This window comes from Rhodohalobacter sulfatireducens (assembly GCF_022012475.1).
In the GTDB taxonomy this organism is placed as follows: Bacteria; Bacteroidota; Rhodothermia; order Balneolales; family Balneolaceae; genus Rhodohalobacter; species Rhodohalobacter sulfatireducens.
Genome location: NZ_JAKLWS010000025.1, coordinates 1 through 57671 on the forward strand (window position 1 = coordinate 1; position 57671 = coordinate 57671).

48 protein-coding genes (1 of these 48 running past the window's edge) are annotated in these 57671 nt (G+C 42.7%); 20 read left to right on the top strand and 28 right to left on the bottom strand.

All coding sequences use genetic code 11. The annotated features are described in order from the left end of the window. Window positions 1–386: 386 nt before the first annotated feature. A complete protein-coding gene (locus L6773_RS15750; RefSeq protein WP_237855403.1) occupies window positions 387–1337 on the top strand; it encodes a nucleotide excision repair endonuclease in 951 nt (316 codons plus the stop codon). A gap of 145 nt (window positions 1338–1482) precedes the next feature. After that, on the top strand, window positions 1483–2247 hold the full coding sequence (locus L6773_RS15755; protein ID WP_237855404.1) for an MIP/aquaporin family protein: 765 nt from the start codon (window positions 1483–1485) through the stop codon (window positions 2245–2247). Here L6773_RS15755 and arsB read toward each other — a convergent pair. The 5 genes from arsB to L6773_RS15780 all read right to left on the bottom strand — a co-directional run bounded on the left by arsB (window position 2244) and on the right by L6773_RS15780 (window position 5997). Beyond that, window positions 2244–3284 (bottom strand): ACR3 family arsenite efflux transporter, encoded by a 1041-nt coding sequence (arsB, locus tag L6773_RS15760; RefSeq protein ID WP_237855405.1) that lies wholly within the window; start codon window positions 3282–3284, stop codon window positions 2244–2246. The two genes, L6773_RS15755 and arsB, sit on opposite strands and share 4 nt — an antisense overlap. Before the next feature lie 43 nt (window positions 3285–3327). Then, window positions 3328–3774: a DUF6428 family protein gene (locus tag L6773_RS15765; protein ID WP_237855406.1), complete on the bottom strand. Its 447-nt coding sequence runs from the start codon at window positions 3772–3774 to the stop codon at window positions 3328–3330. 190 nt (window positions 3775–3964) lie between these two features. After that, window positions 3965–4588, bottom strand: a complete 624-nt coding sequence (locus tag L6773_RS15770) for an arsenate reductase/protein-tyrosine-phosphatase family protein (RefSeq protein WP_237855407.1) — start codon at window positions 4586–4588, stop codon at window positions 3965–3967. 166 nt (window positions 4589–4754) lie between these two features. After that, a complete protein-coding gene (locus tag L6773_RS15775) occupies window positions 4755–5663 on the bottom strand; it encodes an arsenite methyltransferase (RefSeq protein WP_237855408.1) in 909 nt (302 codons plus the stop codon). 1 nt (window position 5664) lies between these two features. Next, window positions 5665–5997, bottom strand: coding sequence for an ArsR/SmtB family transcription factor (locus L6773_RS15780; protein WP_237855409.1), 333 nt, complete (start codon window positions 5995–5997; stop codon window positions 5665–5667). A 359-nt stretch (window positions 5998–6356) separates the two neighbouring features. Between L6773_RS15780 and L6773_RS15785 the strand changes: the two genes are divergently transcribed. Both L6773_RS15785 and L6773_RS15790 read left to right on the top strand, forming a co-directional pair. After that, complete coding sequence (locus L6773_RS15785) at window positions 6357–8096, top strand: GMC oxidoreductase (RefSeq protein WP_237855410.1); 1740 nt, start codon at window positions 6357–6359, stop codon at window positions 8094–8096. 11 nt (window positions 8097–8107) lie between these two features. Then, a complete protein-coding gene (locus L6773_RS15790) occupies window positions 8108–8842 on the top strand; it encodes a gluconate 2-dehydrogenase subunit 3 family protein (protein ID WP_237855411.1) in 735 nt (244 codons plus the stop codon). A gap of 330 nt (window positions 8843–9172) precedes the next feature. On the opposite strand, the gene L6773_RS15795 is transcribed toward L6773_RS15790, so the two are convergent. Continuing rightward, window positions 9173–10216, bottom strand: a complete 1044-nt coding sequence (locus L6773_RS15795) for a phosphotriesterase family protein (RefSeq protein ID WP_237855412.1) — start codon at window positions 10214–10216, stop codon at window positions 9173–9175. Window positions 10217–10307: 91 nt separating this feature from the next. After that, window positions 10308–12635, bottom strand: coding sequence for a penicillin-binding protein 1A (locus L6773_RS15800; RefSeq protein ID WP_237855413.1), 2328 nt, complete (start codon window positions 12633–12635; stop codon window positions 10308–10310). Between the two features lie 188 nt (window positions 12636–12823). Between L6773_RS15800 and L6773_RS15805 the strand changes: the two genes are divergently transcribed. Beyond that, window positions 12824–13258: a peptidylprolyl isomerase gene (locus L6773_RS15805; RefSeq protein ID WP_237855414.1), complete on the top strand. Its 435-nt coding sequence runs from the start codon at window positions 12824–12826 to the stop codon at window positions 13256–13258. A 246-nt stretch (window positions 13259–13504) separates the two neighbouring features. Here the strand turns inward: L6773_RS15805 and L6773_RS15810 are convergent, their stop codons facing one another. The 5 genes from L6773_RS15810 to L6773_RS15830 form a co-directional block, all read right to left on the bottom strand. Then, complete coding sequence (locus L6773_RS15810) at window positions 13505–14635, bottom strand: DUF445 domain-containing protein (RefSeq protein WP_237855415.1); 1131 nt, start codon at window positions 14633–14635, stop codon at window positions 13505–13507. Window positions 14636–14821: 186 nt separating this feature from the next. After that, window positions 14822–16186: a toprim domain-containing protein gene (locus L6773_RS15815; RefSeq protein WP_237855416.1), complete on the bottom strand. Its 1365-nt coding sequence runs from the start codon at window positions 16184–16186 to the stop codon at window positions 14822–14824. A 2-nt stretch (window positions 16187–16188) separates the two neighbouring features. Further along, entirely contained in the window at window positions 16189–16668 is a 480-nt protein-coding gene (ybeY, locus tag L6773_RS15820) for an rRNA maturation RNase YbeY (protein ID WP_237855417.1), read from the bottom strand. Next, the gene (locus L6773_RS15825; RefSeq protein WP_237855418.1) at window positions 16652–17119 is read right to left on the bottom strand and encodes a hypothetical protein; all 468 of its coding nucleotides are present in this window, start codon (window positions 17117–17119) and stop codon (window positions 16652–16654) included. Before L6773_RS15825 ends, ybeY begins: the two co-directional genes overlap by 17 nt. A gap of 66 nt (window positions 17120–17185) precedes the next feature. Next, the gene (locus tag L6773_RS15830; RefSeq protein ID WP_237855419.1) at window positions 17186–20221 is read right to left on the bottom strand and encodes a protein O-mannosyl-transferase family; all 3036 of its coding nucleotides are present in this window, start codon (window positions 20219–20221) and stop codon (window positions 17186–17188) included. A 272-nt stretch (window positions 20222–20493) separates the two neighbouring features. Between L6773_RS15830 and L6773_RS15835 the strand changes: the two genes are divergently transcribed. Further along, complete coding sequence (locus L6773_RS15835) at window positions 20494–22002, top strand: sodium-dependent transporter (protein ID WP_237855420.1); 1509 nt, start codon at window positions 20494–20496, stop codon at window positions 22000–22002. A gap of 85 nt (window positions 22003–22087) precedes the next feature. Here the strand turns inward: L6773_RS15835 and L6773_RS15840 are convergent, their stop codons facing one another. The 5 genes from L6773_RS15840 to L6773_RS15860 all read right to left on the bottom strand — a co-directional run bounded on the left by L6773_RS15840 (window position 22088) and on the right by L6773_RS15860 (window position 26467). Next, entirely contained in the window at window positions 22088–22642 is a 555-nt protein-coding gene (locus L6773_RS15840) for a PH domain-containing protein (RefSeq protein WP_237855421.1), read from the bottom strand. Between the two features lie 168 nt (window positions 22643–22810). After that, complete coding sequence (gene msrB, locus L6773_RS15845; protein ID WP_237855422.1) at window positions 22811–23389, bottom strand: peptide-methionine (R)-S-oxide reductase MsrB; 579 nt, start codon at window positions 23387–23389, stop codon at window positions 22811–22813. A gap of 188 nt (window positions 23390–23577) precedes the next feature. After that, window positions 23578–23901, bottom strand: coding sequence for a hypothetical protein (locus tag L6773_RS15850; protein ID WP_237855423.1), 324 nt, complete (start codon window positions 23899–23901; stop codon window positions 23578–23580). Between the two features lie 39 nt (window positions 23902–23940). After that, a complete protein-coding gene (locus L6773_RS15855) occupies window positions 23941–24153 on the bottom strand; it encodes a cold-shock protein (protein WP_237855424.1) in 213 nt (70 codons plus the stop codon). A gap of 277 nt (window positions 24154–24430) precedes the next feature. Continuing rightward, window positions 24431–26467, bottom strand: coding sequence for a TonB-dependent receptor family protein (locus tag L6773_RS15860; protein ID WP_237855425.1), 2037 nt, complete (start codon window positions 26465–26467; stop codon window positions 24431–24433). Window positions 26468–26514: 47 nt separating this feature from the next. Here L6773_RS15860 and L6773_RS15865 point away from each other — a divergent pair, with 47 nt between their 5' ends. The 7 genes from L6773_RS15865 (at window position 26515) to mltG (ending at window position 33714) form a co-directional block, all read left to right on the top strand. Beyond that, window positions 26515–26841, top strand: coding sequence for a DUF2752 domain-containing protein (locus tag L6773_RS15865; RefSeq protein ID WP_237855426.1), 327 nt, complete (start codon window positions 26515–26517; stop codon window positions 26839–26841). After that, a complete protein-coding gene (locus L6773_RS15870) occupies window positions 26825–27172 on the top strand; it encodes a TM2 domain-containing protein (protein ID WP_237855427.1) in 348 nt (115 codons plus the stop codon). Before L6773_RS15865 ends, L6773_RS15870 begins: the two co-directional genes overlap by 17 nt. A gap of 8 nt (window positions 27173–27180) precedes the next feature. Then, window positions 27181–27732: an HD domain-containing protein gene (locus L6773_RS15875; protein WP_237855428.1), complete on the top strand. Its 552-nt coding sequence runs from the start codon at window positions 27181–27183 to the stop codon at window positions 27730–27732. A gap of 110 nt (window positions 27733–27842) precedes the next feature. Continuing rightward, window positions 27843–28856 carry a DUF4097 family beta strand repeat-containing protein gene (locus L6773_RS15880; RefSeq protein WP_237855429.1) on the top strand — a complete coding sequence of 338 codons (1014 nt, stop codon included), beginning with the start codon at window positions 27843–27845 and terminating at the stop codon, window positions 28854–28856. A gap of 62 nt (window positions 28857–28918) precedes the next feature. Continuing rightward, window positions 28919–30946: a SpoIIE family protein phosphatase gene (locus L6773_RS15885; protein ID WP_237855430.1), complete on the top strand. Its 2028-nt coding sequence runs from the start codon at window positions 28919–28921 to the stop codon at window positions 30944–30946. A gap of 66 nt (window positions 30947–31012) precedes the next feature. Further along, complete coding sequence (locus L6773_RS15890) at window positions 31013–32383, top strand: BamA/TamA family outer membrane protein (protein WP_237855431.1); 1371 nt, start codon at window positions 31013–31015, stop codon at window positions 32381–32383. A gap of 269 nt (window positions 32384–32652) precedes the next feature. Next, window positions 32653–33714, top strand: a complete 1062-nt coding sequence (gene mltG / locus L6773_RS15895; protein ID WP_237855432.1) for an endolytic transglycosylase MltG — start codon at window positions 32653–32655, stop codon at window positions 33712–33714. Between the two features lie 115 nt (window positions 33715–33829). Here the strand turns inward: mltG and L6773_RS15900 are convergent, their stop codons facing one another. The 11 genes from L6773_RS15900 to L6773_RS15950 form a co-directional block, all read right to left on the bottom strand. After that, window positions 33830–35116, bottom strand: coding sequence for an APC family permease (locus L6773_RS15900; RefSeq protein ID WP_237855433.1), 1287 nt, complete (start codon window positions 35114–35116; stop codon window positions 33830–33832). 147 nt (window positions 35117–35263) lie between these two features. Then, a complete protein-coding gene (locus L6773_RS15905) occupies window positions 35264–36955 on the bottom strand; it encodes an ABC transporter substrate-binding protein (protein ID WP_237855434.1) in 1692 nt (563 codons plus the stop codon). A gap of 58 nt (window positions 36956–37013) precedes the next feature. Continuing rightward, window positions 37014–38564, bottom strand: a complete 1551-nt coding sequence (gene guaA, locus L6773_RS15910) for a glutamine-hydrolyzing GMP synthase (RefSeq protein WP_237855435.1) — start codon at window positions 38562–38564, stop codon at window positions 37014–37016. Window positions 38565–38854: 290 nt separating this feature from the next. After that, window positions 38855–39235: a glycine cleavage system protein GcvH gene (gcvH, locus tag L6773_RS15915; protein ID WP_237855436.1), complete on the bottom strand. Its 381-nt coding sequence runs from the start codon at window positions 39233–39235 to the stop codon at window positions 38855–38857. 10 nt (window positions 39236–39245) lie between these two features. Then, window positions 39246–40598, bottom strand: coding sequence for an acetyl-CoA carboxylase biotin carboxylase subunit (gene accC / locus L6773_RS15920; RefSeq protein WP_237855437.1), 1353 nt, complete (start codon window positions 40596–40598; stop codon window positions 39246–39248). Between the two features lie 8 nt (window positions 40599–40606). Further along, a complete protein-coding gene (gene accB, locus L6773_RS15925; protein ID WP_237855438.1) occupies window positions 40607–41095 on the bottom strand; it encodes an acetyl-CoA carboxylase biotin carboxyl carrier protein in 489 nt (162 codons plus the stop codon). Window positions 41096–41202: 107 nt separating this feature from the next. Next, window positions 41203–41778 (bottom strand): elongation factor P, encoded by a 576-nt coding sequence (gene efp, locus L6773_RS15930; RefSeq protein WP_237855439.1) that lies wholly within the window; start codon window positions 41776–41778, stop codon window positions 41203–41205. 63 nt (window positions 41779–41841) lie between these two features. Next, window positions 41842–43188, bottom strand: coding sequence for a sodium-dependent transporter (locus L6773_RS15935; RefSeq protein WP_237855440.1), 1347 nt, complete (start codon window positions 43186–43188; stop codon window positions 41842–41844). Window positions 43189–43411: 223 nt separating this feature from the next. Next, window positions 43412–45403, bottom strand: coding sequence for an alpha-amylase family glycosyl hydrolase (locus tag L6773_RS15940; protein ID WP_237855441.1), 1992 nt, complete (start codon window positions 45401–45403; stop codon window positions 43412–43414). Further along, the gene (gene metG / locus L6773_RS15945) at window positions 45403–47433 is read right to left on the bottom strand and encodes a methionine--tRNA ligase (RefSeq protein WP_237855442.1); all 2031 of its coding nucleotides are present in this window, start codon (window positions 47431–47433) and stop codon (window positions 45403–45405) included. Before metG ends, L6773_RS15940 begins: the two co-directional genes overlap by 1 nt. A 420-nt stretch (window positions 47434–47853) precedes the next feature. Next, on the bottom strand, window positions 47854–48375 hold the full coding sequence (locus L6773_RS15950) for an RNA methyltransferase (protein WP_237855443.1): 522 nt from the start codon (window positions 48373–48375) through the stop codon (window positions 47854–47856). A 113-nt stretch (window positions 48376–48488) separates the two neighbouring features. Between L6773_RS15950 and L6773_RS15955 the strand changes: the two genes are divergently transcribed. The 7 genes from L6773_RS15955 to L6773_RS15985 form a co-directional block, all read left to right on the top strand. Further along, window positions 48489–49613: an alkaline phosphatase gene (locus L6773_RS15955; RefSeq protein WP_237855444.1), complete on the top strand. Its 1125-nt coding sequence runs from the start codon at window positions 48489–48491 to the stop codon at window positions 49611–49613. 21 nt (window positions 49614–49634) lie between these two features. Next, on the top strand, window positions 49635–50978 hold the full coding sequence (locus L6773_RS15960; RefSeq protein ID WP_237855445.1) for an AGE family epimerase/isomerase: 1344 nt from the start codon (window positions 49635–49637) through the stop codon (window positions 50976–50978). 87 nt (window positions 50979–51065) lie between these two features. After that, window positions 51066–52397, top strand: a complete 1332-nt coding sequence (locus tag L6773_RS15965) for a GntP family permease (RefSeq protein ID WP_237855446.1) — start codon at window positions 51066–51068, stop codon at window positions 52395–52397. A 464-nt stretch (window positions 52398–52861) separates the two neighbouring features. Continuing rightward, window positions 52862–54013: an Sb-PDE family phosphodiesterase gene (locus tag L6773_RS15970; protein WP_237855447.1), complete on the top strand. Its 1152-nt coding sequence runs from the start codon at window positions 52862–52864 to the stop codon at window positions 54011–54013. A gap of 193 nt (window positions 54014–54206) precedes the next feature. Continuing rightward, entirely contained in the window at window positions 54207–55046 is an 840-nt protein-coding gene (locus L6773_RS15975) for a fumarylacetoacetate hydrolase family protein (RefSeq protein WP_237855448.1), read from the top strand. Window position 55047: 1 nt separating this feature from the next. Beyond that, the gene (locus L6773_RS15980; RefSeq protein WP_237855449.1) at window positions 55048–56613 is read left to right on the top strand and encodes an aldehyde dehydrogenase (NADP(+)); all 1566 of its coding nucleotides are present in this window, start codon (window positions 55048–55050) and stop codon (window positions 56611–56613) included. 119 nt (window positions 56614–56732) lie between these two features. Beyond that, window positions 56733–57671: the 5' portion of a sulfatase-like hydrolase/transferase gene (locus tag L6773_RS15985; protein ID WP_237855450.1), read on the top strand. Its footprint extends 477 nt past the window's final position; only the first 939 of its 1416 coding nucleotides appear in the window; its start codon is at window positions 56733–56735; the stop codon falls past the right edge of the window.

A 57671-nucleotide genomic window follows, 5' to 3' on the forward strand; every position in this document is an offset into this window, starting at 1 on the left:
AATAGGCTGAAAGCCTAAGATATATCAGCCCGGGGCATCGCCCTGGGTTTTAGGAGTAAGTATCCTCAAGGCAGGCTGAAGGCCTGCAAGAATCTGAGTTAGTTCAAACATGTGATTGACTATCGAACAGCATGCAGAATTTGTCCATAGGATCAGATAATGAAAATATGCGTGCAGTTACAGAAATGCATTGGAATTATGAGTTGATTTCTGATAAATAGTGTAATGATTCAGTAGAAGCGGAGCTTCGGATTGGCGTGCCAAAAGATACTTTGCGCCCCTCTACGCTCTTGACGGTTTAAAATTCGGTAGTTCAAGTTGGGTGACTCTATGCTGTCAGCCCCTTTGTTTATTCTCTCCCAAAATGCTCAATGAATCGTTATGATGTGAATATACCAGAACTTTTTGAGGCTCAACCCATCCTGGAGCAGAGGCTTGGTCCCGAACTATTTGCCGATATTCCACAGGAGCCGGGAATCTATCGCTTCTATGATGAGGACGGACAAATTCTTTATGTTGGAAAAGCAAAAAATTTAAGGAGAAGACTTTTTACCTATAAACGAGCCAGGCCGGGAAGAACGTCGAGGAAAGAATCGAAGTTAATCAGCCGGATTCAACGGTTTGATTATGATCTAACGGAATCCGAAGAGGAAGCTATTCTTCAAGAGAACTATTGGATTCGCAAGCACCGCCCAGAATTCAATCATGCTAATAAGCATACTGAAACATACTATTTTATTACAGTTCAGCGATCGGAGAAGGCACTAATCTTTGGCCTTTCCATGAACCCATCCGGGCAATTATTCCCTGAAGAGGAGAAACCACTCTATCAAAAGTTTCCTCCTTCATATAACAATCATGTTGATTCAAAAACTTATGGGTGTTTTAAAGGACACAGAACAGTTCGAAGTTCGCTTGGGTCACTCCTCCAACTGATGTGGATGAGTGAATTTGGATCCCTCTCACCACATTTTTTGCCGGTTCAGCTCAGCCGAAACTTGACACCCATGCGGTTTCAACTTCCGCTCCAAAATCAAATCAATTCCGGAACAGAAAACCTGGAATCGATGATAGACCATTGGTTTTTGGGAAACTCAAAAGATCTTCTCAGTTACCTGAAAGAAACTGTTGAACCGAAAGATGGCTCTGTATTTACCAATAATTTTATTGATGAGAATGTTGAGATCCTAGAAACATTTTATCAACGAAACCTCCATCGCTATCGAATGATGAGAGAATTAAAAGAAAACGAAGAGTCCCATTTGATTGATCAAACCGAACTCGATGATTTAATAACGCGATTTAACAACAACCAACAACAAACTATCGTCAACTGACAAAAGAGCTCTATTGCTATTCATCTATTTTTCTGTTTTTTTAATTCAGGTTATTTCAATTTACACAGAATAATGACAGTTAAGCTGTATGAAAATGTACTTTGAAAAATCAAACTAAAAATTGAAACCACATTAAAGGTAAATTATGTCTCCTTTCGTAGCAGAAATTATTGGAACGGCAATACTCATATTGTTTGGGGGCGGCGTTGTTGCTAATGTTGTGCTCAACAAAACCAAAGGCTATGACAGCGGATGGATTGTCATCACCTGGGGATGGGGGATGGGAGTTTTTATCGCTGTATTTACAATGGGCCAGTTTAGTGGTGCTCATATCAATCCTGCAGTAACGGTCGGTTTAGCCGTAGCCGGTTTGTTTGAATGGGGATTAGTGATTCCGTACATCATTGCACAAACGATTGGGGGCTTTTTGGGAGCAGTACTGGTTTGGTTGGCATATAAAGATCATTTTGAAATAACTGAAGATGGCCCAACCAAATTGGCAATTTTTTCCACCGCACCCGAGATAAGAAACTACCCCGCTAATTTTCTTACGGAGGTAATTGGTACATTTATTCTTGTTTATGGTATTCTTCTTCTGCCGGAAGCAGGCTTTATTGGTTCGAATGGTGAACTACTCACAACGATTGTGATTGAAGGGCAGGAAGTCGGGTTTGGTTTAGGAGCTATTTCAGCTCTGCCGGTTGGACTTCTGGTTTTGGGAATAGGTCTGGCACTAGGTGGTCCCACTGGTTATGCTATCAATCCTGCACGGGACCTTGGGCCACGAATTGCCCATGCTATTCTTCCATTTTCAAATAAAGGAAGTAGTGACTGGGCCTATTCCTGGGTTCCTGTTATCGCCCCGCTTGTTGGTGCGGCAGTAGCAGCCGGATTGCACCTTCTTTTTTAGTTGTAAGATGCCCTCTGTTTATTCGCGAATCGAACCAATGAGAGCATCACCGGTACCTCAATAAGAACACCTACCACGGTTACTAATGCCGCCCCTGATTGTAATCCAAACAGTGCAATGGCTACAGCTACAGCCAATTCAAAAAAATTACTGGCACCGATCATTGAACCGGGAGCACAAACCTGGTATGGCAGTCCAATTTTCCTCCCACCGTACCATGCTAATACAAAAATAAAATAGGTTTGAAGGGTTAGAGGAATCGCGATTAACAAAATGTCAATCGGCTGGTCTATGATTCGTTCTCCCTGGTATGCAAACAATAAAATCAGAGTAATTAATAAGGCTGAAATAGAAACCGGTTTGAATTTTGGCAAGAATTTAGACGTGTACCACTCCTGCCCTTTTCGGCTGATTGCAATCTTGTGCGTGAGATATCCTGCAACCAATGGAATCACAACAAACACAATGATGGAAGCTGCCAGCGTATTCCACGGAATAGTTATGTCGGTGATACCAAGTAACAATCCTACAATGGGAATAAATAAGATCAGTATTAGCAGATCATTAACCGAAACCTGAACCAATGTGTAATTGGGATCTCCATCCGACAAATACGACCAAACAAACACCATAGCGGTACAAGGAGCGGCACCCAATAATATCGCTCCGGCTATATATTGATCGGCAAGTTCAGGTGAAAGCCAGGCCGAGTAGATCTGATCAAAAAAGATCCATGCAAAAAAGGCCATGGTAAATGGTTTGATGGCCCAGTTAATGATCACCGTCCACACTACACCTTTTGGGGATTTGCCAATCTCTTTAAGAGAAGCGAAATCCACTTGCAACATCATCGGATATATCATCAGCCAGATTAATATAGCTACAGGAATATTCACCCTGTAGATTTCCCAGTCGCTGATAACCTCTATCGAATCCCCTGCCAGGTACCCAACTCCGATTCCAATTCCTATACAGAGAAGTACCCAAAGTGTGAGGTACCTCTCAAAAAAGTCCATCTGTTTTTTTGATTCAGGCATCTTTAATTTTTTTCGATTGATAAATTTCGTTTTCCGAATGTACTTAACAACAAGTAACTAATTCCTTTCCAACATTCAATTTAGGCTTACAAACCGTTGGTTTTACATTCAATTGAAGTGATACTGATTCAGTGGTACTATCAAAAGACTCAATGGAATACCGAATAGTAGGAAAATTGGAATCCCCAAATTCAATAAACAGTTCAGCATTATCTTTGTAGGACTTTTCCTGGCCCACAATATCAATGATTTTGATTGCTTTGTCGGTTGTCCAGTCAGCAACTGTATCTGACCATTCATTGACTGAAAGCTGGATAACAGTTTCGTCATAGGAGTGGGGATTGCCACCACAATCAACCGAATCAACCGAGTGGTGCTGAATTTCTGTGATATGGAGGTCACCCGAGATCACTGTCTGATCCGGTAAGACAAATTGGAGTTTCTTGCCAGAGTTGGAGATAAGTTTATGTATAAATGTAGCAGTATTCATCCTATCGTATTTTTGCGATTAATATTGGTAAATTTTTTTTGATACTCATTAAGATGTTTATGCTATTCTGATTTTTCTCATTAAATAATGAATTTAATCAGCTTTTCCATCTATCAGATCATTTGCTCAGCTATTCGTGGTTCTCCGGTTAAGAGGGATTATCGAGATGTCGAATCTAAATTTTTTGATGTTATTTTAAATTTCTATTTGTCAAACTCATCATATAAAACATCTGCGTTGCGATCTGTTTGCAGCGTTCATCATAAGTTTCAGTTTCTTTTTCGGTTCCGTCTGATTCTTTGGGATCGCGATAGGTGATCGGCTTCCTGAATTCAGCACCCGGCACAAACGGACAGTTTTCATCGGCATCGGAGCAGGTCATAATTGCAGCAAAACCTGAGTCGGGATTTACAGGGTCATCAAATGTTTTTGAGAAGCAGATCATCGGGTCGGAGTCCTCATCAAACCGAACTTTGTACCTTGGATTTTCGCCCCCTGGGTTTTCAATTTGAAATCCGGCTCGTTCCAGTGCTGCAACGGCTCGTGGATTAAAAGCCGTGGCTTCTGTTCCACCGGAATAGGTTTCTATATCATTTACGTTATAGTGGCTAGCAGCAACCGCTGTCCAGATCTGGGCTAAATGACTCCGCCGGCTGTTGTGTGTACAGATAAAATTCAATTTAGCGGTCTCATCGTGACCAAGTTTCGAACCGGCATAATCTGCTACCTTTTCTAAATCATTTTTTCGGGATGTTGGAATGGAATCAAAATTTGATTCCAGGTTTGATAAATAGGTTTTTAATGTTGTATACATGATGGTTTCAGCAATTCATTCAATTTTTCGTAGGGTAGTTCATTATATGATCAGCGATCTGCCAGAGTACTCGGGGTTGGCAGTGTCACGCCGATGGAGAATCCGGACTCTGACAGGTTCTCAATTGAATTATCTTTCGACTAATTAAAAATTGGATGGAAAAAATTTAACAGCAACCCGATCCTGGTTCACAACTAGCAGAGTTATTTTCTGAAACCAATTCAGTAACTTGGTTTTGATATGATACATTGGTTTTGCCAGGTTTTTGAGCAAAGACAGTGATACTGTAGATGCCGGTTCCACCTGAATTGAACTCATTGATCTCTTCATGATTGAGATACTGACTCAAAATATCATCCGGTAGTTCAATCGGCTTTTCTTTTTGAATGGTGATATTTTCAAAACCAACCTCATGAATGTGATTCAGATACTTTTCTTTTTGAATGGCTCCGGCTACACATCCGGCATACATTTCGGCATCTTGCCGAAGAGACTTCGGCAGATCTCCCTCCAGTACGATATCAGAAATGCTGAAATGTCCACCCGGTTTTAAAACACGATGGATTTCCGAGAACACTTTTGGCTTGTCGGGGACCAGGTTTAGTACACAATTACTTACAACTACGTCCGCTATATTATCGGAAACGGGCATCTCCTCGATATCGCCGAATCGAAACTCTACATTATTGTAACCCAATTTTTCTGCATTCTGCCGAGCTTTGCTAATCATCGATTCAGTGAAGTCAATACCCAGAACCTTGCCTTCGGGCCCTGTTTCATGGCGAGCTACAAAACAGTCGTTTCCTGCACCCGAACCGAGGTCGATAACCGTATCACCTTTTTTAATTTTGGCAAATTGAGTAGGGAGACCACAGCCGAGCCCGAGATCAGCATCAGAATTGTATCCCTCCAGTTCACTATAATCATCAGTCATGATATTATAGACTTTTTTGGATTCACCACCGGCTCCACAGCATGAACGGGCATTGTAATCGGCACCCTGGTCACTGATTTGGCTGTATTTGTTTCGAACCGTTTCTTTAAGTTCCTCAGAAGTTTTTTGGTTTATGCTCATATTAACAGCAATTAGAATGTTGAGTTGAAAGATTTGTTAAAAAATTCTTCATGATCTCCTGCAGATCGGAAATTGTTTCTTCGTCCAGGCAATAGCAGGTTCGAACGCCGTCAATCTCACCTTTAATAATGCCTGCTGATTTCAGGGCTTTCAGATGTTGAGAAACCGTAGATTGAGCGAGTGGCAGCTGTTCTGTGATATCTCCACAGATGCATGTGTCCCGTTTCGCCAGGATTTCAAGAATTGCAATCCTTGCGGGATGTCCTAATGCTTTTGCAAACTCCGCGGTTTGAACCTGCTTTTTGTCAAATAGTTCTGCTTTTGTAATTGCCATAATCGTATATCGTAAATTTACGATGAATATAAACGGATTTGTCTTTGTTGTCAATGATTATCATGAATAAAATTTTGAGTTCTCTCACCACTTGCGCCAGTTAGGAGATTTATCCAGGGGAGTGGCAATAAAACTGAAAAGTGCTATCGGCACGGCCTATCTCAGGCTGACCAACTTTAGGGAAATTAAACTGCAGAAAAGCCCGTAATTACAGTTCCGGGTGTTTCATCTTGCAAATCTGCGACGTCGCAAAATGATTCAATGTCAATTTAATTGAAACGGTTTCATTTTTTATCGAAAATATTGTAATCTGTTCACCGAATTGAACGTTACTCTCCAAATAAATCGAATAGCAGTATATGAGTTTTCAAATCCAAACCTCTGGTGATAAGTATGATGTTGCAATTGTGGGATCCGGAGCCGGTGGCGGGATGGCTGCTAAGATCCTCGCTGAATCCGGTCTGTCCGTAGCGGTTTTAGAAGCCGGTGGATATTTTGATCCCGCCCAGGAAGAGTACAGGACTCAACTGCGCTGGCCATGGGAATCCCCCCGAAGAGGAGCCAGTACCGTTCGGGATTTCGGAGATTTTGATGCCGCCTGGGGAGGCTGGGAAATTGATGGTGAACCTTACACCAGAAATGATGGAACCGAATTCGACTGGTTTCGATCCCGTATGTTGGGTGGGCGAACCAATCACTGGGGACGAATCTCGCTTCGGTTTGGTCCGGAGGATTTCAGGAGAAAAGATATTGACGGGCTGGGTGATAACTGGCCCATCGGCTACGAAGATATCAGCCCTTACTACGACAGGGTAGATAAACTGATTGGAGTATTTGGGACGAATGAGGGATTGCCAAACGATCCTGATGGCTATTTTCTGCCCCCACCCAAGCCGAGACTTCACGAGCTCTATATTCAAAGAGCTGCTGAACAGGCCGGAGTTCCTGTAATTCCATCACGGCTTTCTATATTAACCCGTCGGGTGAGTGAGCGCAGAGGGGCCTGTTTTTATTGCAGCCAGTGTAATCGGGCTTGCAATGCTTATGCTGATTTTTCGGCCGGTACATGCCTGGTTCAGCCAGCCATGGAACGTGGTAAAGTGGACCTCTATACCAATGCAATGGTCCGCGAAGTCACTACCAACGGCGACGGATTGGCAACCGGCGTTGTTTATATCAACAAAGAGGATATGCAGGAATACCAGGTGAAAGCTCGTACAGTTGTTTTGGGAGCCTCGGCATGTGAAACTGCTAGAATTATGCTGAACTCCAAATCAGCACAACACCCCAATGGATTGGCAAACGGAAGTGGTGTTCTCGGTCGATATCTTCACGATTCAACAGGAACATCAAGGTCTGCAATAATTCCCGAACTGATTGATCGCAAGCGATACAATGAAGATGGTGTGGGGGGTATGCATGTTTATACTCCCTGGTGGGGAGATAATTCACAACTCGACTTTCCGCGCGGCTATCATCTCGAATATTACGGTGGGATGGGAATGCCGCTCTACGGTACAGGATTTGGAATGGACTCGGCGCGACAGTATATCAAAGATGAAATGGGTAACCCTTCACCCAATGGAGGCTACGGTAAAGGCCTGAAACAGGATATTCGAAAATTATACGGTTCAACAGTTGGAATTTCGGGTCGAGGTGAATGTATCGCCAGATACGACAACTATTGTGAGATCGATCCGGATACAGTCGATAAATACGGTATTCCCGTGCTCCGATTCAATTATACATGGAGTGAACACGAGATTAACCAGGCAAAGCATATGCATGATACATTCGAGGAGATTTTGACCAATTTGGGTGGGATTTTGCTGGGTGATAAACCGGGCCCCGAAACCGACTATAATCTTGCGGCTCCCGGGCGAATTATCCATGAAGTTGGAACTACAAGAATGGGAGATGATCCCTCAACATCCGTTCTGAATGAGTACTCTCAGGCTCATGAGTGTGAAAACCTGTTTGTGGTGGATGCCGGAAGTTTTGTATCGCAGGCGGATAAAAATCCAACATGGACCATCATGGCACTTTCCTGGAGGACCTCGGATTACATTGTCGATCAAATGGAAAAAGGAAATCTCTAATCAACAGAATTATGGACAGAAGAGAACATCTTAAATTATTATTAGCAGGCGGAGCGGGAGCTGCACTTTTCATGTCAAGTTCCTGTACTCCGGAAGATCAACGACGAAGTGAAGAGATTATCGCCGAAAATGGCGGTGGGCCGGGATATGGCCGGACGGAAGAAGAAGAGGAGAGAGATGCCCGTTTGAGGTCGGAAACATTTTTTACCGATCATGAAATGGCTACAGTTGCCGTTTTAGCGGATATCATTATACCAGCAGATGAAGAATCGGGAAGTGCGACTGACGCCGGAGTACCTGACTTTATCGAGTTTATGATGAAAGATTACCCGCCGTTCCAAAACCCAACGCGTGGCGGTTTGATGTGGCTGGATAGTCAGTGTAATGAACGATTTGGAAGCAGATTCGTCGACTGTACTGAAGAAGAACGGATAGAGATGGTGGACCTGATCGCCTGGCCCGATGATGCCGATCCTGATATGATGTATGGAGTTCGATTTTTTAACCGGATGCGTGATCTCGTTTCAACAGGATTTTTTACTTCTGAGATGGGAGTTGAGTACATGGACTACAAAGGAAATACGCCCGGTTTTTGGGATGGCGTACCACAGGAAGTTCTGGAAGAACACGGCTTTTCCTATGACGAAGAGATGATGGATAAATACATCAAAGAGGAGGAGCGGTACGTATTAGCTGAGTGGGACGAAGATGGAAATGTGATCAATCGATCCGGGGATAGCGGGTAGTTTTTTTGATAGTAGAAGCGGAGCTTCATACTAGGTGTAGTAGGTGTAGTAGGTGTAGTAGGTGTAGTAGGCGTAGTAGGCGTAGTAGGCGTAGCGAAGGAGACCTTCGCTAATCAACAAACCTGACAGCACCTACCGGATCTGTCAGCGTTATATGTCAAAGACAATTGCCTTCAAAGCTAAGATGAGATCGGAAAAGGCACCTAGCAAGATGTCAATTCGCTAAACACGTTTAGACTTTTGCAACAAGTAAGAATATAAATTACCGTCTGCTTTAGCTTACGGTTAGAGAAGATTCACAATTAGTGGCTTCAGCCCCATTCTTCACGATCACCCTTCAGATCTTCTCACCCGAATGCCATACGCCTCTTGTGGGTTTTGAATTAGAAGCTGATTGATCTCCTCATTCGAAAAACCTCTCTCTTTCAGTTCCGGAATCAAGCTTTCAAAAATATCGGTGTAGCTCCTGAAGTCTCCTCCGTTTTCGGTATCCGCTTCGTAAAACCCGGCATCATGTGAGATTAGGACCTGGTTCAGAAAACCAGCTTCTTTGAGTTCTTCAATTCGATCTGCAGTCCACTCAATATTTCCGCCGTCATTGCCTTCATCATTTACATTATCAAGAGAGATCCATGCACCCTCTGCAGCAGCCTCTAAATTCCCTTCAAGAGTACCTGATTGGGCATGAGTCCAAACCCACGCTGCAGGAGATACACCGCTGCTGGTCAAGCGTTCAACTTGCTCAAGAGCAGGAACATCCCCGATCGTGTGTGAAGTAATGGTCAGCCCTGTTTCGAGATGAGTTTTGATGGCTGCATCTACAATTTTTTGGTGCAGATTAGAAAGTGGTTGCTCACTCCCGACAGAAATTTTCATGAAGCCCGGCCGTATGTCACTTCCTTCAATACCGTTTTCAAACTCATCAATCCAGATTTCAGCAATTTCATCCGAACTGTTCTCGTAAGCTAACTGAGGCATAAAGTTATTATCAACTGCCCCGTAAAAACCGGTGTTGGTAACCACGTTTAATCCGGATTGGTCAGAAAGTTCAGCGAGAATAAACGGGTCTCTACCGAGATAGGCAGGACTCAAATCAAAAAAGGTATTGAGACCCAACTCTTTAACTTCCAGCAAGTAGGGGAGAACCCTTTCCACTACATCTTCACGATCCCAGCGGTGGTAGCCGGTACTGTCCGCCCCAATCCAATCAACCATTACATGTTCGTGGACAAGCGTGGTATCCATTTCTGAAGCATTGATTGGGCCTTTTACAGTCATGATCGTTCGCCCCTCATCTGCAGAATCTGACGTACAGGAGAAGCCGGTGATCAAAGCTGCGATAAGAACGGGTAGAAGAAGTCTGTTTGAGTGCATGATTGAAATATTGGAATTTGAAGTCTAAAAAATAACTCCTATCAAATTAATACTTCAATCGGAAATAGCAATACTTTTAAATAGGAGATATTTAGTTATCTGAATTACTTTCATCATCATCTTTTGTAAAAATGCTGCGTATTCTCCCAAAAATTGATTTTTTCTCTTCATCATCTTTTACAACAGGTTCGTCATCATCCCGACCCTGGAAAAAATCCTTGAGACGGTCACTGAGCTTATCAGGCCGAAAATCCGGACAGTTCAAACGGTAAGACAAGCTGGTTTGGTTCGAGTAAAAACGGTCTGCCTGTTCAAGCTCAGGGTAGTCTTGGATATTTTGAAGAAAACGACCCACAATGGGAAGAGCTGTCTGTGATGCATATCCCATAGAGCCATCAAACCGAACCCGGTAGTTCCATCCGCCGACCCACGTACCAAATACCATTTCGGGTGTCATGCCCACAAACCATCCATCGGTGTAATTTTGGGTGGTTCCGGTTTTTCCGGCGAGTGCATGATCAATTCCAAACCTGGATCGAAGCCTGTAACCGGTTCCCTCATTCACAACTTTTTCAAGCATTCGAACCATAGTGGCTGCCGTTCGGGGTGAGAGAGAGTTATCATCCATAGCTGACGCCACCTGCTCATTGTACCCGGGAGTTTCATTTTCGGGCTGATAAATCACTTCCCCCTGGGCATTTTTTATGGATGTAATCAAAATGGGAGTTGCCGGTCGGCCCTCATTTAAAAAGGAGGTGTAGGAGGTGACCAGTTCCATCAGGGAAACTTCAGCTGTTCCCAATGCGATAGAGGGTTCTGACGGTATATACGATTGAATTCCCATTTTTTGTGCGGTGCTTTGGACTTCCGGAATACCGGTATCCATCAGAAGATCCACTGCAATTGTGTTGTAGGAATTCGCCAGCGCTGCTGATATTGAATATCGTCCGCCATACTCATCGGCATGGTTTCTGGGGGTCCACTCTTCATACTCTTCGTAAGTAGTAAGAATATTTCTTCGATAATCGCAGGGACGCATTCCCGATTCAAGAGCAGCTGCATAGACGATCGGTTTGAAGGCCGAGCCCACTTGTCTTTTCGATTTTACATGATCGTACTTAAAATGTTTATGATTGATTCCGCCAACCCAGGCCACTACATGTCCGTTTTGAGGTTTCATCGCCAAAAACCCAGAATTCAGAAAGGATAAATAATGTTTCAAAGAATCATACGGTGCAACTGATCTCTGTTCATATCCATCCCATGTAAAGAGCTCCATTTGTCTTGGAGTGTGTAGAACACTGTCGATTTCGGAGTCCGTTCGGCCTGCATTCTTTAACTGTTCGTACTGGTCCGTTTGTCTCCATGCATAATGAATAGTCGAATCATTTCTATCTGCAAAGATGGGACTGCGTTCAATTTGGCGATTGAGAAAATCCTGTAGCTCCTTCATTTGTGCATCCACAGCTTTTTCAGCCGCTATTTGTACTCTCGAATCAACCGTGGTTTGGATCTCAAGGCCATCTGTATAGAGGTTATATTTTTTTCCATCTGAACCGGTTCTTGATTCAAGTATTCTCGACACCTCTTGCCGAATGTGTTCTCGAAAATAGGGGGCAGGTCCTTCATTGGAGGTGATACGAGTATAGGTCAATTGCGTAGGCAGAGCCATCACCGAATCTGCAACTTCTGAAGATAGGTTTCCATATCTCACCATTTGATTGAGGACTACATTACGTCTCTCTTTAGCTCTTTCGGGATGATTTTTAGGGTTATACCAGGAGGTCCCCTTCAGCATGCCTGTTAGCGTAGCGGCTTCCTGCAGATTCAGGTCGGAGGCATCCTTGCCAAAAAATCGAAGGGCAGCCATCTCAACACCGTAAATTTCCTCTCCAAAAGAGACGCTGTTCAGGTAGAGGGATAGAATCTTCTCTTTTGAGTACACCCGTTCCAGTCTTCGAGCGATAATCATCTCTCTGAATTTATCCCCTACAAGGTGAAACCAACCGGTTTCATCCCTCGGATAGAGATTTTTTGCAAGCTGTTGGGTGAGAGTACTTCCACCGCCGGTGTCCTGACCTAATAAAATGGTTTTAAAAAGAACACGGGCAAGTGCTCGTTCATCAATACCGTTATGTTCATAAAAACGTGCATCCTCTACAGCAATCAGGGCCCGTGTCATTAACGGGTTGATCTCCTCGAGGGATACTTCCGTTCGGTTTTGCAGGTAATAGGTACCAAGAAGTTTTCCATCAGAGGAGAATACCTGGGAGGCCTCGTAATTTTGAATGGATGAGAGTTCGTCCGTTCCGGGAACAGGGCCAAAATAGCCACCGTAAACCATAGATATAAAAATAATGACAAGAGCCAGTGGCAAGGCACAAAAACCAATGAGAATTCGCTTTTTGGTTTTACTCAAATTGATCTGTTTATTCACCGATAAATTAGTATAAGTTCTTTAGAAAAAGAGTGTCTGAAGATAATTTATACAACGTTCAGATAAATCAGTTCCATTCAAAAATTCTAAGGTTTCAAATGTTCAACATTCCGTTGAAAACCATATATTTGCAGCCGAACAATTTTAAAAATTAATCAGAAGATACCACTATGCCGAAAGCAATCATAAAAACTGAGAAAGGAGACATGAAAGTAAACTTCTTCTCTGAAGACGCTCCCAATACGGTTGATAATTTTGTAGCACTTTCAAATAAAGGATTTTACGATGGGCTTACGTTTCATCGTGTTATCCAGGATTTTGTGATCCAGGGCGGATGCCCCAAAGGAGACGGTTCCGGTGGGCCCGGATACTCCATCGACTGCGAACTGGATGGCGAGAATCAATACCACGAGCGAGGGGTGTTATCGATGGCTCATGCCGGACGAAATACAGGCGGCTCCCAATTCTTCATCTGCCATAGTCGAAAAAACACTGCTCACCTCGACGGAAATCACACTGTATTCGGAAAAGTTGTAGATGGACTGGATGTGATTGATGAGATTGAGCAGGGAGATAGGATTGAAGCGATCGAGATTGTTGAATAAAAGAAAGTGCGAGATCCGCGAAGTCTTTTTGAAACTTCGCGGATCTTGTAAAGAAGTTTACTTATTTCTAAACATGGTATGTCTGATCAGCGGCTTTAATTTAACAAATTCCATAATGATTGTTAGGAGAGTTGTGGAAATCTTGCAAGAGACATACCATGTTTTCTCGTTACTCAAGTCATCGGATGAGTATTCAATTAGGATATCATGTAAAAGCTGAATAGACTCATCCGATGACTCCTTGATCTACTGATACAACCACCAGTCGATCAGGTAAACTGCTCCGAATATAATACTCAGTCCAATTAAGCTGATAATCGGTTCCCATATCACAAATCCACCAATCGTCCCCAAAACAGCACCGAGATACTGAATAGTCTTCAGCTGTTCGTTGGTGGCATTGCGAATCATCATTTCGAGGCGCTGCTCATCATATTTTTGGAGATTTTCCTCCACCAAATTCTGCACATTAAGCTGGTTAATCAGTTTATAGAGAAGAAGCGTGATGACCTCGTCAATCTTGTCACTGTTGCGGTGGATCTTTTCAGGGAACTCATCTAGGTACTCTTCAATGTACCCGATATTTCGCTCTGCGGTGACCGGTAATCGCTCTAACAGGTTATTGATGAACTGGTGGAGTGTTTGACCACTGAGAAACGAATACGTTTTTAAAGCAGCTTTTTCCAGTGCCCGGTTCTGTAGTGCATCCTCAATTTCCAATAAAATGTGATCGGAAACTTTCTTTCGGAATTCAGGATTTTGAACCATAGAGTCAATGTACTCGAGTAACCAGGTTTTTAAATCTTTCCGAAAATCTTCCCGTTCGGTAATCTGCTCAATATGATCTATCGCCTGTAGTCGGTAGTGGCTAATCGCCTTCGATTCCCGAATTTTCTGTTTGATTAGTTCCGGGTTGATAAGATCTTCCGAAACAGCATGCGAGAGTCGATATGCAATCCGATCCTTGTGTGCGGGAACCAATCCCTGCCCAAGCAGTGGCCGTTTCTTCACCGGCCTGAAAAGCATTGTAATGGCAATCCAGTTGGTCAGGAAACCGATCATACCACTAACGGAGATGATGCGTATGATCCCTTCAAATTGGAGAGAAAGGCCGAAAATCTCAGCTCCGAATCCCTGGAAATCCCAAAGGAACGAGAACGCAAACAGGGCACAAAGAATCCAGGGAATCGGTTTTAAAACTTGAAGAATCGGTAATTTTGCAATCGTGGGAGCAGATGTAGCCCGGATATCTTTAGAGGTACTGCCGGAATCAAACTCAAGATACTTGGAGATGATCTCCCCGAGTTTTTTAAAATGACTCTCTTCCCCGGATGAATCCGTATTCGTAGTCACAGGTTTTTTTTCTTCTACTTCCATCGGTTGATAGACATCTTATAGATCAAATATTTATAAAAGTATTCGCGCGAGCATCCTCGCTCAACGATCCTTTAGCGTAGTTGACTCACTCGTGCCCGTAATGAGGGCATAAACATGGTGTAAAGCAAGTTAGCTCCTTGAATCAACTTCTGTTAACACTTTCGCCCTTCGTAGGGGAATTTCTCACTAAGACGTTATTACATCAACAGCTGTTTCAATTGTTAGTGTAGGTTCTTCTTTTATTCGATTCAACTCCGAAAGTTTTTTTCGGGTTGAATCTGCCAGATCCAGTTTCTGCAGGACTTCTTTCCCCGGCGCGACCACCGGTCCGTCCAGGTGAACCCATCCTTTCGAAATAAATTCATCAACTGTTTTTCCAAAATTGGAAGGTTTGATGACTCCCAAATCATCGAGTAGTATTCCAAGTTCACTCATAGTCAAACAGGGTCTAAGAGATTGTGCGTTCACCCTGTTTTTGGATGATTTTGGAAAGAACGCTACATCCGGGTTCAGATCACTTACCAAAACTTTATCAATGGGTTCAGGCATGGAAAGGCTTCGTATTGTTTGATCGTAAATCCACTTGTACAGCTGACCGATATTTTTCGATAACTCACCAGAAATAGTACCCGGATCCAGGGACAGATCAATAGGATGGATGCTCTCATGCGGGCTGTCAGAATCGGCAATTTCTTGTAAATAAGTGGGTTTCAGATCATTAACCGAACCCCGTTTTAAATACTGCTTTCTCAAATGTGTCCAGGTATCACTGTAAAAAGCCTGTGCCGAGGTGCGCGGATAACTGATGAGAGACTCCTCAGAAAAAGGTAAAATAGTTTGAAAAAGCTGGTTCAATAGCAGTTGAGCGTCATACCCACTTTCAGGAGATTTTTGAGTGATCAGAAACTCAAGAACTTCAAATGTGGAAAGCGGTTTTACAGTTCTGAACTCGTTGGAATTCGATTCACTTCTTACTCCGATCCACTCATCAATTGGGCATTGTACGGGGCTTGTGCTTCGATATAAATGGTTGTTTTCATCCAGGAAGGAATGAAACTGATGATGGGCCCCAAATACAGATACTAAACCCGCAAGTTGGAGGTCTGAAATCTCTGCATGCTTTGGCCAGACGTTTTGAATGAGTAAACGGTTTTTGAGACGATTTTCAAGCATTGATTCATCCAGTTCCGTTGTATCGCTCAGCATGTTATGAATGCTCTCCCGGCTGAGGCTTTGTAGCTGTCCTCTCTTAACATTGGAAGATTTGATAAATTTGTTAACAGACCACGCGATAAAATCACCCGAAGGGTCAGAGTCGACCCCCACAACAATGGTATTGGCAATTTGCGATTGTTCTTTCATCTCCTTCCGGATCTCACGTTTATCCGGATCGGCAATAGCTTTCATTTTATGACGGGTCGCATCATATTTGGGTCGCCAGCAATATCCATCCGTGGAAAGCACATACACCGAAGGCGGACAAAGTTTTTGAATGATTCCCGCAATCGTAGGAGATTCAACAATTAGCAATGTGTAGACAGAGAGATCCATGATCAGTCTTTCAACTGTTCCAGGTAGTGATTTTCGAGTTGCGTCATAATATTTTTTTCATCCTTTGAAGTATCATTGTACCCTGCAAGGTGTAGCAACCCATGAATAAATATACGATAAAATTCCTGTTGAATATTGGATGCCATTTCGCTGCTCTGTTCAGCAATTCGAGGGGCACAGCAGTATAAGGTCCCTTCGATTTCTTCTTTTGATGGGCTTGAGTCTTGCTCATCATTATAATTGAAGGATATAATATCAGTTACGTAGTCTCTCTCGAGGTATTTTTTATTGATTTCAATGATGCCTTCCTCATCGACGTAGACAAGTTCAACCAGTTCGAAGGTAATGTTTTCTCCTGATTGGATAAGCCCGATGATACTCTCCAGATCATGTAACTCTACGGGCAGATCGAAATTAGAGGGATTATAAACTGATAGAACTGATTCGTTTAATTCGCCGGGAAAATCAGGAAACGTTGTCATCGTCGAAAGAGAAATCGTCGATATCGAGAGTGTCGGACAACGACAGGGCTACACCGCACATCATCATATCTTCAGGAAGTTGTGTAAAATCGCCGGTGAGTACGGAATCATCTACGTTGGAATACAAGCTGCAACCGGCACCCTGTTCAATAATCAGCCCGGAGGTAATTCCATTTTGCTTTCCGAAAAAAGTAACCTGCTTCAGCATTTCACTAGCTATGAATGCTGTACAGTTGTGTAGCTGTAAAAATGTATTCCCGGAGTAAACGGATACCATGTTCATGCGCTTTTCATCGACTTCAAGCCCAAGATGTATTTCAAGCGCTAGTTTTCTGCCATCTTCCTGGTTATCCATTTCGAGCCTGTAAACATCGTTACCGAGTCTTTTGGGTGTAGATTCCAACACTTTTCCAATGGACAAAATATTGTCTTCCGTAAATTCGTGTATCATAGAGTACTCAATTGTAACATTTATTGACCAGTAATATACGATCTGAAAGAATCATATTAAATAATATCAGTTGCCGAGCCCGAATTGACTGATTCGCTGGCGACTTTCCTCGACAGAATCAGGCAGAGCCAAGCGGCCGTTTGTGATTGAATTAACTTCAAAACGGAGCTGATCGGCCGCATCGATATCGTCATTTTCATAAAAGATATTTTGTAAAATCGTTAAGCGGCTCACCGAAAAGCTGATATTCTGGACAATCGATTCTCTTCTGCTTGAAAGCTGCTGCTGACGACTTTGCAATGCACGAGCTTCCTCGGTTTGTGCCCGGGACCGTGCCATTTGGATATCTTGCTGAAGTTCCTGCAATTGACTCTCAAGTTCATTCAGATCCTCCATATCGTATTGAAGTTCCCGCTTGAGTTGGTTGCCTACAAATGAGCCGAGTTCTTTAGCTCGTTCGATTTCACCTGCACGCATATATTTATATGCATAAAGGGTTGCCACGGTCCAGTCGTGCTCTATCTGTCGAAATGGAATATTATCCTCGCCATAGGACAGCCATTTTGCTGCACTTGTGGAATCACCGCGTTCCATGTAGGCATCTGCCAGTTGTGAGAAACTATACCGGTAATTACCAAGCATTCGTCGGATATTTTCATCAAAATAGACATCCGGTGAATTCCAGTTTTCAAATCTGAAGTTTTCAAGTCGCTCGGCGTGAACATCTGGATCTACATACCCAAACGGCCCACTATTTCGTTTCTTCGGTACTACTCGAAATGCCTTTCCTTCAAACTGGAAAAAATCCTGCAAGCCAAGCTGACCTGAATTCGAAACTGTGTTCGCAAAATAGACAGGTCTCAGCCACCTGTTATTCCTCAACATGTGGAGAATCATTTTATCTTGTGTTTGAAGGTAGAAACGTTCATTTCCGGCGCGATCTAGTCCCGCTGAGCGTCCCTCGAGGTACCAACTAACTTCTTCATCAAGCTCCTCAACCGGCATGGAAAAAGGTTCAGCCATTTGCAGTTGATTGTACAGCATTGGAGTTAGTTCAACATCCTCTGGGAGACCTCCTTGCCTGAAAAATTGATTGGTAGAATCTTCGAGTTGAGTGGGATCGGCCTCAAATACCGAATTCAGGAAATCCTTTTCAACCGGAATCGAAATCTGTTCCGGATCATACAACTCGAGCTGAGATGTCATCTGGTCGATCTCTTCATCGGTTAGAGTAATCGGGAGTGGCAGCGATTCGTGCGTTTTCCGATCCCGAAGCTGCTTAATATACCAGTCTGTATTCAACAAGCTGAGGTTTACAACCCTAACATCGGTTCGGACACCTTCAACTTCCTGGATATACCAAAGTGGGAATGTATCATTATCCCCGTTCGTAAAAACGATGGCATTTTCTTCGAGAGAGTTGAGCAAATTATAAGCATAATCACGGGCTACATAGCGTTCGCTTCGGTCGTTGCTGTGCCAGTTTTGCGTCAGCATCCAACCTGGAACTGCTAAGAACATGAGTGTAAGAGAGGCAAATACAACCTGTTTACTTTTCCCGGTCGCCTCTTTTATGATCTCAACTATACCCGTCAGTCCAAGGCCGATCCAGATCGTAAATGCAAAAAACGATCCCACGTAGGCGTAGTCCCGCTCGCGCGGTTCAAAGGGGGTTTGGTTAAGATAAAATATGATTGCAAGCCCGGTAAGTATAAAAAGGGCTAAAATTGAGAATGCACGTTTCCAATCGTTCTTGAAATGGTAGAGAAATCCAAAAAGCCCGAAAAGTAGAGGCAGGTAAAAATAACCGGTATTTGCTGGGTTGTTTGCATGCCTGGTGTCTGAAAAACCGGCGTACCAACCTGCATCCTGAACATCCGCTTCACGGCCAATAAAATTCCAATTTAAGTACCGTACATACATGTGGTTGACCTGGTAGTTCAGGAAGTAGGAGAGATCAGAATCGAATTGCGAATAATACTGTAAGTGTTGTGGTTGTGCAGAATGCCGTCGTGGAAAGAGAACCTCTTCATCGCGGTCGATAGCTCCAATGGAATTATCATAGGTGTTACCCATTAAAAGCGGGGATTGACCATATTGATCACGACTAAGGTAGCTCACAAAATCTTCTACGGTCGAAGGATCATTTTCGTCGATGGGAGGTTCGGCCTGTGACCGGATGATAATCAGGGCATAACTGGAATACCCGATCATAATCATAGTGATTGCCAGCATTACAATATTGGCAATTCTGTGGCTGTGTTTATGAGTGTAATATACCCCGTAGCCTATAGCTGCAACCACGAGAATTACGAAAGTAATCGGGCCAATCAAACCATAGGTATATGATCCAATCTGTCCGGCAATATCAGGCATCCAGATAACAGTGACCGGGTAAACAGTAAAAAATCCGAGAATAGAAATTCCGGTCATGATCAAGAAAGTGGAAATAGAAAATTCAATCTTCTTGAAGTAAATGATCAATGCTACAAAAAACAGAGCCAGGAGGTTCAGCAGGTGAACACCAATTCCAATTCCAAAAAGGTAAGCGATGACAATGAGCCATCGTTCTGCATAGGGCTTCTCATGATTGGCCGACCATTTCAGCGACAACCAGACAACGAGTGCAGTCAGGCACATTGAGGAGGCATACATCTCAGCCTCGGTAGCGTTAAACCACTGTGTATGGGTAACTGTAAAAGTAAGTGCGCCAAACAATCCGCCTGCATATAATCCCACCTGGTCCATAAAATCCATTTCATCGGCAGGCCCACGCCATTCTTCAATTAGCCTGACAATGATTAGGTACATTAACATAATGCTGACTGCAGATGCCGTAACACTTATTAAATTAATGCTTAATGCTACATAATCTGTTGGCATGAACATTGAAACCAATCGGCCTAAAATTGCAAAAAACGGAGAGCCGGGAGGATGGGCAATCTGAAGCGTATGCGAAATAGCAATATACTCGGCAGCATCCCAAAAAGAGGTGGTAGGCGCTACTGTTAGTGAATAGACTACAAAAGCATATAAAAAGCTGATAGCAGCAAAGAAAATATTTCGCTTCCGATGATTAGCGAACATTGACGATAAATCCATAGATCCGATTTAAAGTTACTTTAGTTTTTTAATCTACACTTTTGAATACTCCTTAACGAAAGAGCCCACATGTTATTTGCAAATATCTTGCTAAGATATTCAAGATCATCATTGAATGGGCAAAGATACCGAATCAGGCTTTGAAAGCACAATTGAAAATATATTGAAAGGGTCATTGATGAATGAATTCCAATTTGACCGAATGAAATGCTTGCCAAAGACTGGAAAAATGGTTATCAACAGAATCGTGTTCGGGAAAGTTATCAACAATAATGGATCTTAAGACAAAGCAAGGTTCTTACTCAAAAGAACGGTTTAGTACGAAATGGGGACTTATTCTCAGTGTTTTGGGGATCGCTGTAGGTACGGGTAACATTTGGCGGTTTCCAAGGATTGCAGCTCAAAATGGTGGTGAAACCGGTGCAGGTGCTTTCCTGATTGCCTGGGTAACATTTCTCTTTATCTGGTCGATTCCTCTCATTATTGCTGAATATGGAATTGGTCGGAATGGACGAAAGGGTGTTATCGGGTCGTACATAAAAATGGTCGGAAAAAACTCTGCCTGGATGGGAAGTTTTATAGGCTTTGTGGCTACAGCCATAATGTTCTATTACAGTGTAGTGGCGGGTTGGTGTGCGTACTACCTGATTGAGTCACTCTTTTCAGCTCTTCCTGAGAGTTTAGATCATGCGGAAATGGTCTGGGCGGGATTTCAAAGTTCAACCTTGCCATCCATATTTCATGCATTAATGATTTTCCTGGGAGGTTTAATCATTCTGAAAGGCGTGAAAAGCATCGAGCGCATCAATTTGATCTTGATTCCATCCCTTCTGCTTGTGCTGGTTATTTCTCTGATAAAAGCCCTGACTCTTTCTGGAAGCGGAGCGGGGATCGCCTATCTTTTTACGCCGGATTGGTCAACTTTAAAACAGCCCGGCCTATGGCTCGAAGCTCTCACACAAAATGCCTGGGATACGGGTGCCGCATGGGGTTTGATTTTAACCTACGGTGCTTATATGAGATCTAGAGACGATATCACAATTAGTGCCTTTCAAACCGGTATTGGGAATAACCTGGTATCGCTAATGGCCGCAGTCATTATCTTTTCAACTGTATTTGGGACTTTGGGATCATCTATGACGGATGGAGAGATACTAGAAGTGATGCGGACTTCAGGCCCGGCTTCAACGGGACTCACCTTTATGTGGATGCCTCAGCTTTTTAATGAGATGGCGGGGGGACGAATTTTTGCCATTCTCTTTTTCCTTGGGCTTACGTTTGCTGCATTCAGTTCACTTATCTCCATGATAGAACTGGCAACAAAAGTTTTTGTAGATATGGGTGTTACACGAAAAAAAGCAACGATTGGTGTTTGTGTTGTGGGATTTTTGTTCGGTATGCCATCCGCTATCTCTGTAGATGTTCTTGCAAACCAGGATTTCGTTTGGGGAGTTGGACTGATGATCTCCGGGGGCTTCATCTCATTCGCAGTGATTCGATTCGGAGCTGACAAATTCAGGAAAACACTGGTAAATACCGATGAAAGCAGGGTTAAACTTGGCTATTGGTGGTCGCTTATTATCAAATACGTGATTCCGGTTGAAGTGGTGACCCTGCTGGTTTGGTGGATCTATCTTAGTGCATCCGTTTACGCACCAGACACCTGGTACAATCCGCTCAGTCCTTTCTCAGTGGCAACAGTATTCCTCCAGTGGGGAGTGATGATGATTCTGTTCAAGGTCTACAATAAGAAGATTGCTGATAAGACGATTTTGAATTGAGATTCAATAAAATCCGCGAAGTTTTTTCAACGGATAACATCAAAAAAACTACATCTGTTTTACTTCAAATAATCTTAAATAGCAGTTAAATCTTCTTCTCAATGCGCTGAAGAGTTTCAAGAATGGCTTGAAGAGTTTCTTTTGATTCTCCATCACCGGAAGATGATGGAGTTGAAGAAGAGGTTTTTGAACCAAGGTCCGTAATCTTATCTCTTTGGTCGATCACCTGCTCCCGAAATTCTCTGGAATCCACAATCCCGATCAAAGACATATCTGTTCCGCCAGTAGTACTTTGTCCCGCAGTTTCAATTTTCAACGTGCTTAAACCGAAATATCTTAGGATTGGGCCTTCGCGAAACGTCAAGTCCTGGATTTTATCCAATGGAATGGTCCGTTCTACCTGGAACAGTACTCCTTTTCTGAAATTCAATGATCGAGTAGTGAGTTCACAAAACAAGCTGTCGAAATATTTGTTGAGATAGTATCTGCCAAAAATTAGCCAGAAGGGTATAATCACAATTCCAAAAACAGTGAGAACACAAGTTCCTACAACAATTGCCGTGATGTAAGTTTTAATTCGAGGATTAAATTGGGCTTCGACAAGGGTTTGTGCTTTTGTACTTGAAGGTTGTTCTTGCATAATTTTGTAATCAAGTTTTTTGTCTCTCAGAAAGGAATAGAATCTTGGGGAAAAGTCCAATAAAAAAAACGACAGTTTAGATAAGTAAACTGCCGTTTTAGAAGGTAATGGATGTGGGAACAAACGGGCGAAAAATTTTTTCGCCAAAGATCAAACAATCAGAAATAACTATTCGCTGGATTCAGCGGTTTGTTCAGAGTCTTTGGGGACAAAATGTAAAGCTGCTGAGTTCATGCAATAACGTAGGCCGGTTGGTTGAGGCCCATCATTAAACACATGCCCAAGATGCGAATCACACCGGCTGCAAACGATCTCGGTTCGTGTCATAAAAAAGCTGTTATCTTCTTTCTCTTCAACAGCATCTTCATCGATTGGTTTGTAGAAACTCGGCCATCCGGTTCCGCTTTTATATTTGGTTTCAGAATGGTAGAGCGGTTGGCCGCAGGCTTTGCATACATAAACACCTGTCTCTTCATTACTGTTGTATTCGTTAATGAAGGGGATTTCTGTTCCTTTTTTACGCAGAATTCTAAACTCTTCAGAAGAGAGTCTGTTTTTCCATTCCTCTTCGGTTCGAACTACTTTTTCTTTGTCTTTTGAGTCACTCATAGCTTCAGTATATGTGATATTGTTCAAAAAATGTTGATGATCTTCCTCCGTCACTTCCTGGTTTTGTGCAAAAGAGTTACAGGAAATTAATAGTATCGACAGCAGAAGGCTTGATATCGAAATAATTGGTTGTTTCATAGCATTTTAGTTTTCATTAGCAACAAATCCATACATGATTGCATTCGGTCATGATGAATGACTTATTGAAAAGTCCTAACACCAAACACCATGAAGGATTAACTTCATTCGGATTGATTTCGTGCATATTAAATAAAAATGTTATAAAGATGTTAGGATTGGCAACGGTGTGTCAATAAAACCGGGAATTATGCTGAATAGTTGTGTACATAATATGCCACACCCCAAATAAAAACCCATCCTGCTGCCATTATATAAAACATCCCAAAAACCAGGAAAGCTACATTTAGTAAATACAAAACGTGATACATCCAGTTTGGAGCACTCTCAGTTTTCCTTTTGGTGATTGACCTGAAGTTTTGATTGAAAAGCGTAAAAAGACGAGCCATTACCATCAAAACAGTATATACGTATAGCACGTATTCCAAGACAACTGTCGTATCAAAGAAAACAACAATCGCGATTACGAGAGTGGTTATCAGATCAACGGTGATATGTTTTAACCACTGCATCTAAATCAGGAGAGAAAAAAGCTGACAAATATTAAGGATTTATTGAAGTTGAATTACCTCTTTGGCCTGAAGACCCTTTTCGCCGTCGGCAATCGTAAATTCAACTTTTTCTCCTTCAGTCAACTTTCGAAATCCATCGCTTTGAATCTCTGAATAATGCACAAATACATCTTCACCATCTTCTCGGGTAATAAATCCATACCCTTTACCATTATGAAACCATTTAACAGTTCCTACTTCACGGTTTTCCATAAATAAATCCCATCTAACTAAGTTCCCATTGATAGTTATAACAGCTTCATTTTGCAAAGCAAAACCAAAACCATCATTCGCTAAAATACTTTGTTCGAACCTTTTTAGCAATAATCATTATAAGTTCAAAAAAATCAATAAGAAATAGTCTAAAATGTTGCGAGAGAGCTGTTAAAAAAGGTAAATAATTATACAAATTCAGCTAAAGATCGATCTATTGTTTAACCGGCCTTCAAAAGTTTGCCTTACATTTTATGTCTATAACTGTATTAATGAATCAAAATAAACTGAGTTGTAGGCCCGCTCTGAAATTACGGCTGCTGCCAGGTTCAAAATACCGGTTACCAAAAGCGTTCACAAAAACAGATGAATTATAACGAGTGTTAAATAGATTATTTACAGCAATAAATGGGCGAATAGTACCCTCTTCAAAGAGTTGTGGTACTCGAACCGTCCAACGAAAATGAAGCAATGCGTAGGCACTATTTTCAGCACTGTTTTCACTATCGGCGTAGTAGCTGCTTATCCATTCGCTGTCGAGGCTAAACTGGTGATTGCCGGGTGTGAAATCCACTGCTGCACCTGCTCTGAAAGGAGCAACTCCCGGCAGATCATTTCCATCGTAATTGCCGCCATCGAATTTGGCTTGCAGGTAATTGAGCATCAGTCGAAAATCGATGTTGGCAGTGGTATTATATGCTAGTCCAATTTCGATACCGTAATGATTTGTTTGCCCTTCGTTCTGGAAATAAACGGGGCCGTTTTCGAGTTCAATGGGAACCAGGATATCCTCAACCTTCATTCCGTAAACTGCAAAATCATAACTGAAACTGTTATTCCTGCCGCGTATCCCCGTTTCAAGACTTAAAGTTTTTTCCGGTTCAATAGATTGATTAAATCCTGATCCTCCCGTAGGTCTGTTTACCAACTCGGTAGTTGTCGGTGATTCAAAAGAGGTACTAAAGTTTGCAAAGATAGATGAGTTGGCCAGATCATACAACAAACCGAAACTCGGGTTAAAGGAGAAGAAATCTCGTGAACCTTCAGCTTCGTTGTCTAATGAGTTTGGTGTTTTATACATCAACCAATCGGCCCGGGCTCCGGCGCTTACAGAAAATTGGTCAGAAATCGGGATGGAAATTCTAGAAAATAGAGCCTGGTTTGTTACCTGTTCTTGTTGTTCCAAACTTATTTCATTACCGGGTTCACCGTTAACGTTATTGGTTTCAAGCCGGTCATCATCCTGGATTTTTAGTTCGCCGCCAACTTGCAAATCAAATGGCAGTTCATTGAACTGGTAGGTTGATCGGACTCCACCTGCATACCGCTCAAGATTTATCACTCCAAATGTCAATGGATTCTGAACATCTCTGTATGTGCCATGGGCTGAAATATCCAGAATTCCTGAACTGAACTGATGGATATAGGACGTTCCAATCATCGCCTGGTCGATTGTTTTCCCTGCCTTGTTCTCTACAAAACTTGGTGTGGCATTTTGGGGAATATCTTGAGAATCTTCTTTTGTTAGGGAACCGGGATGTTGTGCTTTCGGCATTCCTGTGTATGCTACTCGAACGCTGAAATTTCCATTATCTGAAACAGGACGTTCCAGTCCAAGGCTGCCCCTGTATAATCGAGCAGCACTGTGATCACGATATCCATTGGTTTCGAAATAAGTTCCATACCCATAAATACGGGTTCTTCCGATGGATGAGTTTAATTCAAGCTCTTGTTTGACCGTACTAAATGAGCCGCCATAACCACGGTACTGTAGAGTGGGGGCATCCGGTTGGGGCTCGGTTGACAAATAGAGGACACCGCCACTGGAATTCCCCCAAAACGTACCAGCCGGCCCGCGTAAAAGTTCAATGCGCTTTACTGCGGCAGGGTCAATCATATTCATTATTGTTTGTCCGTCAGCAACAGTCAGTGGCATTCCATCAAGAATCACTTGAGTGCCGCGTACCCCAAACTGTGTTCTCCACCCTAAACCCCGGATTGTAAGTCGCTCACCCAGTGCGTAGTTTTCACGATTGCTGATAAAAATCCCCGGCATGGTGTAGGTGAGTTCATCCATCGTAGCTGATGGTTTCGATGCAAGATCCGCAGAATTGCGTATCATGTATGTTAAAGACATCGGTGCTTCACCAACGGTTATAGAGGAGTGTGTAGCCTCAACCTGGATCTCATCCAGCTCAACAGAAAGTGTATCACCTGAAATAACCTGGGCTTGAGAAATTGGTACAGCAATGAATGAAAGTAAGAAGAAAATCCAATAAACTTTTTGAAGCTCTTTTCGTATTGTAGAGTGCATTAATTCTGCGTTATTTTTTTCAAAGATAATTACACTGAAATATAATCATGTCTGGCAGAGAACCATTCAAATATTACTTTTTTTTTCATTTCGAATGGGTCGTTCTGTTGTCAGGTTTAATTTTGGTTGCGATTTTGGATCCTTTTAGCCAAGTAGCCTCTATATGTCCGATTGATCGAATGGGATTTGATTTTTGCCCGGGATGTGGTTTGGGAAGATCAGTAGCTTTCGCTGCAAGAGGGGAGTTGGCGGCTTCCTTACAATCTCATCCGCTTGGATTATTTGCAATAGTGGTCATTGCCGCAAGAATTGGAGCAATATTTCGCCGAAATCACAACATAAATCAAGAAAAAAATCATGAAAAAGATATTTGAATACCTGCCGGAACTTGAAGGTGATGAATCTGAATATGTGGGTCGTATTATTGAGGATATGCCTGATGAAAAAGCAAAAATGTTCTCAAATATTTATCGCTCCCGACGTAAAGATCCGATTTTATTTATGGCATTAGCTGTATTGGGAATTGTGCCGGGGGTAGCCGGTATCCACCGTTTTTTCGTAGGACAAATTGGGATGGGAATACTCTACCTGCTGACAGTTGGGCTCTGTTTTATCGGAACGATTGTAGATATGATCAACTATAAAAATTTTGCATTTGAATACAACCGGAAAATTGCAAAAGACCTTTTAAGAGAATTCGACTGATGAGTTAAATGGATATAACACGCAAACAATCCGAAGATTTACTGAAGAAATATATCGATTCAGATAATTTAATACTCCATTCGCACATGGTAGCAGATGCCATGGAAGGCTATGCAGATGAATTGGGTTTGCCGGATCAGGAAAAAGAAAAATGGTGGACAGCCGGCTTATTGCATGATCTGGACTGGGAAAAATACCCCGATGAGCATCCCAATAAAGCTCTGAATGATATTTTGCCACCTTTGGGATATCCTGAAGACGTGTTATCAGCTATTGAAGCACATGCCCCGGGCCGAACCGGAAAAGATCCTGAAACTACAATTGAACGCTATCTGTTTGCTTGTGATGAACTGTCTGGATTCATGAATGCTGTAGCGTTGATGAGGCCAAACAGATTCTCAGATATGAAAGTAAAATCGGTTACAAAGAAGCTGAAGGATAAACGATTTGCAGCAAATGTATCGCGTGAAGACATTCGTAAAGCAGCAGAACTTATTGAAAAACAATTAAGTGATCATATACTTTTCCTGATCGGGATTTTTCGTGCAAAAACTTATTAGGTAGTGCAACTCACTGCAAAAAGATGGCGTATTGAAGATACATAGCGGAGCGATTTCGTTATGCAAGTGTCGATAATTTATTTGGATGCTACATCACTACCATTTGCTGTATGACATTATTTAAACCAATATCTTTTTTAACGGCTCTGTTCTTGTTCTCAGGTATTTTTACCAACATTGTTGCTCAACAAGTTGCCTACAAGAGTACCGATAAGATCATTTCAGAAACCAGTTTCACATCATCAGAATCAGAGAAAACACAGGATAAACCCTATAAAACCGAATTCTTCAGAGTTCGCGGAATTCCAAAAGTTACTGTTCATACAACCACAGGAAATGTTGAGGTGTTTCAAAATCCGGATATCAACGGTGTAAGGGTAGACCTGTTCCTGGAGAGAAGCTTTTCGCTATGGTCCGGCCGTACCAGCCTCGATAATTTTCGAATCATTTTACAGCAGCAGGGCGATCATATCATTGCATCAGTTGAGGATAAAAAATCGGGTCATGTGCCCGCTGGGAGCGACATTAAATTTCATTTTTTAGTACAAACACCTCAAAAAGTAACGACCAATCTCCGTACTTTTAATGGTGATATAATTCTTGAGAATGTTGAAGGACATCACTTTATCCAAAATCAAACGGGTAACATCAGTGTAAATAATACCAGAGGAGAGATTAGGGTTGTATCCACCACCGGAAATATTGATCTGACAAGTTTAGAGGGCAATGTGTACGCTAAAACAGTGAATGGTAGTGTAAATGTCTTATCAAATTATGGAGAGGTTCGTGTCCGATCGGTTTCAGGGAATATTACAGCGTCAGATATTACGGGGACATTGGTTTCAGCGACAACGAGTGGAAATATTTATGCGGATTTTATGGATGTATCAAAAGGAATTTACCTGGAGACATTAAGCGGTGATATCGAACTTTTTCTTCCGGGAACAAGCGGATTTAACATTGAAGGCAGCGCGATGAGCTACGACTTAAGGGGGTTAAGCGAGTCTACAATAACGGAACGGCATCAAAACCAACGAGATCTCAATGTCGTCATAAGAGAAGGTGGTTTACCGGTTCATCTTTCAACTATGTCGGGACGAATACGGGTATCTGAATCTCAATAGCGAGTTCAAACGTGCATAAGCTGGGAATCATTAATATAATTTTTTGGGGCATATTTCTTTTAATGGGTGATTCTGTATCTGCCCAGGATGAGGATATTTTTCAATTTCCCGAGCCGGAAGTTGAGGAAATAACCCCAAACATGATGCTGAATGAGAGCAAGATTATCTACATTCAAGACCTGTGGAAATTCAGGGTTGGCGACAGCATGGACTGGGCCGATCCGGAATATGACGACTCGGATTGGGATTATTTAAGTACGAATCTATCGCAGGCAGATCTCTCTTTTATGGATTGGTCGGGTATCGGTTGGTTTAGAAAACAATTTCGGGTTCATGAAAACCTGAGAGGCAAACCAATTGCCCTGATTGTTGAACGTCATCTTGGTGCATCAGAGATCTATCTGAATGGTGAAGAAGTCTATGAATTAGGAGATTTTTCCACCGATCCGGAATCTGTGGTTTCATACAACAGCAACAGGCCACTGGCACTTGTATTTTCTGACCAGGAAATTCAAACAATGGCTGTTCGCTTCATCAACCCAAATTACTCTGAAACGGAGTTGATGATGGGCTACAACGGCTTTCGATTTCTTTTAGGGGATTGGGAAACTCACCAGGCTGATACCTATTCATTTATTTCTCAGTGGACCGGGCGTAATCTATTCTATATTGGAGCCTTATTGGCATTTGGTATCATTCACTTTCTGCTTTTTGTTTTTTACCCGGCCGAAAAAAGGAACCTCTATTTTGCAATTTTTGTAGGCTTCCTGGGGATCCTTTCATACCTGATTTACAAAGTTGAGTTGCTTGAGAATACCACCGGTACACTTCAATTTTTACGATTTATTTTTGTAACAGAGGTGCTGGTTCTCACTTTTGCAACCCGTTTTACCCACAGCATCGATAAAAAAATTACTCCCTTTTACTCCAATTTCCTGGTTGCCGGAGGTATTATCATAAGTTTGTTGATTTGGTATTATCCCACGCAAACAATCTGGTTAAGGGAGTTGGCGATTTTGATTTACGTTGCTGAAATACTTCGAACCGTTATCGTGATGTTTTACAGAAACCGCGGTGGTGTTTGGTTACTGGGAATGGGTGTGTTGGTATATGTTTTTTCGCTCATTTACAATGTGATGGTCAATTTCGAAATACTATCGGGAAGTGTGCAACTGGCAAATATGATCGGGTCGGGATTCCTGGTCATGTCGATGTCTGTATTCTTGTCGCGCGATTTTGCAATTACTCAGAGAAAGCTTGAACAGAAGCTGATGGAAGTAAAACATCTTTCAAAAAGATCTTTGGAACAGGAGCGAATAAACAAGGAGCGTGAAATTGAAAAACGGCTTCTGGAGGCTGAAAACGAACGAAAAACCACAGAATTGGAGGAAGCTCGTGCCCTGCAGCTTTCCATGCTCCCGAAAAAAATGCCTTCACTTCCCGGTTACGATATGGCAGTTTTCATGGAAACGGCTACAGAAGTCGGCGGTGATTACTACGACTACAGCGTTTCGCCCGATGGAACATTGGTTCTTGCTTTAGGAGACGCCACAGGACATGGAATGAAAGCTGGCATTATGGTGGCTGCTGCGAAAAGTTATTTTCATACCCTGGTTCATGAGATGAACAACCTCACCATGCTGGAGAGAATCTCATCAGGCTTACGGAATATGAATATGAGAATGATGTATATGGGCCTTATGCTTGCCAGGTGTAATGGAAGTGAAGTTGATATCGCCACCGCGGGAATGCCTCCGGCACTTCATTTTAAAAAAGAAGCGAACTGTGTGGAAAGAATTACTCTGAAAGGATTACCACTTGGTGGAAAAGTGCAGTATCCATACGAAAATAAAAAGCTAACAATGAAAACCGGCGATGTTCTCTTGATGATGAGCGATGGCCTGACCGAACTGTTTAATTCCAAACGAAAAATGCTTGGTTTGGAAAAAGTGGAAGATTTGTTGTCGAACACTGAGGGGATGAGTGCAAATGATATTGTAAATCAACTCACTCAATTGATGAATACTTGGTCCGGTAGCCGTGAGCCTCATGATGATATCACCATTATGGTATTAAAGATGCAAAACTAAAAGTTTTTAGTTGATCTGAGTGTAACACAAACAGTAACAGATCGTAGTGAATAAAAATTGAATAGAATGAATAAATATCTAATAATTTTTATCGCTTTCCTGGTTGTTCCCGCTGGAATATATGCTCAAAGCCAGAATCAGGATGATCCTTTTGAGAGAGATCCTATTTTTAGTAAATCTCTGGATGAGTTATTTGGCCGAGAGGATTCTACGAAAGAAAATAGTAGCAAAGATAATATGGACTCCGCCGTTCAGCAACTTTCACGAACCGGTGTAGATCTTGGCGGAAGTATTGAAGCCGGCCCCTATTTCAGCAGTGATCTTTACAGTTTGTATCCAAATCTTCCTACAGTTCACTTTAACAGGGTAAATGGCTTATTTATCGGGTATCGAAAAGAACGGATGCAGTGGCATCGGTATGGTTCATTTCTCGATATTCCGCAAATTCAACCCCACGGACTGATCGGTTGGGGAACAGCTTCTAAAGATTGGGAGTACGCAATTGGCCTTGAAAAAGTGATTGGAGAGAACAGGAGTATGCTGGTGGGTGGTGAATTTCATAACGCTACGGCCACTGAAGATTATAAACGCGTTGGACTTGTTGAATCATCACTGACATCGTTTTTTGCCGGATATGATTTTCCTGATTATTACAACATGGAAGGATTTGGTTTCTATGGAATTGTACGAACCCAACGGTGGCTGGAAGCTGGCTTTTCATACAACAGGGATACTTTTTCAACCCTCCAAAGAAATACAAAATTTTCGCTATTCGGCAAATCAAGCACCTATATGCCGAATCCTCCAATTGATGCAAATGCCGATGAAATAGACCTCGATATCTATGGAATGTCGCTTTCTATCAATCCCCGAAATGTATTGATTGCCAACAAATTTACTATGGCGGCATCTATTAAGGCAGAGTTGGCTGAAAACAGTGCAAGCGACGAGAATTACAGGTTTAATAAATATCTTACTGAGCTCAGGTTGTATTATAATTTTGAACCGGGTTCCGTCTTCCGATGGAGAGTGCAGGCTGGTGGAATCACTGGTAATGTCCCCGATTTTAAGGATTTTTACCTGGGTGGAATTGGGACTCTCAGAGGTTCACCCTACAAAATCTTCCAGGGAAACCAGATGGTATTAAGCAACCTTGAAGTTCAGTTTGGAAGTCCCTCGGGATATTCCGGAGAATGGATCGCTGATTATAACTTACACCTGCTGTTATTCCTTGATTCAGGGTGGGTTCAGCAAACTCCTGATTTGATTAACTCAAACACACCATTTACAGGATTTGACTCTTTTTCTATTTCTGATATGCAACATGATGCCGGGTTTGGGATTGGATCCGGGGCATTTCGTCTTGAGATGGCCTGGCCTCTCAAAACATTTGATAAATCGCCAACCTTGTGGATTCGATTCAATCCAACATTTTAGTCAAATTCAAAAACAATTATCAGCCCAAAAAAATAGTCTCAGACCGGTCAAAGCCTGAGACTGTTCTTTAGGGCATTTGGCACCTTTCGGTTGCCAAAAATCAAAAAAAATTGGGTTTTGAATCTATACGCTCACTTTTCTCTATTGTTTCGATATCTTAGATATCTAATATTAACTTTCGATAAACAATAAAATTCTTCTCTGGTTGACATAAAAATCTTTAATAAACGTTATATTATTGCCTTTTCATCTGCATAAACAGTACTTATATGCACCATTTTTCTAAGAAAGAGATAACTGCACTGTTTTTACTCCTTGTTGCAGTATTTATTAGCACGCTTCTGTCCAGGCACACAAGATTATACAGTACAAGTATAATCACTACTTCGGGTTCATTCGAAGTTTTTCTCGATGAAACGACTCGGGTAGAGGGGTTAATTGAAGAGCTAAAAGGCCTTGAGATTGACTTTAGACAGGAAGAATTGGTTTGGGCTGCGAATACATTAGGATGGAGAAATTATCAATCCGGCAGATATCTTTTGTCAAGTGAAGATTCTTATTCAGAGTTTCTATCCAAACTTGGTCGGGGCATTCAGGATCCGGGACCTGTTACGATATTACCTGGATTGGATGCAGATCGCTTGTCTAGAAATTTATCCAGGCAGCTCAGGTCAGATAGTCTGCTATTTCGTCAGATATTTCAAGATAGTTCCGAGATTGCACTTGAATTCGGTTTAACCGGAGAGCAGCTTTTTTCAAGAATGTTACCCGAAACATATGAAATGTACTGGACCTCCTCGCCGGAAAGGGTTGTTAGGCGAATTTATTCAGAATTCGAGAGGGCAGTCGTTGAACGGTATGAAAATGAAATTGAAGAAAATCCTTTAAATCTGGATGAAATTATAACGCTGGCATCCATCGTAGAATGGGAAGCTCGGTTTAATGAGGAAAAACCGAAGATTAGTGGCTTATATTTAAATCGGTTGGAGCGAAATATGCGTCTTCAGGCAGATCCCACAGTACTTTATGCGTTAGGTGAACGCCGAAGACTTTTGTATGAGGATTACGAGTTTGATCACCCTTATAACACATATCAAATCAGTGGATTACCGCCCGGTCCTATTACCAATCCGGATCTGAACTCTATACAAGCTATTCTCTTTCCGGAAGAACACGACTATTTGTATATGGTTGCTACGCCGGAGGGAACGCATCGATTTTCTGAGAGTTTTAGTGAACATCAACAAGCCAGTGAGGAGTGGAGGCGGTGGTTGAGGGAGCAGTACAGGATCAAAAGAGAGAGGGAGCAGGAAGCGGCCTCTGATACCTGAATTACATAGACTGTAATAGTACAAATTGCTCAGTTCAACATTTAGAAATAAACTAAATAGGGAATGTGGATTGAAGAAAGGGGAGGATTTTAAGATAGATTTTGACCTTCTTAGATTAACTATCAGCCTTTTTCAGTTTTGAAGTAATAACGTGCCAAAGAAGGCCGACTGCAATTAATGCTACTCCACTGATCCAAATTTTTGGTTCAATCCAGAAAGCCAGGAAAAGACATCCGAATAAGCCCAGGGCCGGTATCCATCGTGGATAGAGTCGAAATTCTTTAGGCATCACAAAAGCCGAAAGATTTGTAATTGCATAATAGATAAGCACGGTAAATGCACTGAAAGACCATGTAAATACTACATCACCACTAAGAACCAATAAGCCGATAATAATTCCCGTCATCCAAACCGCAGGAGCGGGACTTTGAGTATCCGGATTTACTCTTGCAAGACTCCAGGGCAAGTCTCTTCTTCGGGCCATACTGAGCATTACACGAGATAAACCAAGAATTAAATTCAAGAGTACACCCAGCATAGCTGTTATTGCTGCAATGGTGATAACCGGCCCTATTACCGGTACGGATAACGCCTGAGCAACAGCCATGAGCGGTGCTGCTTCGCCATCAACGGTTTTACCAAAAGCATCTGCTCCCAAAGCCTGTAGTGCAGTCAGTGAAACAGCCAGGTACAGTATCACAATGTACACCATGGTTAATATAATAGCTTTTGGAATGGTAGTACGTGGTTCAGCTACTTCCTCACCAAGTGTTGCGATACGTCCATAACCGGTATAGGCTACAAACATCAGTGCGGATGCGTATAGAACCGATGAAGTTGAAATATCAGTAAATGCATCGGTAATTGGCTGAGTGGGTAACCCATTGAAAAATAAACCTGCACCAACAAGTGAGGCCAGACCAATAATTGTGACTGATACAATATATTTATTCGCGGTATTACTTCTGCTGATTCCCCCGGATACCAGGTATGTTACTACCAGGAGTAAAACAAGACTTGCTGCTACAATGCCCCAATTTGAGGCATCAATATCAAAAGCGTAAAAAAGGTATCCCACACAGCCCAAAACCGCCGTGGCAGCTGAAGCTGACTTGGCAACCAGAAACATCCAACCGGCTGTAAAACCAAAGTAGGAGTTGATAAATCGATTTCCATATTCGTATGTGCCACCACTCACCGGATGAGCAGCAGCGAGCTGGGCGCTGCTCAGACCGTTAAATGTTGCGAGCAGAGCTGCTATAACTACAGCAATAATAATTCCATTGCCCGATACCTGGGTTGCAATGGCGATACTTACAAAAATACCCGTGCCAACAATTGATCCCATTCCCATTAGTATGGCACCGGGGGTTTTAATGGCTCTCTTCAGTTCCTTCGTCATATTATTTTAATCTTCGGGGAATAATGAGTCACTTTTTGAGGATGATTTTTTGAATATAGAATTGGCAAAAAAACCGAAGTTTTACTGGAGGGTTTGGTTTTAATTTACCAGACCTTTCTATTTAGCTTTGGAAGCTATCTACAAACTCTACTCGGAAAAAGATCGAATAAACAGATGCTGATTGACTCTTTCCCCATCAAAGAAAATGCGATAGGCTAACCCGTTAAAGATAGACCCATTTCGGATTGCCCGACTAAGGTAATCAGGATTTCCGGCCGTTTCGAGGCTTCGAAAAAGGTAGTTAGCCGTGTCGTAACCAATACGGGAAAAGCGATCGGGTTCAGTCCCAAATCGCGTTTCATAATCATCTGTAAAGAAATTAGCTGATGACGAATCGGGATTTTGAACCATTGATTGTGTGTAGTAAACATCAAAGAATCGTTTTTGGTAATCGGTTAACGGGGCGAATTCCCATTGTTCCGTTCCAAGGACAGTTACATTGCTATCCATTGCCTCCAGGTTATTCATCAGCAAGTTCATCATAGTGGTAGACGCCTGCCCGGTGAACGGTGCGAATACAGCATCAGATTGGCGGATATTCAGGGAATCGATCAAAGCCGGATCGGATGTAAAAACATCAGTAACCTCGCTAAAATCATACCCGGTTGCTGCAAAATCCTGCTCAATATAGTAGGAGATGGTTGCCCCGAGTCTTTCAGCTTCGTGACGAAAAGCAAGGGCGGAATTTCGTCCCAGGGAACCCTCTTCCGTAATAATGCCAAGTGTATCCATCCGTAACTCCTGCACGGCAAACTGAGCCATTTTTTTCCCGTGCATTTCGAATGTAGGATTCATCTGAAAGGTGTAATTGTAGTCCAGGTTCAGGCTGTCTGAGTTGGCAAGAGGAGCCAGCATGGGGATTTGGTACTCTTCAGAAAGTTGAGCCAGTCTTGACGCCGGTTCTGAGAACAGGGGACCAATAACGGCATCTATTTTCTTTGTCCATGCCAATTCAGAAAAAACAGCGGCGGTAGTATCCGCATTTTCTGCAGAGTTTCTGAAAATTAAATTTACTTTCTGATTCCGGTTCCGTTCGTTGAAGTCATCCGCCGCCAAGACCATACCGTAGTACAAGTTTCTCGGGATCGTAAAATCAGGATCGTTTTCGTCAAAAGTTGGAAGAATGACACCGATGTTATACACCATCCCTTCTGGAGGTGCCGGATATTCAATGCGGTTAGTTTGAGATCGCAGATTAACCAGGAGTTCCCGTTCAATTTCCTGCCTGCTGAAAGCTTCACCGGTAGTTTTTACAAGTTCATTAACTAAAACCCGGAAGGCTTCTGCATCCATAAAAGGCTTTGAACTTCGAACAAGGTCGAATTGAATGACGGGTGATTGTAATTTGTAAAGTGTTTCATACCGATCTTGAATACTCAGGTAGTTCAATATTTGATTATAAAACCGCTGAGCATCAGATCTTAATCCTGTTCGGTTATCACCGGAGGCCAATTCATATAGATGCTCAAGACTAACATCGTAATTTTTCAGGATAAAATGTGCAATTGCCAGGGAGTAAAGTGCCTCTTGGCGAATATTCTCTTGCGTGCTTTGTGATGCATTCCGCAGGTGATTGATAGCAGTAGAGTAATCCGTTAAAGCCAGGAAACTCTTTCCTGCGAATAGTTGTGAGCGATCGTCATCAGAATTCAGAAAAAGCTCTGCTGCCTGCTGATAATTTTCATCCTGATACATCTCCATCGCTTCAGAGAAGGATTGAGCAGATGTTTGAGCATGAATGAATGTAAAAAGTAGGAGTAATGTCAGAAATGCTTTCATAAACAGATTGTGTCCATTTTGCATGTTCATATATCAATTCTCAAAGGCTTTGTTCCGCTTATTCCCACTCGATTGTGGCTGGTGGTTTCGAGCTAACATCATAAACAACCCGGTTCACCCCGCGCACTTCGTTAATAATTCTATTGCTTACTTCTGAGAGGAATTCGTACGGCAATCGGGCCCAGTCGGCTGTCATTCCATCAACGCTGGTAACGGCTCGCAGTGCGACTGTGTACTCATAGGTTCTTTCATCGCCCATGACCCCGACTGATTGAACGGGAAGTAAAACTGCCAGAGCCTGCCAAACATTATCATATAAACCGTACTCTCGAAGTCCCTGTATAAAAATGGAGTCAGCTTCCCTGAGCAGATCCAGCTTTTCTTTAGAGAGTTCACCTAAAACCCGAATTCCCAGTCCCGGACCCGGGAAAGGGTGGCGTCCGATAAAAGATTCAGGGATTCCAAGTTCTCTTCCAACACCGCGAACTTCATCTTTAAAAAGCTCACGAACCGGTTCAATCAGGTCGAGATTCATCTTTTCCGGCAATCCGCCTACATTGTGATGTGATTTAATAGTAGCTGAAGGCCCTTTGAAGGAGACGCTTTCAATCACATCGGGATAGAGAGTTCCCTGTGCGAGATATTTGAAATCGTTCTCCTCGGCAATTGCTTCATCAAAAACTTCTATGAAGGTGTTTCCGATAATCACTCGTTTCTCTTCAGGGTCTGAAATTCCTTCAAGATTATTAAGGAATTTACCAGATGCATCAACACCTTTTACGGGCAGATGCAGATGTTCTTTGTAGGTGTCCAGGACTTCATTAAACTCATTTTTTCTCAGAAGTCCGTTATCCACAAATATGCAGAGCAGCTGATCGCCAATGGCTTTGTGAATTAGCGTGGCAACCACAGTTGAATCAACGCCACCGGAGAGTCCGCATAGCACTTTTCTGTCGCCTACCTGTTCCCGAATACTTTGAATTTCGGTTTCTATAAACGAAGATGCGGTCCAATCTCCTTCGCAGTTTGAGATGTTAATTACAAAATTATGCAGGATTTCTTTCCCCTTTTCGGTATGAACCACTTCGGGATGAAACTGAACTCCATAAATATGTTTCTCTCTGTGGCGAACCGCAGCAACAGGGGCATTCGAAGTGTGTGCGATCACTTTATACTGTTCAGGCAGATCGTGAATGTGATCGCCATGACTCATCCATACAACTGATCCGTTTTGTACATTTTTTAACAGGCCGGAATCATCATCTACAATGAGTTTAGCGCGTCCGAATTCTCTTTTTTCCGCTTTTTCAACACTCCCGGGAACCAATGTATGCGCCAGCGATTGTAATCCATAGCAGACACCTAAAACAGGTTTATCAAAGTTGAAATAGTCAAGATTCAGTACCGGAGCTTCTTTATCATAAACACTTTTGGGGCCTCCGGAAAGAATAATTCCATTGGGAGGGTGATCACTAAATTGTTCGGGCGGGGTGTTGAAGGGATGAATTTCGCAGTACACATTCAGTTCACGAATACGTCTTGCAATAAGCTGTGTGTATTGAGATCCAAAATCAAGGATGAGTATCCACTCATCATGATGAGTATGCATATGAAAAATCTGTGTTAGAAATTATATAAAACCCACGAAGTTTCTATTTAAACGAAATCCATCTCTACGTTTGAGATCAGGAACTTTTTACCAAGAAACTTCGTGGGTTTTTAAAATTGAAGAGGGAATATAAAAAGATCTGGGTTTCCAATCTTATGTAAATCGGAAGCCTGACCGATATCTCAAAACCCTGTTTCAGTACAGTCTATTATATGTTGGATAAAAACTACTTCTGCAATATCCAGACTGTTTTACGGATTGAGGAGCCGGACAGGCTGTCCGGCGTACCACTACTCTACAATTTCTTTATAGTCCTCAACCGAAAGCAGAGAATCCAGGTCAGATCCATCGCCCATTTTTATTTTTACCATCCATCCTTTGCCATACGGATCTGTGTTTACCAGTTCTGGTTCATCCTCTAAAACTTCGTTAATTTCAGTAATTTCGCCGGCGATCGGGCAAAAGAGTTCAGAGACAGTTTTTACAGCCTCAACGGTTCCAAATACCTCATCCTGGTCGAATTCAGATCCTTCCGGTTCCAACTCAACAAAAACAATATCTCCCAACTCACCTTGTGCAAAGTCGGTAATTCCAACGGTTGCCGTACCGTCTCCGTTATCACGAACCCATTCATGCTCTTTGGTGTATTTCAGATCTTCAGGAAATTTCATAGTTGTTGTATTAGTTTTTGTCAGGATTAAATTTAAAGGATTTTTCGAGGTATTGTGTGTTGAAATCACCCGAGATAAAATTGGGATCTTCCATCAGTTGCAAGTGATAAGGAATTGTCGTTTTAATTCCTTCGATAACAAACTCTTCCAGTGCTCGCTTCATACGTTTGATCGCTTCCTCGCGGTTAGAGGCACTTACTATCAGTTTGGCGATCATAGAATCGTAATGAGGCGGCACCTTATAGCCAGCATAAGCATGCGTATCCACCCGTACACTTCGGCCTCCGGGGATATTAAACGTTGTGATGGTTCCGGCTGTTGGCCGAAAGTTATGCTCGGGGTCTTCAGCGTTAATTCGACACTCAATGGCGTGTCCCCGAAAGTTAAACGATTTTGTATCCAGTTTCTCACCGGCCGCTGCTAAAATTTGTTGCTCTACTAAATCCGTGAAATAGATCTCTTCGGTAACGGGATGTTCCACCTGGATGCGGGTATTCATCTCCATGAAGTAGAAATTGAGATCTTTATCTACAATAAATTCAACAGTTCCGGCACCTTCATAATTAATAGCTTTCCCGGCGTTTACGGCCGCTTCTCCCATTTTCTTTCGAACCTCGGGTGTCATAACGGGGGAGGGTGCTTCTTCCAATATTTTTTGATGTCGTCTTTGAAGAGAACATTCACGCTCACCAAGATGAATGACATTACCATGCTGATCGCCTAAAATTTGGATCTCAATATGGCGCGGATCTTCGATAAATTTCTCGATATAAACTTCGGCATTACCAAAGGCAGCTTCCGCCTCATTTCGGCAGGTATTAAATGCATTTTTAAAATTCTCCTGTTTATGAACGACTCGCATTCCGCGTCCGCCACCCCCGGCTGTTGCTTTTATAATCAGGGGGAAATCGATCTCTTGGGCATATTTTTCTGCATCTTCCAGGGTTTTTACAATGCCTTCAGAACCGGGAACAACCGGGACATTATTTTTCGTCATGGTTGCTTTTGCCGTAGCTTTATCTCCCATGGTGCTGATCATATCAGGAGAAGGGCCAATAAATTTAATATCATGCTCGCCACAAATTCGGCTGAATTCAGCATTTTCTGATAAAAATCCGTAGCCGGGATGGATCGCTTCGGCATTGGTAATTTCGGCTGCCGCAAGGATGGAAGGAATTTTGAGATAGCTTTCTTTACTGGATGGCGGGCCAATGCAAACTGCTTCATCAGCAAATTTCACATGGAGGCTGTTTTCATCGGCGGTAGAATAAACAGCAACAGATTTAATACCCATCTCCTTACATGTACGAATAACTCTGAGCGCAATTTCACCCCGGTTGGCAATCAGTATCTTGTTAAACATACAGGGATCTAATCTTTTTTAATGACAAATAAAGGTTGGTCAAACTCAACCGGAGAAGCATCATCGACCAAAATTTTTTGGACAGTTCCTGAAAATTCTGCTTCAATTTCATTCATAATTTTCATCGCTTCAACGATACAAAGTGTATCTCCGGCAGAGATGTGATCTCCAACGGTAACGAATGGATCGGAATCTGGCGAGGAGGCTTCATAAAAAGTACCTACAATAGGTGATTTTACAACTTCACCGTCAGGCTTTGATTCAGATTCTTCAGTGTCCGTTTCCCCCGATTCAACCGAAGCCGTTGGTTGTTGTGGCTGAGAAGGTTGCTGTGGTGCATGTGGCTGTTGTGGAATTTGGTATTGAACAGCCGGTTGTGAAGAGAGTTCTGAGGTTTTTTTTACTTTAATTTTAAAATCACCCTCCTCAATAGAAACTTCATCGACTTCACTTTCAGAGATCAGATCAAGCAGTTTTTTTACAAGTTTTAAATCCATTACTCTAAGTTAGGTTTAAATTTATTTTTGAGGTCTTATAAGTTCGAACAGGCCCCTCATTAAATCTAATTTCAGGGGAGTATGCAAGCTGTGGTAACTCACTGAGATCAATCAGACTTTACCCGCTCTACATACTCGCTTGTTCGGGTATCCACACGAATCAAATCTCCTTCATTTATAAAAAGAGGCACCTGGACTACGGCTCCTCCACTTATTGTTGCAGGTTTACTTCCTCCCTGGGCGGTATCCCCCTTAAGCCCCGGATCGGTTTGAACCACTTCCGTATCGATATGGTCAGGTGGTTCGGCGTACAAAATATTTTCGTTGTCAACGTCAACTACGAGTGTACAGATCATTCCGTCGGAAACAAACTCCGATTTTTCAACCCGCGAACGTTCCAGTGGGATCTGCTCATAGGTTTCCTGGTGCATAAAGAAGTATAGATCGCCATCAGAATATAGAAACTGGTAAGGCTGCCGCTCTACACGAATCGATTCTACACTTTCACCTGAGCGAAATGTTTTTTCAATATTTTTTTCATTGACAACACCTTTCAGCTTCGTACGGACAAAAGCACCGCCTTTACCGGGTTTTACATGCTGAAAATCGACAATCGAGTAGATTTCTCCGTCAATAAGAATATTCATTCCTGTTCGGAAATCTGAGGTAGAAACTTTAGACATAAATTATTTTGATTCTTTTCTTCTGTGGAAAAATACCACCTGCTTGCTTTGATAACAAAAAGATTACACAAAATTAGAAATAAGGTTATACAGAATAGCAGCAGGACAAATATATTTGATAAATATTGGCCAAACTTTTGCAAATAAACTTTTTCGAACTCCGGCATAGCCGCTTTCCATCTCAGTTATCGCTTTGTCAGTTGTCCAGAAATAGCCAACAAATATACATATCAAAAATCCACCCAGCGGTAGACCGATACTGCTGAACAGATAATCAAACCAGCCAATGAGTACAGGGAAGTAGGCTACAATAACTGAGATCACCAAAATACCCAGACCTACGGACCATGCCGCTTTCTTTCGTTTTACTTCAAATTCATCAATCACATATGAAACAGGAACTTCCAAAAGTGAAATTGTGGAGGTAAGCGCTGCAATACTGAGGAGTAGGAAAAAAGTAACACCAAGAATCATCCCAACCCCACCGCCAATTGTGTGGAACAGTGCGGGTAAAATTTGAAACACAAGATCCGTACTCGAGGCCAGTGATCCACCTGCATCAATACTAATTCCCTGGCTTTGCGCGAGAAACATGGCCGGTACTATTAAAAGTCCTGCAAGGAAAGCGATACCAACATCAGCAAGTGTAACAAAAGCTGCAGCCTGTGGAATATTTTCTCGTTTACTCAGATAGGAGCCGTAGGTAATCAGCGCTCCCATGCCCAAAGAGAGAGAAAAGAAGGCCTGGCCCATAGCCGAAAAGATTAAACCGGCGTTTATTCTGCTAAAATCGGGTAGCAGATAGGCTTCAATACCTGCGTTACTTCCTGGCTGCCAAAGCACGTATACAATCATTACAATTATAATTCCGATCAAAAGGGGCATCATTGCTTTGGTTGCTCGCTCAATTCCATCGCTTACGCCGCCCGTAATAATTCTAATGGTAGCAAACATAAACACGGATGCAATCAGCGCATTTTTAAATCCGTTGCCGGTATTTGTAAGCCAGTTCGCTGCATCGGCCCAACCGAAAAAGTAGAATATCTCTTCAAAAGCAAATCCAAAAGCCCAACCGGCAATTACAGTATAGAAGGATAGAATCATTACACCGCAAATGACACCCCAAATCCCCACAAGAGGAAAGAATTTATTAGAGCTGATTGCTTTGAATGCTCCAACCGGATTCTTTCCGGCCCTTCGTCCGATAGTAATCTCGGCAGCCATTACGGGGAATCCAATAGCAAATGTACAAAGCAGGTAGATAAGCAGGTATGCAGCACCACCTTCGGTTGCAACCTTAGTTGGGAAAGCCCAAATATTACCAAGTCCAACGGCAGACCCGGCAGCGGCAAGAATAAATCCAAGTTTTGAGTTCCAGGTTCCTCGGGTTGTTGAAGAAGATGTTGCCAAGTCAAAAAAGGTTTTAAGTTAGTTTTTGCCAGTTAAAATATTTTGGAACCTCTACAATTCCAATTTTGCTTTTAAGTAAAACGGGCAGCTTGCCCGTTACTGAGGATCCCAAGTTTACCAGTACATGCGGAACAGGAGGCCCGAATTTCGCTCAACAACATAACATCCCGTTCTTTTCCAAAATCAAAAAAAGCCAGTGCCGGAGAAGCTCTCCGGCGTACAACTAGTGACGCAACTTTCGCAGCAATATACCGCTTTGAGAAGGTATGTTCACACTTCCACTTGCAATATTCAAAATATGGGAGGATGCAATCTCATGATCGGCCAAAATTTCCCAAGTTCCGGCGGGTAAATCATGCTTTTCGATAGCAAATGAATTCCCGTTCATTATAATGTAATAATCATACATATCATCAGTGGAATTTCCATTGATGAAAAAACTGATAAGCAGTGGGTTGCCGTAATAATCGAAATGGATCTCCTCTGGCTTACATTTTCTCAGTGCAGGAGATTTCTTTCGGATATCAATCAGTCCGCGATAGTATTCATAGAGACCACGATTCAGCTTCAGGTGGTCAAAGTTGAGCCAGTTCGTTTCGTTATCTTTCTGGTAACTGTTATGATCGATCTTGCTTTCGTCTGGATCATTAACAGGAGTACGGGCAATTACTTTAGACCGTGCAAACTCCTGACCGGCATGAATCATGGTAATTCCCTGGGATACAAAAAGACTTAATGCTGCCAGTTTTGAAATTGAAAGCTGATGATCATTTAATTTTGTATGGCTTTCGAGATCCTCAATCGTCTGATCGTAAAGTTCGGGATTGAGCCCAATTCGAATAAAGTCTCCAAGTGTATACCCGTCATGGCTTTCCAGGTAATTTACACTGTGGGCCGAAGTATTAAAAAGGCCGCCTTCACCGTGATTTAATGTACCGCGAATAATATTTTCAAGCCTTTCCCGCTTGGTTTCGTGTTGCCAGTCAGAAAATATAAATCCACGATCGTGTTGTGGATCAGATCCTTTAAAACTATTCCTGATTCGATCATTCCAGGATGCCCATCCATGATTTGAAAATGCATGCGGTGAGTAATGTCCTCCCCAGGGTTCAGCAATCAACACTGCATTCGGATACTTTTCTTGAACGGCTTTTTTAATTGCATCCCATGATTTTCTGTCGAGAAGGGCGGCCAAATCAAAACGAAAGCCATCAATTTTGTACTCTTCCATCCAGTACAGGAGCGAATCGATAATCAATTGTCTTGCTGCAGGTTCTTCGGATTTAAATTCGTTACCGGTTCCGCTTCGGTTCATCAGGTTGCCATCCTGGTCTCTTCTCAAATAAACATCTGACAGCAGATGGGTAAGTGGATTTTTATCAAAAAGGGAGGTGTGGTTATAGACCACATCCATCAAAACTGTAAACCCTTCGGAGTGGAGTGTTTTAACTACTTCCTTAAATTCCGTAACTACCGCAGTTGTTCTCCCGGAATGCCGGTTACTCCAGTCGGATGCAAATGAGGATTCAGGCGCGAAAAAGAAGGATGTCATATACCCCCAATAATTCGCCTCGTATGGATTCCATGTATTATGAAAGCCCTCTTTCGTTTTACTGCCGTAAGGAGGTTCGACGGGGGCGAATTTTTGAAGTGGAAGAAATTCAATACAATTCACACCCAAATTTTTCAAATGTTGAATCCCGCCGTTTTGATTCTGTTCAATGAATTTTTTGAATGATCCCATGCCATCCGCACCACTGCTTGGATGAGCGGTGAGATCTTTGATATGGGTTTCATAAATAATCAGATCTCTAGGATCTTTCGGAAAAATGTGGTCAGTTTCCTGCCAATCAAAATTGTCATCAAAAATATATGTTTTTGCATCCTGCTGATACGTATTTCGAACCGTAACGTGTTTACTGTATGGATCGGCAAAGAGTGATTTTTTGTATGGAGATTTGGGACGTTGATCCGTGCTAAACTCCGCTTTATAGGCATACCATTTGCTTTCCAGGTTTCGATCGATGGTAAGTGACCAAATACCGGCTTTGCCTTTTTGCATTGGATGTTCTTCACCATTTTTATCATCAGAATGATTAAAAATAATGCACTTCATCGACTTTGCCCTTGGACAGTATAGGGCGAAGGCAGTTGAGTCATCAGACAGAGTACATCCCAACGAGGTTTTTGTACCGGGCAGTTTTGTAGAGATCATTAAGTAACGGGGCTTCCGGGTTCGGCATCAGTTTCAACGAAGTGGAGTGTTCCCTTGCTGTCTTCACCCATTAAAATCATTCCATTGCTTTCGATTCCCATCATCTTTTTCGGTGCGAGATTGGCAACAACACAAACCGACTGACCGACAATATCATCAGCTTCAAAAAACTCTGCAATGCCGGAGAGTATGGTTCGCTCTTCAAATCCCATATCAACAGTTATCCGGATTAATTTATTTGATTTTTCAACCTTTTTAGCGGCGATAATTTTACCGGCTCTCAAATCGAGTGAGGCAAAATTTCCGAAATCAATCTCATCTTTCAGAGGGGGAAAATCTTTCTCGGGCTCTTCATTTTTGGACGCCCGTTCTTTGAGTTTATTGATTTGAGCTTCAACTTCTTCATCCTCAATTTTCTCAAAAAGAATGTCACCCTCCTCAATAAGCTGACCCGCAGGGAGTATGTGATCATCCACCAAGTCCCACTCAATTGTTTCGGGTACACCGAGTTGTTCTTTTAAAAGATGCATCTTGTTCGGTAAAATCGGTTCAAAAAGTACTGAAAGTGCTGCAGTAAGTTGAAGGCAAACATACAACGTATTACCGCATGCCTCAGGATTTTCCTTGCGTGTTTTCCAGGGTTCGGTCTCTGTGAAATATCGATTCCCGATTCGGGCTAATTCCATCGTTTCATAGATCGCTTCACGAAAACGGAAGGATTCGTATGATTTCTCAATCTTTTTTTTCTGGTTGGATATCTCCTTCAGGGTTTTAATATCCAGTTCACTGGGGTTAGAAAGATCGGGAACGGCGCCATCAAAAAAGCGATGAGTAAAGCTGTGTGTTCGGAAAACAAAGTTTCCGAGAATATCCGCCAGTTCGCTGTTTACCCGATTTTGAAAATCTTTCCAGGAGAAATCCGAATCTTTGGTCTCAGGGAGTGTTGTTCCCAGTGCATATCGCAGAAGATCGGCCTCAAAATCTTCGAGGTATTCATGAAGCCATACCGCCCACCCTTTAGACGTGGATAGTTTTTTTCCCTCCAGATTCAGGAATTCATTGGCAGGTACATTTTCAGGAAGTATATAATCCCCATGTTGTTTTAGAGTCGCGGGAAACATGATACAATGAAATACAATGTTGTCCTTCCCGATAAAATGGATAAGCGACGTATCTTCATCCTGCCAGTATGTCTTCCATAGATCAGGATCGCCCTTGATTTCGGCCCACTCTTTGGTGGCTGAGATATAACCGATCGGGGCATCAAACCAAACATAGAGAACTTTTCCTTCGCCGTCGGGCAGCGGAACAGGAACGCCCCAACTTAAATCCCGGGTTACGGCACGGTCGCCCAAACCGGTATCGAGCCAGCTTTTGCACTGACCCAGTACATTTGGTTTCCAATTCTTTCGGGATCCAATCCACTCTTCAAGCCATTCCTGGAAATCCCCGAGCGGAAGAAACCAGTGCTCCGTTTCTTTAACGATTGGCTTATTTCCGGTGATGGCACTGACCGGATCAATCAAGTCGGTGGGAGAGAGCGATGTTCCACAGTTCTCGCACTGATCACCATACGCTTCACCATGACCACAATTCGGACATGTACCCTTCACGTAGCGGTCGGGCAGGAACATATCAGCTTCTTCATCATAAAACTGTTCCTGCTTTCGCTTGCTGAAAATACCTTGTTCATACAGATTCAGGAAGATATCCTGGGACGTTTTTTTGTGCGTTTCTGAACTGGTTCTCCCATAATAATCAAAATCGATGCCGAATTTTCTAAAGACATCTTTATTCATGGTGTGATATCGGTCCACAATCTCTTGTGGCTCCACACCCTCTTTTTCTGCAGCGATGGTAATGGGAACGCCATTTTCATCCGATCCGCATATATGAATAATATCTTTTCCTCTCAGGCGCTGGTAGCGGGTATAAAGATCCGCCGGTAGGTAGGCGCCTGCAAGGTGTCCAAGATGAATCGGGCCATTTGCGTAGGGCAGGGCCGAAGTAACTAAAATTCGTTTCGACATAAATTATTTTCGATCAGTTTTATCGAGCGGCTGAAGTTAACGATTGTGGCACCAAAATTACCAATTCAATAGACAAGTTGCAGACGTTAGTTTGGGTTCAAGGTTTAATGTTCAAAGTTTGAAGTAAATCCGTGACGACTTGAGCCAATTTGCAAAAGTCTCCCTTTGAGGGGAGACAGAGTTTTTCAAAAGTTCTTGAAAAACTCAGAGGGGTGTTAGCACCATGTGGAGTTATCTCTGAGCTGGTGCAAGGTTGTAATTCTTGACATTCGGACCCACCCTCCGGCTCCCTCCCTCTGGCGAAATACACGCCACAAAGAGGGAGAGTATTCATTCAAACATTATCATATTAAAAAAACCTCCAAACAAAGTCCCTTCTTATCACGCTCTTTTGCTTGACAGGAACGAATTTAAGATTAGTCACAAATACTTCTCATAAAATGCATACAACGCAACACCTGATGCTACAGATACATTCAGGGAGTGCTTCATGCCAAATTGTGGGATTTCAATGGAGGCGTCTGTTTCACGCAGGATTTCTTCGTCCACGCCGGTAACTTCATTTCCAAGAATGAGGCAAACCGGCTTACCGGAGAGTTGATACTGATGAATGGGTATACTTTCATTCGTTTGTTCGAGCGCTAAAACCGCATAACCTTCATTTTTAAGTTGGTGGATTTGCTTAATTACATGTTCAATTTTCTTCCAGGATACGTGTTCTTCTGCACCAATAGCAGTTTTTGTGATTTCCGGGCGGGGAGGAGTTGGAGTAAATCCCGAAAACCATAGTTCGTGAATTCCAAATGCATCTGCATTTCTGAAAGCGGCACCAACATTATGCAGGCTTCTGATATCGTGAAGCCATAAAATAAAATGATCACGCAGTAGGGAGTTACGCTGTTGGTTTTTTTGCAGTATTTGCCTTGTAGATAGTTTTTTCAATTTATTTGGGTGTTAAGAATTGATTAAGCTTAGAAATTTTGTGACTATAAAGCCCTGCAAATGTTACTTTAAACATAAATCAAATCAACAAAAATCGTAGAACATCAAAAATAATGAATAGCGTAAGAAAACTTCTGCTAAACCTTTTTTTATTTGTACTGATTGCATCTTTTGTTTCTTGCCAAAACACAGATAGTCAGAATCAATCTGTCCAGGAATCTACTCCGAAAAATATCATATTTCTGCTCGGAGATGGTATGGGATATCCTCAAATTACGGCTGCAAAATATGCGCATGGAAATTTGAATATGACTTCCATGCCCTATTCAGGAACGGTTTATACCCATTCCCATGATAGTAAAGTCACAGATTCTGCTTCAAGTGCAACGGCGTTTGCTTGCGGGTTTAAAACAATAAATGGCATGCTGGGTGTTCTCCCGGATGGAACGACGCCGGTACAAAGTATTGCCCACTATGCAAATGAACTTGGAAAATCCACGGCTTTAATGGCAACCTCCCGAATTACGCACGCAACACCGGCAGCTTACGCTATCCATCATAATGACCGGGGTGAGGAGTATATTATTGCCGAAAAATTTGTGGATTCAGGTATTGATATGCTGCTTGGAGCTGGTTCCAACTACTTTCTGCCGGAAAGCGCGGGAGGAACCCGGCCTGATGACCGCAACCTGATTTCTGAAATGGAAGAGATGGGATATTTATATCTTGACAGTGAAGAACAACTCTCGCAAATAGCCGGACAGGATCGTGTAATTGCATTTCTGGAAGGGGGCGATCTGGGCCAGGCCGCCGAAAGAGGAGACCAGGCCGGTCAGTTAGTAGATGCTGCGATAAACCAACTTTCCCAAAATGAAGAGGGCTTTTTTATGATGATTGAGGGTTCACAGATCGACTGGCAGGGCCATGCCAACGAAGCAGAGTTAATGATCGAAGAGTTAATTGATTTCGATGGGATTGTTGGGAACGTACTTGATTTTGCAGAACAAGACGGCAATACATTGGTGATTGTAACTGCCGATCATGAAACCGGTGGATTAACACTTCCAAGTGCCGGTGACGGTGAGTTCAGTTACAACTACTCTACCGGCGGACATACTGCTGAACATGTGCCGATTTTCAGCTTTGGGCCTTCCGCTGAACAGTTTAAAGGCACATTTGACAACACAGAAATTGCCCGGAAACTGTTCTCAATCTGGGGCAAAGAGATTCAGGAATAAAGATAATACCGAATTGATAAAATGATGAGAAAGGTCACTTCTTTGTATTTGAGATATGCTGCATTAATGGCCTTTCTCGTTCTATATGGGTGCAATCCGTCAGATCAACTTACTGAGAACACTGAGGAAAATGTTGCGGGTGAAATTCAAACTGAGCTTAACAATCTTACAGACGTTTGGTATCCGCGCGTAATTGATAACGATCATGGCGGATACCTGAGCCGGTTTGCCTATGATTGGCAGCCGGAAGATCCACAGGATAAAATGATTGTCACTCAATCCCGCCACTTGTGGACACTGTCAAAATTGGGAGAGCACGAACCCGAGAATCAATCCTATAAAGAATACGCAGCGCACGGATTTGATTTTTTGAAGAATCATATGTGGGATAGTCAGTACGGCGGGTTTTATCAGCTTGTAAATCGCGAGGGAGAACCGATACCAAATAATGGCGAACCGATCGATAAAACTCTTTACGGAAATGCATTTGCCCTCTACGGCTTGTCAGCTTACTACCATTACTCCGGGAACCCGGCTGCAATTGAGCTTGCTAAACAAACCTTCAACTGGCTCGAAACGCATTCTCATGACCCAATTCATGGTGGTTATTACCAGCCACTTGGCAGAGATGGCACGCCCGATACATCCGGAACTCCCAAAGATTACAATAGCGGAATACACATCCTGGAAGCATTGACTGAACTTTATACGGTTTGGAAGGACGATTTGGTTAGAGAACGCCTGGAAGAGATGTTCTATATCGTCAGAGATACAATGGTGACCGACAAAGGGTATCTGAATCTCTATTTTGAAGCCGACTGGACACATCTTTCCTATCAAGATTCATCGAAGGCTGTTATTATGGAAAATATTGGTGATGATCATGTTACACCCGGTCATGATATCGAAACAGCTTATTTGCTTCTGGAAGCTGCGCATGTGCTGGGGATGGAAGAGGATCAAGAGACACACCGTATCGCAAAAAAATTGACTGACCACACCCTTGAAACAGGCTGGGATGATGAGGCCGGTGGATTCTATGATATTGGGTATTATTTTCCCGGTGATCAGGAGTTAACGATTGTAGAAGACACAAAAAACTGGTGGGCCCAGGCGGAGGGATTGAATACACTCCTGATTATGTCTGATCTGTATCCCAATGATCCACATAACTATTTTGAAAAATTCTTGAGGCAGTGGGAATACATTCAGAATAATCTGATCGACCCTGAACACGGGGGATGGTATGACAGTGGGCTGGACAAACAACCCGACAGTAAAACTGGTTTAAAAGCACAAATCTGGAAAGGGAACTATCATACGATTCGGTCTTTACTGAATTGCTTTAATAGGCTGAGTGAGTAAGTTTTGTGTAGATCCGGTTTTTAAAATCAAAAATAATCTGTATTAAGAGATGTAATTCTGACTGATATATGAAATAATATTCTGCAAATGGCTGTTGTCTACCTGATTCTCAGCATTGGTCTGATCATACTTCTCACTGCCCGGTACAAAATGCACCCGTTCATTGTGCTGTTTTTGGTGGCATTATTTTATGGAATTTGTGTGGGAATGCCTTTTGATGAGATCATTACCTCTGTGAATGAAGGCTTTGGTAATACACTTGGCGGCATTGGTTTGCTGATTGTTTTCGGGGTGATTATCGGAGCATTTCTCGAACACTCCGGCGGGGCTTATAAAATCGCAGAGAAAGTGTTGCAGATGACCGGCCGAAAACGGGTTCCTTCTGCGATGGGTATCATCGGGTGGTTTGTTTCGATTCCCGTTTTTGCCGACAGTGGTTTCATTCTTCTCTCACCGCTAAATAAAAGCCTGTCCAAAAAAGCGAAAATCACATTGTCAGCTTCTGCAGTTGCGCTTGCTCTCGGATTGACTGCCTCACACACATTGGTCCCGCCAACACCGGGGCCGATAGCGGCAGCGGGAATATTGAATGCAGATATCGGACTTGTAATGCTGTTGGGCGTTCCCATTAGTGCGATAGCACTTTTTGCAGGACTGGTTTTTGCCAATAAATATGTAGCCAAAACCTATATCGACCCCATTCCCGAGGTGGACGAGGAAGATATGAAACAGCGTATGCAGAAAGCGCCGACTGCATTCAAATCATCGTTGCCGGTTTTCGTACCGATTCTATTGATTGTGCTACAATCCGTCATCAACATGTATGAGATTGCACCTGGTAATATGTTCGTAAATGTTCTTCTTTTCCTGGGTGAGCCGATGATTGCACTCTTGATCGGGATGTTTCTCGCCTTTTTACTGCCCAAAAAATTTGAGTGGGAGATGATTTCAACCAGCGGCTGGGTCGGGGATGCGTTGAAAAATGCGGCTTCCATTATTTTGATAACAGGCGCGGGAGGAATCTTCGGGAAAGTATTGCAGAATTCAGATATAGCAGCTCTCTTAGGATCAACACTTTCCGATATTAACCTGAGTATTTGGCTTCCGTTTTTGATTGCAGCTTCCATCAAAACTGCGCAGGGTTCCTCAACCGTAGCGCTGATTACAACAGCGTCGATATTGACTCCTATGATGGGCACCCTCGGCTTTGAAACCGAACTCGAAAAAGCGATGGTCGTAATTGCGATCGGGGCTGGATCATCCGTTTTCTCCCATGCGAACGACAGTTTCTTTTGGGTTGTAACTCAGCTCTCGGGTATGGATACCAAAATGGGTTATCGGTTATTCAGTTTGGGAACTCTTGTCTTAGGGGTAACGGCGGCGAGTACGTTGTTTTTATTGTATTTAATTATTGGATAGAATTGGTTGGTTGTTAGTTGATTGGTAGTTGGTAGTTGGTAGTTGGTGGTGGTTGGTAGCCTGCGATTAAAACCGGGGGTAGTTGAATAGAGAAGGTTAGATTCGAGGTGAAAAATTTTGAAAGGCGGAAGATGAATTTGAGGAGTTACCGAGAATAATTTTGAAAAGAATACGCATTAATAGTGTAAGTAGAGTTTCATTTGTGGTAGCCCGAAGAAGCAAAATAGCTTAGGAACGAGTTTGAAACGAAATATCCAAAAATTTATAAGAAAAAATGGTTTAGTTATTTCAACCTTTCAAGAGTTCAATACGTTTGAAGGGTTTTCTTAAAAAGAAACGAGAAATTGATTAATCTATCATCAAAATTATTTAACCTACTCGTAAAGAAAACTTAAAGAAGTACAAGTCAAATATTCTTATATCATATCCATAACATTCAATCTGCCAACAACCAAGACATGAAAATGAAATCAAAACAAAACCGGATCATTAAAAAACTTCTATTAACTCTGTGTTTTGCAATAACTGCAATCCCATTATTGGCTCAACATTCACATGAGCACAATCACGATTACAGAAAGATCGTTTTTCCTGATGTCCCGGGATATTATACTCTCAGTACCGATCTTCATATACACACCGTGTTTTCAGACGGAAGTGTTTGGCCGAATATTCGATCCGAAGAGGCAATTCGGGATGATATCGACGTGATTGCTATTACCGATCACCTTGAACACCAGCCGCATGAAGAGGATATTCCCAACCCCGACCGAAATCGATCATATAATATTGCCCGGGAATCAATCCCTGACGATAGCGATTTAATCGTCATTAACGGTTCGGAAATTACCCGCGAGATGCCACCCGGACATTCGAACGCCATCTTTGTGGAGGATGCGAATATGCTTTTGCAAGATGACTATATGGTTGCATTCCAAGAGGCGAAAAACCAAGATGCGTTTGTTTTTTGGAATCATCCCAATTGGACAAGCCAACGAAAAGATGGAATTGCGAGATTGACTGATCTGCACAGGCAATTAATAGAAGATGAGATGCTGCACGGAATCGAAGTGGTGAATGAGTATACCTACTCAGAAGAGGCCCTTCAAATAGCATTAGATTATGATCTTACCATTTTGGGAACGTCAGATATTCATGGATTGATCGATTGGGAGTATGATGTTCATCACAATGGCCACAGGCCGGTAACACTTGTCTTTTCCGAAGAACGAACAAAAGAATCTCTGAAACAGAGCCTGATGGACGGCAAAACCGTAGTTTGGTCGAATGATTTCTTGATCGGGCATGAGCCGTTTTTGGTACCGCTGATTGAGGAATCTCTCGAACTGTCTGAAATCGGTTATATTGGTGATACCTCTGTTTTGAATGTAAAAATCACCAATCACTCCAGTTCAAAATATATCCTTGAGAACAAGAGCAATTTCACATTGCATCAACATCAGGATGTGTTGACTATCGAGCCAATGTCTGTAGAAGTTCTGAATATTAAAACGCTGGAGCGAGTGGATTCCATTGAACTTCCTTTTGAAGTTCTGAATGCTGTAACTGCTCCGGACCAGCATCCTCAAATAGCTTTTGATATTGATATTGAGTAGAAATGAAAGTTATTTATGGGTGATCCTGAATCGCATCTTCGTTTTTTCCGAGTAGTCGGGATCGTACCTCCACATTTCACCTGTATGCCTGTGCTAAGCATCGGCAGAAATACGCAGAGGAGCGAAGACGAAATATGATCCTCAAAACTCATTTATGAGTTCAATAATTAAATAATGAGATAAATAAAAGCCGATGAAAATTTATAAGATTGAAAGCGGAATTCTTATCAATCACAATGAATCATTTTATATTCTTGAGGATGAAGAGTGGGACTCTTTTATAAACGACGATAACCTGTTCAGGAAAACGGAAGAACTTATCGGATCTGAGAACCCGATTAAGAATGCTGAGGATCTGATCGAGAATGAATTGATGCCCCCGATTTTCAGCCAGGAGATTTGGGCGAGTGGGGTCACCTATTATAACAGTAAATTGGGCCGGCAGGAAGAGTCAAAAGAAGCCGGGGGCGGAGATTTTTATGCGAGAGTCTATGTCGCAGATCGGCCGGAACTGTTTTTCAAGTCAAACCGGCATCGATGTGTTGGGTCGGGAGATGAAGTTCGAATTCGGAAAGACTCCTCGTGGGATGTTCCCGAACCGGAACTCACGCTGGTGATCACATCAAACCAAAAAATTGTGGGTTACACGATTGGGAATGATATGAGCTCAAGGAGTATCGAAGGAGAAAATCCGCTCTATCTGCCGCAGGCAAAATCGTATGACAGCTCGGCCTCCATTGGTCCTTGTATCTACGTGACGAATGATCCGCTTCCATCAGATACTCAAATCGAGTTGAGCATTCATCGGCATGGTGAGGAAGTTTTTGCGGATATGATTGGAATCGACCAGATAAAACGGGAGTTTGAAGAACTGGTTGGATACTTATACCGGGAGTGTACATTTCCGTTTGGCAGTTTCCTGATGACCGGAACCGGAATTGTGCCCGGAAAAGATTTTACACTTCAGCCGGGAGATGAAATTCACATTACCATCGAACCCATTGGAACCTTAGTTAACAAAGTTGCAAAATAACATGAGTTTACACGGACAAAATTTTATTGGAAACGATAAATCATCGGATAACAATGATACGTTCCAGGCGGTGAATCCCGCTACGAAAGATTCATTTGAACCTCCTTTTCATGAAGCTACGGAAGGTGAAGTGAATCATGCGGCGGAAAAAGCTGCCGATGCATTTCTTGAATACAGTAAGAAAAGTGCATCAGAGAAAGCGGATTTTCTGGATGCCATTGGAGATGAAATCATGGAGCTGGGAGATGCTCTGATCGAGCGGTGCATGAATGAATCCGGTTTGTCGGAAGGACGACTAAATGGAGAGCGTGGACGAACAGTAAATCAACTCAAACTTTTTGCGGATGTGGTTCGCGACGGATCGTGGGTTGACGCCCGAATTGATACCGGAGATCCCGATGTTCGGAGCATGCGAAAAGCACTCGGGCCTGTCGGAGTATTTGGAGCCAGTAATTTCCCATTGGCATTTTCAGTTGCCGGAGGAGATACGGCCTCGGCCCTGGCCGCCGGATGCCCGATTGTGGTGAAAGCACATCCATCCCACCCCGGAACGTGTGAATTAGTGGCCGAAGCGATTATGAATGCCGCCGAAAAAACTGGAATGCCGGATGGTGTATTTTCGATGGTTCATGGCACATCGAATGATGTTGGACTGGCTATTGTACGTCATCCGAAAATAAAAGCGGTTGGATTTACGGGATCATACGGAGGAGGAAAAGCTCTCTTTGACGAAGGCAACAATCGCCCTGAGCCGATTCCGGTTTACGCCGAAATGGGGAGCACCAATCCCGTTTTTATACTTCCCGGCGCCCTGAAAGAGCGAAAGGAATCAATTGCGGAAGAGTTAACCGGATCTGTTTCATTGGGAGTAGGTCAATTTTGTACCAATCCCGGGCTTGTTTTTCACGAGGAATCCGACGACGCGACTTCATTCCAATCTTCATTATCTGAGCAGATGAAAAACGTTGAGTCCGGCGTGATGTTGAATGAAGGCATCCAAAAAAATTATCAATCCGGCCTCGAGAAATTGTCGGAGGTGGACGGTGTGGAAATCCTTGCTAAAGGCAATGATAATGAGAATGGATATCGTGGTTCAACAGCATTACTTCGGGCATCGGCAACCGTGTACTTTGAAAATCAAGATGTTGAAGAGGAGGTATTTGGTCCCTCAACGGTGTTGATCACTTCGTCAGGAAAGCATCAGTTGATCCAGGCCGCCCAGCGGTTGCGGGGTCATTTGACGGCCACGATACACGGTACCGAAGAAGATCTTGCCGAATATTCCGAATTGGTTGAGATCCTTGAACAAAAAGTGGGGCGAATCATCTTTAATGGCTACCCAACAGGAGTACGAGTGTGCCATGCCATGATTCACGGAGGACCATTTCCGGCTACAACCGACAGTCGAACAACATCTGTCGGAACCACTGCCATGCGAAGGTTTGCCCGCCCGGTTTGCTACCAGGATTTTCCCAATATCACATTGCCAGATGAACTGAAAGATGAAAATCCAAGAGGTATCTGGCGATTGCTGAATGGGGAGATTTCGAATAGTCCGGTTGACTAATCTTTTTCACTATTTCTCATTTTGGGATTGTCTTCTAAAAGATGATCTGCGAATTCCTTAGTTAATAAAAAGATATGTTCCAGGAATCTTAAAGTTAAAAATCAGGCGTTCAGACCTTCATGAAATTCATAAAAACTATTTCGCTTGCTTCAATTGTATTTCTCTTCTCTTTAGGATATTGCTTCGGTCAACAAGGTGAAAGGCAGGCTGAGCAACCCAATATTATTTTCATGTTTATTGATGATATGGGGTATGCGGATCTAAGTAGTTATGGAAACCGGGAAATGGAAACTCCCAATATCGATCGTCTTGCGGATGAAGGGATCAAATTTACAAATGGCTATGTAGCTTATCCGATATGTTCGCCGGCTCGTGTGAGTGTGATGACGGGTCAGTTTCCTGCGAAGTGGAATATCCACTCTTTTTTAGCCAGTCGTGAGCGAAACCAAAGACGCGGCATAGCCAACTATCTCGACCCCAAAGCGCCCTCAATCGCCCGGGCAATGCAAGAGGCTGGATATGCTACCGCACATTTTGGGAAATGGCATATGGGCGGTGGCCGGGATGTTGACGATGCTCCGATTCCAACGGAGTATGGATTTGACCAATCCCTTGTTTCTTTTGAAGGATTGGGGGACCGGCTTCTGCGAAATGATGGTCATGACCTGTCTGAAGCCAATGCCAAATTAGGACAGGGTCAAATTCAGTGGGTGGAAAAATGGAAACGCTCAGGAATATATGCAGACAGTACAATCTCCTTCATTGAAAGACACAAGAACCAACCTTTTTATATCCATTTTTGGCCGGGGGATGTACACGATCCGTTTATTCCTAATCCGGAGTGGCTGGATCGCTTTAGTGAATTTGATAATCACCATTATAAACGGGATTTCTATGCCACACTCTGGAATTTAGATAACCAAGTTGGTCGTATTCTTGATAAATTGGATGAACTTGGTTTAGCTGAAAATACCTTAGTGATATTAATGAGTGACAACGGACCCACAGACTGGCCCTATTACTACGAGGAATTCTACTGGCCGCCGGGTAGTGTTGAT

Bases quoted from the DNA above. Each gene is read 5' to 3' on its own strand.
- L6773_RS15755 (WP_237855404.1), top strand. From the start codon at position 1,483: ATGTCTCCTTTCGTAGCAGAAATTATTGGAACGGCAATACTCATATTG.
- arsB (WP_237855405.1), bottom strand. From the start codon at position 3,284: ATGCCTGAATCAAAAAAACAGATGGACTTTTTTGAGAGGTACCTCACA.
- L6773_RS15765 (WP_237855406.1), bottom strand. From the start codon at position 3,774: ATGAATACTGCTACATTTATACATAAACTTATCTCCAACTCTGGCAAG.
- L6773_RS15770 (WP_237855407.1), bottom strand. From the start codon at position 4,588: ATGTATACAACATTAAAAACCTATTTATCAAACCTGGAATCAAATTTT.
- L6773_RS15775 (WP_237855408.1), bottom strand. From the start codon at position 5,663: ATGAGCATAAACCAAAAAACTTCTGAGGAACTTAAAGAAACGGTTCGA.
- L6773_RS15780 (WP_237855409.1), bottom strand. From the start codon at position 5,997: ATGGCAATTACAAAAGCAGAACTATTTGACAAAAAGCAGGTTCAAACC.
- L6773_RS15785 (WP_237855410.1), top strand. From the start codon at position 6,357: ATGAGTTTTCAAATCCAAACCTCTGGTGATAAGTATGATGTTGCAATT.
- L6773_RS15790 (WP_237855411.1), top strand. From the start codon at position 8,108: ATGGACAGAAGAGAACATCTTAAATTATTATTAGCAGGCGGAGCGGGA.
- L6773_RS15795 (WP_237855412.1), bottom strand. From the start codon at position 10,216: ATGCACTCAAACAGACTTCTTCTACCCGTTCTTATCGCAGCTTTGATC.
- L6773_RS15805 (WP_237855414.1), top strand. From the start codon at position 12,824: ATGCCGAAAGCAATCATAAAAACTGAGAAAGGAGACATGAAAGTAAAC.
- L6773_RS15810 (WP_237855415.1), bottom strand. From the start codon at position 14,635: ATGGAAGTAGAAGAAAAAAAACCTGTGACTACGAATACGGATTCATCC.
- L6773_RS15815 (WP_237855416.1), bottom strand. From the start codon at position 16,186: ATGGATCTCTCTGTCTACACATTGCTAATTGTTGAATCTCCTACGATT.
- ybeY (WP_237855417.1), bottom strand. From the start codon at position 16,668: ATGACAACGTTTCCTGATTTTCCCGGCGAATTAAACGAATCAGTTCTA.
- L6773_RS15825 (WP_237855418.1), bottom strand. From the start codon at position 17,119: ATGATACACGAATTTACGGAAGACAATATTTTGTCCATTGGAAAAGTG.
- L6773_RS15830 (WP_237855419.1), bottom strand. From the start codon at position 20,221: ATGGATTTATCGTCAATGTTCGCTAATCATCGGAAGCGAAATATTTTC.
- L6773_RS15835 (WP_237855420.1), top strand. From the start codon at position 20,494: ATGGATCTTAAGACAAAGCAAGGTTCTTACTCAAAAGAACGGTTTAGT.
- L6773_RS15840 (WP_237855421.1), bottom strand. From the start codon at position 22,642: ATGCAAGAACAACCTTCAAGTACAAAAGCACAAACCCTTGTCGAAGCC.
- msrB (WP_237855422.1), bottom strand. From the start codon at position 23,389: ATGAAACAACCAATTATTTCGATATCAAGCCTTCTGCTGTCGATACTA.
- L6773_RS15850 (WP_237855423.1), bottom strand. From the start codon at position 23,901: ATGCAGTGGTTAAAACATATCACCGTTGATCTGATAACCACTCTCGTA.
- L6773_RS15855 (WP_237855424.1), bottom strand. From the start codon at position 24,153: ATGGAAAACCGTGAAGTAGGAACTGTTAAATGGTTTCATAATGGTAAA.
- L6773_RS15860 (WP_237855425.1), bottom strand. From the start codon at position 26,467: ATGCACTCTACAATACGAAAAGAGCTTCAAAAAGTTTATTGGATTTTC.
- L6773_RS15865 (WP_237855426.1), top strand. From the start codon at position 26,515: ATGTCTGGCAGAGAACCATTCAAATATTACTTTTTTTTTCATTTCGAA.
- L6773_RS15870 (WP_237855427.1), top strand. From the start codon at position 26,825: ATGAAAAAGATATTTGAATACCTGCCGGAACTTGAAGGTGATGAATCT.
- L6773_RS15875 (WP_237855428.1), top strand. From the start codon at position 27,181: ATGGATATAACACGCAAACAATCCGAAGATTTACTGAAGAAATATATC.
- L6773_RS15880 (WP_237855429.1), top strand. From the start codon at position 27,843: ATGACATTATTTAAACCAATATCTTTTTTAACGGCTCTGTTCTTGTTC.
- L6773_RS15885 (WP_237855430.1), top strand. From the start codon at position 28,919: ATGGGTGATTCTGTATCTGCCCAGGATGAGGATATTTTTCAATTTCCC.
- L6773_RS15890 (WP_237855431.1), top strand. From the start codon at position 31,013: ATGAATAAATATCTAATAATTTTTATCGCTTTCCTGGTTGTTCCCGCT.
- mltG (WP_237855432.1), top strand. From the start codon at position 32,653: ATGCACCATTTTTCTAAGAAAGAGATAACTGCACTGTTTTTACTCCTT.
- L6773_RS15900 (WP_237855433.1), bottom strand. From the start codon at position 35,116: ATGACGAAGGAACTGAAGAGAGCCATTAAAACCCCCGGTGCCATACTA.
- L6773_RS15905 (WP_237855434.1), bottom strand. From the start codon at position 36,955: ATGAAAGCATTTCTGACATTACTCCTACTTTTTACATTCATTCATGCT.
- guaA (WP_237855435.1), bottom strand. From the start codon at position 38,564: ATGCATACTCATCATGATGAGTGGATACTCATCCTTGATTTTGGATCT.
- gcvH (WP_237855436.1), bottom strand. From the start codon at position 39,235: ATGAAATTTCCTGAAGATCTGAAATACACCAAAGAGCATGAATGGGTT.
- accC (WP_237855437.1), bottom strand. From the start codon at position 40,598: ATGTTTAACAAGATACTGATTGCCAACCGGGGTGAAATTGCGCTCAGA.
- accB (WP_237855438.1), bottom strand. From the start codon at position 41,095: ATGGATTTAAAACTTGTAAAAAAACTGCTTGATCTGATCTCTGAAAGT.
- efp (WP_237855439.1), bottom strand. From the start codon at position 41,778: ATGTCTAAAGTTTCTACCTCAGATTTCCGAACAGGAATGAATATTCTT.
- L6773_RS15940 (WP_237855441.1), bottom strand. From the start codon at position 45,403: ATGATCTCTACAAAACTGCCCGGTACAAAAACCTCGTTGGGATGTACT.
- metG (WP_237855442.1), bottom strand. From the start codon at position 47,433: ATGTCGAAACGAATTTTAGTTACTTCGGCCCTGCCCTACGCAAATGGC.
- L6773_RS15955 (WP_237855444.1), top strand. From the start codon at position 48,489: ATGAATAGCGTAAGAAAACTTCTGCTAAACCTTTTTTTATTTGTACTG.
- L6773_RS15960 (WP_237855445.1), top strand. From the start codon at position 49,635: ATGATGAGAAAGGTCACTTCTTTGTATTTGAGATATGCTGCATTAATG.
- L6773_RS15965 (WP_237855446.1), top strand. From the start codon at position 51,066: ATGGCTGTTGTCTACCTGATTCTCAGCATTGGTCTGATCATACTTCTC.
- L6773_RS15970 (WP_237855447.1), top strand. From the start codon at position 52,862: ATGAAATCAAAACAAAACCGGATCATTAAAAAACTTCTATTAACTCTG.
- L6773_RS15975 (WP_237855448.1), top strand. From the start codon at position 54,207: ATGAAAATTTATAAGATTGAAAGCGGAATTCTTATCAATCACAATGAA.
- L6773_RS15980 (WP_237855449.1), top strand. From the start codon at position 55,048: ATGAGTTTACACGGACAAAATTTTATTGGAAACGATAAATCATCGGAT.